This window comes from Klebsiella sp. GG_Kp146, assembly GCF_040061975.1.
In the GTDB taxonomy this organism is placed as follows: domain Bacteria; phylum Pseudomonadota; class Gammaproteobacteria; order Enterobacterales; family Enterobacteriaceae; genus Klebsiella; species Klebsiella quasipneumoniae.
Genome location: NZ_JBEAHA010000016.1, coordinates 1 through 57,671, shown reverse-complemented (window position 1 = coordinate 57,671; position 57,671 = coordinate 1). Strand labels below are relative to the sequence as shown.

The 57,671-nt window shown below is 55.7% G+C and carries 50 protein-coding genes, 1 tRNA gene and 1 pseudogene (1 of these 52 running past the window's edge); 22 read left to right on the top strand and 30 right to left on the bottom strand.

Annotation, left to right across the window (positions count from 1 at the left end; genetic code table 11):
- Positions 1-251, top strand: the final stretch of a protein-coding gene (gene eamB, locus ABLU95_RS18530; RefSeq protein ID WP_087849222.1) for a cysteine/O-acetylserine transporter. The gene continues 340 nt to the left of window position 1, outside the view; the window shows 251 of its 591 coding nt (coding positions 341-591); its start codon lies beyond the left edge, outside the window; the stop codon is at positions 249-251.
- Between the two features lie 28 nt (positions 252-279).
- On the opposite strand, the gene ABLU95_RS18525 is transcribed toward eamB, so the two are convergent.
- The 3 genes from ABLU95_RS18525 to fadE all read right to left on the bottom strand — a co-directional run bounded on the left by ABLU95_RS18525 (position 280) and on the right by fadE (position 5,022).
- Positions 280-1,380, bottom strand: a complete 1,101-nt coding sequence (locus tag ABLU95_RS18525) for an AI-2E family transporter (protein WP_348880160.1) — start codon at positions 1,378-1,380, stop codon at positions 280-282.
- A gap of 248 nt (positions 1,381-1,628) precedes the next feature.
- A complete protein-coding gene (locus tag ABLU95_RS18520; protein ID WP_023288501.1) occupies positions 1,629-2,399 on the bottom strand; it encodes an amidohydrolase in 771 nt (256 codons plus the stop codon).
- Between the two features lie 178 nt (positions 2,400-2,577).
- The gene (gene fadE / locus ABLU95_RS18515; protein WP_243805414.1) at positions 2,578-5,022 is read right to left on the bottom strand and encodes an acyl-CoA dehydrogenase FadE; all 2,445 of its coding nucleotides are present in this window, start codon (positions 5,020-5,022) and stop codon (positions 2,578-2,580) included.
- Positions 5,023-5,261: 239 nt separating this feature from the next.
- Here fadE and lpcA point away from each other — a divergent pair, with 239 nt between their 5' ends.
- Both lpcA and ABLU95_RS18505 read left to right on the top strand, forming a co-directional pair.
- Positions 5,262-5,843 (top strand): D-sedoheptulose 7-phosphate isomerase, encoded by a 582-nt coding sequence (gene lpcA / locus ABLU95_RS18510; protein ID WP_004145825.1) that lies wholly within the window; start codon positions 5,262-5,264, stop codon positions 5,841-5,843.
- Between the two features lie 74 nt (positions 5,844-5,917).
- A complete protein-coding gene (locus ABLU95_RS18505; RefSeq protein ID WP_348874438.1) occupies positions 5,918-6,685 on the top strand; it encodes a class II glutamine amidotransferase in 768 nt (255 codons plus the stop codon).
- Here ABLU95_RS18505 and dpaA read toward each other — a convergent pair.
- A complete protein-coding gene (dpaA, locus tag ABLU95_RS18500; RefSeq protein WP_023288503.1) occupies positions 6,656-7,396 on the bottom strand; it encodes a peptidoglycan meso-diaminopimelic acid protein amidase in 741 nt (246 codons plus the stop codon). The genes ABLU95_RS18505 and dpaA overlap by 30 nt on opposite strands.
- 411 nt (positions 7,397-7,807) lie before the next feature.
- Here dpaA and ABLU95_RS18495 point away from each other — a divergent pair, with 411 nt between their 5' ends.
- The 7 genes from ABLU95_RS18495 to nqrM are packed head-to-tail and all read left to right on the top strand — an operon-like array spanning position 7,808 to position 13,868.
- The gene (locus ABLU95_RS18495; RefSeq protein ID WP_032453036.1) at positions 7,808-9,151 is read left to right on the top strand and encodes a Na(+)-translocating NADH-quinone reductase subunit A; all 1,344 of its coding nucleotides are present in this window, start codon (positions 7,808-7,810) and stop codon (positions 9,149-9,151) included.
- Between the two features lie 3 nt (positions 9,152-9,154).
- On the top strand, positions 9,155-10,393 hold the full coding sequence (locus tag ABLU95_RS18490) for an NADH:ubiquinone reductase (Na(+)-transporting) subunit B (protein WP_023288505.1): 1,239 nt from the start codon (positions 9,155-9,157) through the stop codon (positions 10,391-10,393).
- Positions 10,386-11,180 carry a Na(+)-translocating NADH-quinone reductase subunit C gene (locus ABLU95_RS18485; RefSeq protein WP_032453038.1) on the top strand — a complete coding sequence of 265 codons (795 nt, stop codon included), beginning with the start codon at positions 10,386-10,388 and terminating at the stop codon, positions 11,178-11,180. The genes ABLU95_RS18490 and ABLU95_RS18485 overlap by 8 nt, the downstream gene beginning before the upstream one ends.
- A complete protein-coding gene (locus tag ABLU95_RS18480; RefSeq protein ID WP_023288507.1) occupies positions 11,173-11,811 on the top strand; it encodes an NADH:ubiquinone reductase (Na(+)-transporting) subunit D in 639 nt (212 codons plus the stop codon). Before ABLU95_RS18485 ends, ABLU95_RS18480 begins: the two co-directional genes overlap by 8 nt.
- A 6-nt stretch (positions 11,812-11,817) precedes the next feature.
- Positions 11,818-12,414 (top strand): NADH:ubiquinone reductase (Na(+)-transporting) subunit E, encoded by a 597-nt coding sequence (nqrE, locus tag ABLU95_RS18475; protein ID WP_004177335.1) that lies wholly within the window; start codon positions 11,818-11,820, stop codon positions 12,412-12,414.
- 12 nt (positions 12,415-12,426) lie between these two features.
- Positions 12,427-13,650 (top strand): NADH:ubiquinone reductase (Na(+)-transporting) subunit F, encoded by a 1,224-nt coding sequence (gene nqrF / locus ABLU95_RS18470; protein ID WP_004204637.1) that lies wholly within the window; start codon positions 12,427-12,429, stop codon positions 13,648-13,650.
- Between the two features lie 2 nt (positions 13,651-13,652).
- Entirely contained in the window at positions 13,653-13,868 is a 216-nt protein-coding gene (gene nqrM / locus ABLU95_RS18465) for a (Na+)-NQR maturation NqrM (protein WP_004204638.1), read from the top strand.
- A gap of 262 nt (positions 13,869-14,130) precedes the next feature.
- On the opposite strand, the gene ABLU95_RS18460 is transcribed toward nqrM, so the two are convergent.
- Positions 14,131-14,991, bottom strand: coding sequence for a glycerophosphodiester phosphodiesterase family protein (locus tag ABLU95_RS18460; RefSeq protein ID WP_032453039.1), 861 nt, complete (start codon positions 14,989-14,991; stop codon positions 14,131-14,133).
- 159 nt (positions 14,992-15,150) lie between these two features.
- Here ABLU95_RS18460 and dinB point away from each other — a divergent pair, with 159 nt between their 5' ends.
- Both dinB and ABLU95_RS18450 read left to right on the top strand, forming a co-directional pair.
- Positions 15,151-16,206: a DNA polymerase IV gene (dinB, locus tag ABLU95_RS18455; protein WP_048296767.1), complete on the top strand. Its 1,056-nt coding sequence runs from the start codon at positions 15,151-15,153 to the stop codon at positions 16,204-16,206.
- A 2-nt stretch (positions 16,207-16,208) separates the two neighbouring features.
- Positions 16,209-16,655: a GNAT family N-acetyltransferase gene (locus ABLU95_RS18450; RefSeq protein WP_044521129.1), complete on the top strand. Its 447-nt coding sequence runs from the start codon at positions 16,209-16,211 to the stop codon at positions 16,653-16,655.
- 45 nt (positions 16,656-16,700) lie between these two features.
- Here the strand turns inward: ABLU95_RS18450 and pepD are convergent, their stop codons facing one another.
- On the bottom strand, positions 16,701-18,158 hold the full coding sequence (gene pepD, locus ABLU95_RS18445; protein ID WP_348880156.1) for a cytosol nonspecific dipeptidase: 1,458 nt from the start codon (positions 18,156-18,158) through the stop codon (positions 16,701-16,703).
- A gap of 257 nt (positions 18,159-18,415) precedes the next feature.
- Between pepD and gpt the strand changes: the two genes are divergently transcribed.
- From gpt to crl, 3 genes are all read left to right on the top strand, one after another.
- A complete protein-coding gene (gene gpt / locus ABLU95_RS18440) occupies positions 18,416-18,874 on the top strand; it encodes a xanthine phosphoribosyltransferase (RefSeq protein ID WP_002889733.1) in 459 nt (152 codons plus the stop codon).
- A gap of 105 nt (positions 18,875-18,979) precedes the next feature.
- Positions 18,980-20,224 carry an esterase FrsA gene (gene frsA, locus ABLU95_RS18435; RefSeq protein ID WP_023288512.1) on the top strand — a complete coding sequence of 415 codons (1,245 nt, stop codon included), beginning with the start codon at positions 18,980-18,982 and terminating at the stop codon, positions 20,222-20,224.
- 57 nt (positions 20,225-20,281) lie between these two features.
- Positions 20,282-20,680 carry a sigma factor-binding protein Crl gene (crl, locus tag ABLU95_RS18430; RefSeq protein WP_002889793.1) on the top strand — a complete coding sequence of 133 codons (399 nt, stop codon included), beginning with the start codon at positions 20,282-20,284 and terminating at the stop codon, positions 20,678-20,680.
- Positions 20,681-20,777: 97 nt separating this feature from the next.
- Here crl and csiR read toward each other — a convergent pair whose 3' ends face one another.
- The 6 genes from csiR to glaH all read right to left on the bottom strand — a co-directional run bounded on the left by csiR (position 20,778) and on the right by glaH (position 28,094).
- A complete protein-coding gene (gene csiR / locus ABLU95_RS18425) occupies positions 20,778-21,470 on the bottom strand; it encodes a DNA-binding transcriptional regulator CsiR (RefSeq protein WP_023288513.1) in 693 nt (230 codons plus the stop codon).
- Positions 21,471-21,516: 46 nt separating this feature from the next.
- Positions 21,517-22,917, bottom strand: coding sequence for a GABA permease (gene gabP / locus ABLU95_RS18420; protein WP_050533149.1), 1,401 nt, complete (start codon positions 22,915-22,917; stop codon positions 21,517-21,519).
- 135 nt (positions 22,918-23,052) lie between these two features.
- On the bottom strand, positions 23,053-24,336 hold the full coding sequence (gene gabT / locus ABLU95_RS18415) for a 4-aminobutyrate--2-oxoglutarate transaminase (protein ID WP_101978120.1): 1,284 nt from the start codon (positions 24,334-24,336) through the stop codon (positions 23,053-23,055).
- A 12-nt stretch (positions 24,337-24,348) separates the two neighbouring features.
- A complete protein-coding gene (gene gabD / locus ABLU95_RS18410; protein WP_348880154.1) occupies positions 24,349-25,797 on the bottom strand; it encodes an NADP-dependent succinate-semialdehyde dehydrogenase in 1,449 nt (482 codons plus the stop codon).
- 23 nt (positions 25,798-25,820) lie between these two features.
- Positions 25,821-27,089 carry an L-2-hydroxyglutarate oxidase gene (gene lhgO / locus ABLU95_RS18405; RefSeq protein WP_032453044.1) on the bottom strand — a complete coding sequence of 423 codons (1,269 nt, stop codon included), beginning with the start codon at positions 27,087-27,089 and terminating at the stop codon, positions 25,821-25,823.
- A 27-nt stretch (positions 27,090-27,116) separates the two neighbouring features.
- Positions 27,117-28,094, bottom strand: a complete 978-nt coding sequence (glaH, locus tag ABLU95_RS18400) for a glutarate dioxygenase GlaH (protein ID WP_348880153.1) — start codon at positions 28,092-28,094, stop codon at positions 27,117-27,119.
- Between the two features lie 465 nt (positions 28,095-28,559).
- On the opposite strand from glaH, the gene ABLU95_RS18395 reads away from it, so the two are divergent.
- Positions 28,560-28,817 (top strand): YjhX family toxin, encoded by a 258-nt coding sequence (locus ABLU95_RS18395; protein WP_032453046.1) that lies wholly within the window; start codon positions 28,560-28,562, stop codon positions 28,815-28,817.
- 57 nt (positions 28,818-28,874) lie between these two features.
- Positions 28,875-29,624: a class I SAM-dependent methyltransferase gene (locus tag ABLU95_RS18390; protein WP_050533125.1), complete on the top strand. Its 750-nt coding sequence runs from the start codon at positions 28,875-28,877 to the stop codon at positions 29,622-29,624.
- A gap of 40 nt (positions 29,625-29,664) precedes the next feature.
- Here the strand turns inward: ABLU95_RS18390 and ABLU95_RS18385 are convergent, their stop codons facing one another.
- The 12 genes from ABLU95_RS18385 to ABLU95_RS18330 all read right to left on the bottom strand — a co-directional run bounded on the left by ABLU95_RS18385 (position 29,665) and on the right by ABLU95_RS18330 (position 42,434).
- The gene (locus ABLU95_RS18385; protein WP_289552773.1) at positions 29,665-30,303 is read right to left on the bottom strand and encodes a glutathione S-transferase family protein; all 639 of its coding nucleotides are present in this window, start codon (positions 30,301-30,303) and stop codon (positions 29,665-29,667) included.
- Positions 30,304-30,520: 217 nt separating this feature from the next.
- Positions 30,521-31,783, bottom strand: a complete 1,263-nt coding sequence (locus ABLU95_RS18380) for a PTS transporter subunit IIC (protein WP_023288522.1) — start codon at positions 31,781-31,783, stop codon at positions 30,521-30,523.
- Between the two features lie 88 nt (positions 31,784-31,871).
- On the bottom strand, positions 31,872-32,867 hold the full coding sequence (locus ABLU95_RS18375; RefSeq protein ID WP_348880152.1) for a 2-hydroxyacid dehydrogenase: 996 nt from the start codon (positions 32,865-32,867) through the stop codon (positions 31,872-31,874).
- A 16-nt stretch (positions 32,868-32,883) separates the two neighbouring features.
- Positions 32,884-33,645, bottom strand: a complete 762-nt coding sequence (locus tag ABLU95_RS18370; RefSeq protein ID WP_023288524.1) for an SDR family oxidoreductase — start codon at positions 33,643-33,645, stop codon at positions 32,884-32,886.
- 11 nt (positions 33,646-33,656) lie between these two features.
- On the bottom strand, positions 33,657-35,195 hold the full coding sequence (locus ABLU95_RS18365; protein ID WP_048296783.1) for an FGGY-family carbohydrate kinase: 1,539 nt from the start codon (positions 35,193-35,195) through the stop codon (positions 33,657-33,659).
- A gap of 20 nt (positions 35,196-35,215) precedes the next feature.
- Positions 35,216-35,767, bottom strand: a complete 552-nt coding sequence (locus tag ABLU95_RS18360) for a glycerol-3-phosphate responsive antiterminator (RefSeq protein WP_017901014.1) — start codon at positions 35,765-35,767, stop codon at positions 35,216-35,218.
- 14 nt (positions 35,768-35,781) lie between these two features.
- Positions 35,782-36,573: a phospho-2-dehydro-3-deoxyheptonate aldolase gene (locus ABLU95_RS18355; RefSeq protein ID WP_002889868.1), complete on the bottom strand. Its 792-nt coding sequence runs from the start codon at positions 36,571-36,573 to the stop codon at positions 35,782-35,784.
- Positions 36,574-37,088: 515 nt separating this feature from the next.
- A complete protein-coding gene (locus ABLU95_RS18350; RefSeq protein WP_023288528.1) occupies positions 37,089-37,340 on the bottom strand; it encodes a zinc ribbon domain-containing protein in 252 nt (83 codons plus the stop codon).
- 177 nt (positions 37,341-37,517) lie between these two features.
- A complete protein-coding gene (gene lpdA / locus ABLU95_RS18345; RefSeq protein ID WP_348880151.1) occupies positions 37,518-38,915 on the bottom strand; it encodes a dihydrolipoyl dehydrogenase in 1,398 nt (465 codons plus the stop codon).
- The gene (locus ABLU95_RS18340; protein ID WP_348880150.1) at positions 38,905-40,440 is read right to left on the bottom strand and encodes a 2-oxo acid dehydrogenase subunit E2; all 1,536 of its coding nucleotides are present in this window, start codon (positions 40,438-40,440) and stop codon (positions 38,905-38,907) included. The genes lpdA and ABLU95_RS18340 overlap by 11 nt, the downstream gene beginning before the upstream one ends.
- A 3-nt stretch (positions 40,441-40,443) precedes the next feature.
- A complete protein-coding gene (locus ABLU95_RS18335; protein WP_348880148.1) occupies positions 40,444-41,463 on the bottom strand; it encodes an alpha-ketoacid dehydrogenase subunit beta in 1,020 nt (339 codons plus the stop codon).
- Between the two features lie 11 nt (positions 41,464-41,474).
- The gene (locus tag ABLU95_RS18330) at positions 41,475-42,434 is read right to left on the bottom strand and encodes a thiamine pyrophosphate-dependent dehydrogenase E1 component subunit alpha (protein ID WP_032455609.1); all 960 of its coding nucleotides are present in this window, start codon (positions 42,432-42,434) and stop codon (positions 41,475-41,477) included.
- Between the two features lie 254 nt (positions 42,435-42,688).
- Between ABLU95_RS18330 and ABLU95_RS18325 the strand changes: the two genes are divergently transcribed.
- Positions 42,689-45,454, top strand: coding sequence for a LuxR C-terminal-related transcriptional regulator (locus tag ABLU95_RS18325; RefSeq protein WP_348880147.1), 2,766 nt, complete (start codon positions 42,689-42,691; stop codon positions 45,452-45,454).
- A 414-nt stretch (positions 45,455-45,868) separates the two neighbouring features.
- Positions 45,869-46,495 carry a uracil-DNA glycosylase gene (locus tag ABLU95_RS18320; protein ID WP_065813160.1) on the top strand — a complete coding sequence of 209 codons (627 nt, stop codon included), beginning with the start codon at positions 45,869-45,871 and terminating at the stop codon, positions 46,493-46,495.
- Between the two features lie 512 nt (positions 46,496-47,007).
- Here the strand turns inward: ABLU95_RS18320 and ABLU95_RS18315 are convergent.
- From ABLU95_RS18315 to proB, 5 genes and pseudogenes are all read right to left on the bottom strand, one after another.
- Complete coding sequence (locus ABLU95_RS18315) at positions 47,008-49,752, bottom strand: SIR2 family protein (protein WP_348880145.1); 2,745 nt, start codon at positions 49,750-49,752, stop codon at positions 47,008-47,010.
- Positions 49,749-50,923, bottom strand: a pseudogene (locus tag ABLU95_RS18310) (integrase arm-type DNA-binding domain-containing protein). Before ABLU95_RS18310 ends, ABLU95_RS18315 begins: the two are co-directional and overlap by 4 nt.
- 162 nt (positions 50,924-51,085) lie before the next feature.
- Positions 51,086-51,161, bottom strand: a tRNA-Thr gene (locus tag ABLU95_RS18305).
- 113 nt (positions 51,162-51,274) lie between these two features.
- Positions 51,275-52,528 (bottom strand): glutamate-5-semialdehyde dehydrogenase, encoded by a 1,254-nt coding sequence (gene proA / locus ABLU95_RS18300; protein WP_335893725.1) that lies wholly within the window; start codon positions 52,526-52,528, stop codon positions 51,275-51,277.
- A 10-nt stretch (positions 52,529-52,538) separates the two neighbouring features.
- The gene (gene proB / locus ABLU95_RS18295; protein ID WP_008805306.1) at positions 52,539-53,642 is read right to left on the bottom strand and encodes a glutamate 5-kinase; all 1,104 of its coding nucleotides are present in this window, start codon (positions 53,640-53,642) and stop codon (positions 52,539-52,541) included.
- Positions 53,643-53,931: 289 nt separating this feature from the next.
- Here proB and phoE point away from each other — a divergent pair, with 289 nt between their 5' ends.
- Positions 53,932-54,984, top strand: a complete 1,053-nt coding sequence (phoE, locus tag ABLU95_RS18290; protein ID WP_348880143.1) for a phosphoporin PhoE — start codon at positions 53,932-53,934, stop codon at positions 54,982-54,984.
- A 44-nt stretch (positions 54,985-55,028) separates the two neighbouring features.
- Here phoE and ABLU95_RS18285 read toward each other — a convergent pair whose 3' ends face one another.
- Complete coding sequence (locus tag ABLU95_RS18285; RefSeq protein WP_032428599.1) at positions 55,029-55,595, bottom strand: NlpC/P60 family protein; 567 nt, start codon at positions 55,593-55,595, stop codon at positions 55,029-55,031.
- Between the two features lie 411 nt (positions 55,596-56,006).
- Here ABLU95_RS18285 and ABLU95_RS18280 point away from each other — a divergent pair, with 411 nt between their 5' ends.
- On the top strand, positions 56,007-56,876 hold the full coding sequence (locus ABLU95_RS18280) for a DMT family transporter (RefSeq protein ID WP_348874427.1): 870 nt from the start codon (positions 56,007-56,009) through the stop codon (positions 56,874-56,876).
- A 95-nt stretch (positions 56,877-56,971) separates the two neighbouring features.
- Complete coding sequence (locus ABLU95_RS18275) at positions 56,972-57,637, top strand: HAD family hydrolase (protein ID WP_348880142.1); 666 nt, start codon at positions 56,972-56,974, stop codon at positions 57,635-57,637.
- Positions 57,638-57,671: the final 34 nt, after the last annotated feature.

Here is a 57,671-nt window from a genome sequence, read left to right as displayed (position 1 = left end):
AGTTTGTGAATGTAAAAATTATCCTGTACGGCATCACGGCCCTGTCGACCTTTGTTCTGCCGGTGACTCGCGAGCCATTCTGGCTGGTGATGATAAGCCTGTTGCTATCAGTAATAGGCGTTGCCGGCAATCTTTGCTGGGCGCTGGCCGGTCAGCTGTTTCAGCCGGTGTTCGAACGCCATGGAAGAGGGTTAAATCTGCTGCTGGCGCTGCTGTTGGTCTGGTGCGCGGTAGGAATGTTTATGGAATGAATTAAGGGAGCGTAACGCTCCCCTGCGGTTATTTATCCTGCGGCAGGGCGGGTTGCCCTTCATTTACCCATGTCATGAAGATCCGGTAACCGATGGCCAGCAGGGTGGCGCCGAGGAACATACCGAGAATGCCGTTAGAGGCCATTCCGCCAAGGGCGCCCAGCAGCACCACCGGCATTGGCGCATCGACTCCGCGCCCCAGCAGCAGTGGTTTGAGGACGTTATCGGCCATACCGGCGACGATCAGCAGGACAGTATAGAAGATATCCATTCCGGTACTGTGGGTGCCGAGACTCCACATCAGCGCGATGGCCGGGGCCGTCACCAGGATCACCGGCACCTGTGCAATGCCGAGGATCAGGGCAAGTATAAAGAAGATCCCGACGGCGGGGATGCTGGCCATCAGCATGATCACCCCGACCAGCAGCGCCTGGATCAGTGCCACCCCGATGACGCCCTGGGCGACCGCGCGGATGGTGCTGGTGCACAGGCGGGTGAGGGGCACGCCTTTATTCTCATCGGTAATACGGATAGCAATACGCTGCGCGCTGATGGCGCCCGCCGCGCCCCAGGCCATCATAATACCCGAGACGATAAACGAAATAATAAAGCCAATCAGCCCGCCGCCCATGCTGGCTAATATGCTGAGCAACTGTTTGGCAATATCGCCAATTTGCGAACGGTAATTGCTGAGCAATCCTGGCAGATCCACGGACGCCCGCATCCACAGAGCGCTAAGCCGTTCGCCAACGATCGGTAAAGAGGCAATTCGCGAAGAGGGTGGGGGAATGGTAAAGCTCTGGCTGCCCATCCGGTCGATCATCGCGCTGGCGCTTTCCGCCAGCGAGGTGATCATCAGCACCGTGGGGATAATAATCAGTAAAATACCTAACAGCACCAGCACCACCGACGCCAGCCCCTGTTTACCGGCGAAAAGCCCGGCAAAATATTGATGTAAAGGATAGAGCGCCACGGCCAGAATCAACGCCCAGAGCATCATATTGACGAAGGGAGAAAAGACGGTAAAACAGAATGAGGCCAGCGCCAGAATAAGACTGAACCGAATAAACATATCGAGAAAGCGGGTGACCAGCCGTTTTTCTATTAACTGAAGATTATTATTATCCATTTTCCATTACGCTCATAAAATATGCATACGCCAACGCTCAGCCGGGTTCAACAAAACAAGCTGGCAACAGAAAAGTCATGCGTTTACAACGCAGAAGTGAATTGAAAATGATCTCCGCCCGTTTGGTTGTGGGCCTGTTAATGAGTGTAGAACAGAAATGAAGGGCGCCTTGTAAATATTCTGCTGGGTGCGGCAAGAGGAAATTCCGCTTTCTTTTCCCGCAGAAGCGGGAAGAAAGCGGAGGGGGATTAATCCAGAGTAAAAGGATCGGCATCGCGCCAGGCGGGGAATTTTTCACGATATTCCTGGAGGGCGCTCAGCGACAGTTCGGCGTCAAGACGAGTGGCCTGATGCGGATCGGCGGTGGCGACAATCTCCCCCTGGGGACTGATAATCCGGCTATCACCGCGGTAATGATGACCGTTGCCGTCGGTGCCGACCCGGTTACAGCCGGCGACGTAGGCCTGGTTCTCAATCGCGCGGGCGACCAGCAGCGACTGCCAGTGCAGCGAGCGCGGCGCCGGCCAGTTCGCCACATACAGCGCCAAATCATAGTCGTTAAGGTTACGCGACCATACCGGAAAGCGCAGGTCGTAACAGACCAGCGGCAGGATCCGCCATCCGCGCCATTCAAAGACCACGCGCTTGTCTCCGGCCTCATAGTGATGGTGTTCATCCGCCATACGAAACAGGTGACGTTTATCATAATGATGGACCGTGCCGTCAGGTTCGACCAGCAGGAAGCGGTTAACGGCCCCGCGCTCAGTTTGCAGCGCCGCGCTGCCGGCGATCAGCGCCTGGGTTTGCGCCGCCCGGGCATGCATCCACGCTACCACCTCGGCCTCGGGTAAAGATTGTTTTGCCGCTTCCATCGCAAAGCCGGTGGTAAACATCTCAGGTAAAACAATGATATCGCGCCCGACAATCCCTTCCAGTTGGCGATCAAAATGGCGCAGGTTAGCAGGGCCGTCCATCCAGACCAGCGGTTGTTGCAACAGCGTAATTTTCAGGCCAGGCACAATGGTCAACTCCATTCTCATGAGGGGGTTAGGTTAACTGTAACACCTTATCAGCCTCGCGGCGGTCCGCGGAATATTTTGTTAAAAAAATGCTACTAACAGGAACGGCGGGGGAAGGAGAGACGAAAAAAAGGCGGGGAAAATTCCCCGCCCGGCGTGTGATGTGGTTGTTGTTTTATTATGCGGCTTCAACGTTGCGAACTTTTTCCGGCAGCTTTACCGGCTGGGTTGCCAGCTCCTCTGGCGCAAAGTCGTCAACGTTAATGCTGCGCAAGCGACTGTGCTCTGCTCGGGTCAAAATGGCGGCTTCATCCTGACTGATTAAGCCTTTCGCCAGGGTATGGGCGGCCAGTTCGTCGAGACGGGTGAACGGCAGATTTTTACCCAACTCTTTGCAGATACGCTGGTGGATAGGATCGGCCGCCATCACTTCCAGCAGCGCCTCTTCCAGCAGGCCGACCGGGTTATGCTCGCTCGGCGTCAGGTACTGACCGCGACCGATGCGGGAGCGGGTGGCGCTGGGCACCTGCAGAATTTTAGCGACTTTATGGTCCAGCTTATCCGACGGCGCATGGTGATGACGACCGGTCGGGAAGATGACCAGGCGCATTGCGCCAGCCACCAGACGATTGGGGAAGTTTTTCAGCAGATCGTCGATGGCCTGCTCGGCCTGATGCAGCGCATCCTGCACCCCCCAGTGAACCAGCGGCAGATCGGCTTCATTGCGTCCTTCATCGTCATAGCGTTTCAGCACCGCCGAGGCCAGGTACAGCTGGCTTAACACATCCCCCAGACGCGCGGAGATACGTTCGCGACGCTTGAGACTGCCCCCCAGCACCGCCATCGAGACGTCTGACAGCAGCGCCAGGTTAGCGCTCAGACGGTTCATTTGCTGATAGTAGCGGCGGGTGACGTCGCGGGTCGGCGCGCTGCTGGTGCGTCCGCCGGTCAGGCCCAACCAGAAACTCCGTACTTTGTTACTGCCGACATGGCCGATATGTTTGAACAGCAGCTTGTCATAGGCGTTCAGGTCGTTGTTCTGTGCGGCAGCCATCTCCTCCAGCACGTACGGATGGCAGCGAATCGCACCCTGACCGAAGATCATCATGCTACGGGTCAGAATATTCGCACCTTCCACGGTGATGGCGATAGGCGCGCCCTGATATGCCCGGGCGAGGAAGTTGCCTTCGCCCAGCATAATGCCTTTCCCGCCGGTAATATCCATTGCGTCGATAATGGCGCGCTGGCCGCGGTGGGTGCAGTGATATTTCACGATCGCGGAGAGCACCGCCGGTTTCTCGCCGAGCATAATGCCGTAGGTAATCAGCGAGGCCGCAGCATCCATCACATAAGCATTACCGGCAATGCGCGCCAGCGCCTCTTCAATGCCTTCCATTTTACCGATCGAGATTTTGAACTGGCGGCGAATATGGGCGTAAGCCCCGGTCGCCATAGCCACCGATTTCAGGCCGCCGGTGGAGTTGGACGGCAGCGTAATACCGCGGCCCACCGACAGACATTCAACCAGCATGCGCCAGCCCTGACCGGCCATCCCCGGCCCGCCGATGATGTAATCGATCGGCACGAAGATATCTTTGCCGCGGGTTGGACCGTTCTGGAACGGGACGTTAAGCGGGAAGTGGCGACGGCCAATTTCCACGCCCGGGGTGGAGGTCGGGATCAGCGCGCAGGTGATGCCCAGCTCTTCTTCCCCGCCCAGCAGACGATCCGGGTCAGAAAGTTTAAAGGCCAGTCCCAGCACGGTGGCGATAGGCGCCAGCGTAATGTAGCGTTTGTTCCATGTCAGGCGCATACCCAGCACCTGCTGGCCCTGCCAGTCGCCCATGCAGACCACGCCGGTATCCGGGATGGCGCCGGCGTCGGAGCCCGCTTCCGGGCTGGTGAGTGCGAAGCAGGGGATCTCCAGCCCGCGCGCCAGACGCGGCAGGTAATGGTTTTTCTGCTCTTCAGTACCGTAATGCTGCAGCAGCTCGCCCGGGCCCAGTGAGTTCGGGACGCCGACGGTGATCGCCAGAATGCCGGAGACGCCAGAGAGCTTCTGCAGCACCCGCGACTGGGCATAAGCGGAGAATTCAAGCCCGCCATACTCTTTCTTGATGATCATCGCGAAGAAGCGGTGTTCTTTCAGATACGCCCACAGCTCCGGCGGCAGATCGGCCATTTCGTGGGTGATGGCGAAGTCGTTAGCCATCCGGCAGGCTTCTTCCACCGGGCCGTCGAGGAAGGCTTGCTCTTCGGCGGTCAGACGCGGCTGCGGATAGTTATGCAGCTTATGCCAGTCAGGATTACCGCGAAACAGATCCCCCTCCCACCAGGTGGTCCCGGCGTCGATGGCTTCCTTTTCGGTACGCGACATCGGCGGCATGACTTTGCGGAAGGCGCGAAACGCCGGTGCGGAAATCATGGATTTACGCATAGGCGCAAAGTTAAACGGCAACAGAATGATCGCCAGCGGCAGCAGCAGCCAGATATTCCACAGACCGGCCGCGCCGAGCGCTGCGGTCCAGGCGAGCAAGATCACGCTGCTGAGCAGCAGGCTGACCCGGTGATAGAAGAGCGCACCGAGTAAAACAACGGTTGCAACAATACTCAAAATCATCATAGAGAAATGCTCCCTGTGCTTGTAGGAGGTCTGACCACTTGTGATGTATTGGTTGTAGTGCATGCCTTTTTATTTAGCAATGTGTTTACAAAATAATTACAACCTTGCTCACATTGTTGTATGCAAAAGCGGCACATAAAATCAAAAGGGCGGGGGATAACGCAGCCTGCTGCTTCTCGCTTCGGCGGCTATCCGGTACACTGCCAGGGTTATTCCACTCATACTGAAGGATTATCCTCATGTACCAGGATCTTATTCGTAACGAACTGAACGAAGCCGCGGAAACGCTGGCTAACTTTCTGCAGGACGAAGCCAATATCCATGCTATCCAGCGTGCCGCTGTCCTGCTGGCGGATAGCTTTAAGGCGGGTGGTAAAGTGCTGTCCTGCGGCAACGGCGGTTCCCATTGCGATGCGATGCATTTTGCGGAAGAACTGACCGGACGTTATCGCGAAAACCGCCCGGGATATCCGGCCATTGCGATCTCCGACGTCAGCCATCTCTCCTGCGTGAGCAATGATTTTGGCTATGAGTATGTCTTCTCCCGCTACGTTGAATCCGTTGGCCGCGCGGGCGATGTGCTGCTCGGCATCTCCACCTCCGGCAACTCCGGCAACGTAATCAAGGCCATTGAGGCCGCGCGGGCCCAGGGGATGAAAGTGATCACCCTGACCGGTAAGGACGGCGGTAAAATGGCCGGTAGCGCCGATGTAGAAATTCGCGTGCCGCACTTTGGCTACGCCGACCGCATTCAGGAGATCCACATCAAAGTGATCCATATCCTGATTATGCTGATCGAAAAAGAGATGGCGAAAGGCTAACAGGCAGGTGAGTGTGTACTGTTGACGGCGGCCTCGCTTCGGCGCCGTCGTGATTTGTGATGGTGAGGTGATCTATGTGCGAACTGCTCGGGATGAGCGCCAATGTGCCAACAGATATCTGTTTTAGCTTTACCGGGCTGGTACAGCGCGGAGGCGGGACGGGGCCGCATAAAGACGGCTGGGGCATCACCTTCTATGAAGGCAAAGGCTGTCGCACATTCAAAGATCCGCAGCCGAGCTTTCAGTCGCCGATCGCGAAACTGGTCCAGGATTACCCCATTAAGTCCTGTTCCGTCGTCGCGCATATCCGCCAGGCCAATCGCGGGATGGTGGCCCTGGAGAATACGCATCCGTTCACCCGCGAACTGTGGGGGCGTAACTGGACCTACGCGCACAACGGGCAGCTCAAAGGCTATAAGTCGCTGAAAACCGGCAATTTCCACCCGGTCGGTGAAACCGACAGTGAAAAGGCCTTCTGCTGGCTGCTGCACCGCTTAACCGAGCGCTACCCGCGTACGCCGGGCAATATGCCGGGAGTATTTAAGTATATCGCCACCCTGGCGGGGGAACTGCGTGAGAAAGGGGTGTTCAACATGCTGCTGTCGGACGGACGCTATGTGATGGCGTTCTGCTCGACCAACCTGCACTGGATCACCCGGCGGGCGCCGTTCGGCGTGGCAAAACTGCTGGACCAGGATGTGGAGATCGACTTTCAACGCGAGACCACACCCAACGATGTGGTCACGGTTATCGCCACGCAGCCGCTGACGGCCAATGAGACCTGGCATAAGATCATGCCAGGCGAGTGGGCGTTATTTTGTCTCGGGGAGCGTATAGTTTGAGGCCAGCTGCGGCTGGACAACCTCGTGGCTGAGCGGCTTGCTCACCACATAGCGGCCGTCGGTCACTGATACGACCGGCGGTTTGTGGGTTTGCTGGAAATAATCATAGCCAGGCTTCAGCTGTTTCCAGAAATCCGCATAGTAGGAGTATTTGTGGCGTTCCATATTGGCGTTGGTCATGCGGAACGGATAGATACTCACCTGCACGCTTGGCTGACCGAAGACTAAGGCGCCGGTCACGAACTGGAAGATCTCATCGATCCCGCTGTCGGTCATGGCGTAGCAGCCGACAGAGACGCAGTCGCCGTGGATCATCAGGTATTTCCCTTCATAACCATGGGCGCGATCGTAGGCGTTCGGGAAGCCGATATTGATCGCTTTATAGAAGCGGCTGTCGGGTTTGAGCTGGCTGCGGGTGACGTTATAGAACCCTTCCGGGCTCTTGAAATCGCCCTGGCGCTGTTTCGGGCCCAGGCCACCGGAGTAGTTGCAGATCCGATAGCTGTCGAGGAGCTGGTAGGTCTCACCCATTTTGACGTAAAGGTCGAGCATGCGCTCTTCTTTAAAGATCTCAATGTAAACCGGTGAACCCATTAATTGCTGCTTATATTCTTTGCTAACCGGCGTCGTCGGGCTGTTGCTGCTGAGCAGCCCGGCAAATGACATGCACGGCAGCAGAAGCATCGCAATAAATAATGCGATTTTGCGCATACTGCTTGTTCCTTGATAAAACAAAATAGCCACATTGCCAGGACGGCAAGAGAGACCCGAAATCAGAGTTTTCTGGATTTAGAGCGCTCACATTAGCATCACGGCATTTTTTCGCAAGGGCGACGTGGCGGCGTTTACAATTCCGCCTCACTTTATACCCTGCCAGCGACGAAAACACAGTGAGAACTTTGCGCAATAGCTCGCATTTTAGAAGCACTTATTGCCTCTCGCGCTACAGCCGACGCTCACGAAATGTTACACTTGCGCCGGTTCATCACCAGAGTAAGAAAGGATGCTTCTCTTCCGTCCTGAGCGCATCTGGCGCCGTTTCGCCCTTTCTTCTCTGCCATCCTGTCAATAAGCTGGCCCCGGCCTGCGTCGGGGTTGAGGTTACGGATACCTGCTAACGATATGATTAAAATCACAAAAGGGCTGGATTTGCCCATAGCTGGCATGCCATTACAGCAGATTTCTCCCGCGCCAGCGGTGAAGCGCGTCGCGCTACTCGGCGAAGAGTACGTCGGCATGCGTCCCGCCATGGCGGTCAAAGAAGGCGATCGGGTCAAAAAAGGTCAGATCCTGTTCGAAGATAAAAAGAACCCCGGCGTCTGCTTTACCGCCCCGGCGAGCGGGGTCGTCAGCGCGATCCACCGCGGTGAAAGGCGCGTGTTGCAGTCGGTGGTGATTGATATCGAGGGCAATGACGCGGTGGCGTTTACGCGTTACGCCGCGGACGCGCTGGCTGAACTGCCGCGCGACACCGTGCAGCAGCAGCTGCTGGCGTCGGGCCAGTGGACCGCGCTGCGCACACGGCCATTCAGTAAAACGCCGCTCCCGGGCAGCGTGCCGGCCGCCATCTTTGTCAACGCCATGGATACCAATCCGCTGGCGGCGGAGCCGCAGCCGATTATTCTGGCCGAACGGGCCGCTTTCGACGCTGGCCTTACCGTGCTTACGCGTCTGACCGACGGGAAAGTCCACGTCTGCCAGCCCAGCGGCGGCAAGCTCGGCGGTCATCCTGTCGGCCAGGTCAGTTTTAACCAGTTTAGCGGGCCGCACCCGGCGGGGCTGCCGGGAACGCATATTCATTTCCTCGAGCCGGTGAGCCTGAATAAGCAGGTCTGGCACCTCAATTATCAGGACGCGATCGCCATTGGTAAGCTTTTTCTCGACGGGGAGCTCTACTGCGAACGGGTGATCGCGCTCGGCGGCCCGCAGGTGATATCGCCGCGACTGGTCAAGACGACGCTGGGCGCCAGCCTGGACGATCTGCTGGCAGGCGAGTTGCAGGAGGGGGAGAACCGGGTCATTTCCGGCTCGGTGCTCAGCGGCACCCGCGCCCATGGCCCTCACGCCTTCCTCGGGCGCTTCCATCTGCAGGTGAGCGTGGTTAAAGAAGGGCGGGAAAAAGAGCTCTTCGGCTGGGTGATGCCGGGCAAAGAGAAGTTCTCGATAACCCGCACCACGCTGGGCCATTTCTTCAGGCGCAAGCGCTTTCATTTCTCTACCGATACCCACGGCGGCGAGCGGGCGATGGTGCCGATCGGCAACTACGAGCGGGTGATGCCGCTGGATATCCTGCCGACCATACTGCTGCGCGATCTGCTGGCCGGGGATACCGACAGCGCTCAGGCGCTGGGCTGTCTGGAGCTGGATGAAGAAGATCTGGCGCTGTGCACCTACGTCTGCCCCGGTAAGTATGAATATGGCCCTGCGCTGCGCAGCGTATTAACCCGGATTGAGCAGGAAGGATAAGAGATGGGCTTAAAGCATCTGATTGAAAAAATTGAGCCGCATTTCACGCACGGCGGCAAGCTGGAAAAATATTATCCGCTGTATGAAGCGGCGGCGACCATCTTCTACACACCAGGCCAGGTCACCCGCGGCGCGGCGCATGTGCGCGACGCCATCGACCTCAAGCGGTTGATGATCCTCGTGTGGTTTGCCGTCTTTCCGGCGATGTTCTGGGGGATGTATAACGTCGGGCTGCAGACCATACCGGCGCTGCATAAGCTTTACGGCGCCGAACAACTGCAGCAGGCGATCGCCAACAACTGGCACTATAGCGTCGCCCAGTGGTTAGGGGTGAGCTTCAGCGCCGACGCCGGCTGGCTGAGCATGATGACCCTGGGGGCGGTCTTTTTCCTGCCGATCTATATCACCGTCTTTATCGTCGGCGGCTTCTGGGAAGTGCTGTTCGCTATCGTGCGCAAGCATGAAATCAACGAAGGCTTCTTTGTCACCTCGATTCTGTTCGCGCTGATCGTCCCGCCCACGCTGCCGCTGTGGCAGGCGGCGCTGGGGATCTCCTTCGGGGTGGTGATCGCTAAAGAGATTTTCGGCGGTACCGGGCGCAACTTCCTCAACCCGGCGCTGGCAGGGCGCGCGTTCCTGTTCTTCGCCTATCCGGCGCAAATCTCCGGCGACCTAGTGTGGACGGCGGCGGACGGTTTTTCCGGCGCTACGCCGCTCTCCCAGTGGGCCAGCGGCGGCGGTGAAGCGCTGGTTAACGTCGCTACCGGCATCCCGGTGAGCTGGATGGACGCCTTCCTCGGCAATATTCCGGGCTCGATTGGCGAAGTCTCCACGCTAATGATCCTGATCGGCGGCGCGATCATCCTCTTTGGCCGCGTCGCGTCCTGGCGCATCGTCGCCGGGGTGATGATCGGCATGGTCGCCACCGCTACCCTGTTTAACGTTATCGGCTCCGACACCAACCCGATGTTCGCTATGCCATGGTACTGGCATCTGGTACTCGGCGGCTTCGCCTTCGGCATGATGTTTATGGCGACGGACCCGGTATCCGCCTCGTTTACCGATAAAGGAAAATGGAGTTACGGCGTGCTGATCGGCGTGATGTGCGTGCTGATCCGCGTGGTGAACCCGGCTTATCCGGAAGGGATGATGCTGGCGATCCTCTTCGCCAACCTCTTCGCACCGCTGTTCGATTACCTGGTGGTGCAGGCCAATATTAAGCGGAGGAAGTCGCGTGGCTGAGAAGAAAAGTAACGATAGCATCGGCAAAACGCTGCTGGTGGTGCTGGTGCTTTGTCTGGTCTGCTCCATCGTGGTAGCGGGCTCGGCCGTGGGGCTGAAATCCCGCCAGCAGGCGCAGCGGGCGTTGGATAAGCAGCGTAATATCCTGGCGGTGTCCGGCCTGATGCAGCCCGGCATGGATGCTGATGCGGTCGCCGACACCTTCGCGGCGCGCATTTCGCCGCGACTGGTGAATCTGGCGACCGGCGAGCTGCTGGAGAAAGACCCGGCAAAATTCAATCAGGCCCAGGCGCTGAAGGATCCGCAGCAGAGTATGGCGCTGGATGCCAGCCAGGATCCGGCGGGGATTAAACGCCGCAGCAATCTGGCGGAAATCTACCTGGTGCGCGACGCGCAGCAGAAGATTGAGCAGGTGGTGTTGCCCATTTATGGCAATGGCCTGTGGTCGATGATGTACGCCTTCGTGGCGCTGGACGTCGATGGCCGCACGGTGAAAGGCATTACCTACTATGACCAGGGGGAGACCCCGGGGCTGGGCGGCGAAGTGGAGAACCCGAACTGGCGCCAGCAGTTTGTCGGCAAGCAGGTGCTGGATGACAACGGCATGCCGGCGCTGAGAGTGGTCAAAGGCGGCGCGCGCGCTGGTGACCTGCATGCGGTTGATGGCTTATCGGGCGCCACGCTGACGTCAAATGGCGTACAGCACAGCTTTGATTTCTGGATGGGTGAACTGGGCTTTGGTCCGTTCCTGAAAAAGGTGCGTGAAGGAGGGCTGAACAATGGCTGAACAGAGCGAGATGAAAGAGGTGAAGCGCGTGCTGGTGGGGCCGCTCATCGCCAATAACCCCATCGCCCTGCAGGTGCTGGGCGTCTGCTCCGCGTTGGCGGTCACCACTAAGCTGGAAACCGCCTTCGTGATGACCATTGCGGTGACCCTGGTGACGGCGTTCTCCAGCATGTTTATCTCGATGATCCGCCACCACATTCCCAACAGCGTGCGCATCATCGTGCAGATGGCGATCATCGCCTCGCTGGTTATCGTGGTGGATCAGCTACTGCGGGCTTTCGCCTATGAGACTTCCAAGCAGCTGTCGGTATTCGTCGGGCTTATCATCACCAACTGCATCGTGATGGGCCGCGCTGAAGCTTACGCCATGAAGTCGCCGCCGCTGGCCAGCTTTATGGACGGTATCGGCAACGGTCTCGGCTACGGCGCGATCCTGATTATCGTCGGCTTCCTGCGCGAGCTTATCGGCAGCGGCAAGCTGTTCGGTATCACGGTGCTGGAGACGGTGCAGAACGGCGGCTGGTATCAGCCGAACGGCCTGTTCCTGCTGGCGCCGAGCGCGTTCTTCATTATCGGTTTACTGATTTGGGCCCTGCGTAGCTGGAAGCCTGAACAGCAGGAAAAGGAGTAATCGATGATGGCTCATTACATTAGCCTTTTTGTCCGCGCGGTGTTTGTTGAGAACATGGCGTTGGCCTTTTTCCTCGGGATGTGTACCTTCCTCGCGGTGTCGAAAAAGGTCTCCACCGCCTTCGGCCTCGGCGTTGCGGTGACGGTGGTGCTGGGTCTTGCCGTACCGATCAACAACCTGGTGTATAACCTGGTGCTGCGCGACGGCGCGCTGGTGGAGGGGGTAGACCTCAGCTTCCTGAACTTCATCACCTTTATCGGGGTGATCGCCGCGCTGGTGCAGATCCTCGAGATGATCCTCGATAAGTACTTCCCGGCGCTATACAACGCGCTGGGGATCTTCCTGCCGCTGATTGCGGTTAACTGCGCGATTTTCGGCGGTGTGTCGTTCATGGTGCAGCGTGATTACAACTTCCCGGAATCCATCGTTTACGGCTTCGGCTCCGGCATCGGCTGGATGCTGGCGATCGTGGCGATGGCGGGGATCCGCGAAAAGATGAAGTACGCCAACGTGCCTGCCGGTTTGCGCGGGTTAGGGATCACCTTTATCACTACCGGGTTGATGGCGCTGGGCTTTATGTCCTTCTCCGGCGTGCAGCTATAAGGGCGAATAAGTATGGAAATTATTCTTGGCGTCGTGATGTTCACGCTGATTGTGCTGGTGCTGTCGGGGCTTATCCTGGCAGCGCGCTCAAAGCTGGTGAACGCGGGCGACGTGGTTATTGAGATCAATAACGAAGCGGATAAGCAGATCCGTACCCCGGCGGGGGATAAGCTGCTGAACACGCTGTCCAGCAACGGGATTTTTGTCTCCTCCGCCTGCGGCGGCGGCGGCTCCTGCGGCCAGTGTCGGGTGACTATCAAAGAGGGTGGCGGCGATATCCTGCCGACCGAGCTTTCGCATATTACCAAACGCGAAGCCAAAGCCGGCTGCCGTCTGGCCTGCCAGGTCGCGGTGAAGCAAAACATGAAGATTGAGCTACCGGAAGAAATCTTCGGCGTCAAAAAATGGGAATGCGAAGTTATCTCCAATGATAACAAAGCCACTTTCATTAAAGAGCTCAAGCTGCGGATCCCCGAGGGGGAGGTGGTGCCGTTCCGCGCCGGGGGCTATATTCAGATCGAATGCCCACCGCATAAAGTGGCCTATGCTGACTTCGATGTCCCGGATGAATACCGCTCGGACTGGGACAAGTTCAACCTGTTCCGCTACGTCTCTGAGGTGAAAGAGCCGACCCTGCGCGCCTACTCGATGGCTAACTATCCGGAAGAGAAGGGCATCATTATGCTCAACGTGCGCATTGCGACGCCGCCGCCGAAGGTGCCGGATGCCCCGCCGGGGATCATGTCGTCCTATATCTGGTCGCTGAAGCCGGGCGATAAGGTGACGATTTCGGGGCCGTTCGGCGAGTTCTTTGCCAAAGAGACCGACGCCGAGATGGTGTTTATCGGCGGCGGCGCCGGGATGGCGCCGATGCGTTCGCATATTTTCGACCAGCTCAAGCGCCTGCACAGCACACGTAAAATCAGCTTCTGGTACGGAGCGCGCTCGCTGCGCGAGATGTTCTACGATGATGAGTTTGAACAGCTGGCGCGGGATAACCCGAACTTTACCTTCCACGTTGCGCTCTCCGATCCGCTGCCGGAAGATAACTGGACGGGGCATACCGGCTTTATCCATAACGTTCTGTACGAGAACTATCTGCGCGATCATCCGGCGCCGGAAGACTGCGAGTTCTACATGTGCGGGCCGCCGGTAATGAATGCCGCGGTGATTAAGATGCTGAAGGATCTGGGCGTCGAGGACGAGAATATTCTGCTCGACGACTTTGGAGGCTGACGATGCTGACGGTGTTTGTCGCAACCTTTGTGATTTTTGCGCTGGTGATCCTCGGGATGTCGCTGGGCTACCTGGTGAAGCGCAAGAGCATTCAGGGCAGCTGCGGCGGGATCTCCTCGCTGGGACTGGAAAAAGTCTGCGACTGTCCTGAGCCCTGCGACGCGCGTAAGAAACGTCTCGCCCGCGAGGCGCAGCGCCAGCAGCGGCGCATTTTGTAATCTGTGAGGTTTCCGGGCAGATTGCGCTCCCGATATTTCTTTTGCGTGATGCCACTCATGGCGCAGGGAGCGCACCGGGGGCGGCCAGTCGCCGCCACCCCCGGGCTCCGGCCAGCACCGGCAGTTTCAACTGCCCCAGGCCCGGCGGTGAGTTAACAGCCAGTCCTGGAAGGGTAGGCCGGGTAAGGCGTAGCCGCCACCCGGCAACAACATGCCAGCAACGTGAGGCCGCTTTCGCGGCCTTTTTTAGCCATTGACTCGCTTACTGCCAGCTTTTCGCCTGCGCCGGGGAATCGACCATCACGCCGTCAGCGCCCAGCTCTTTCGCCGTGCGGTAATCTTCCGCACTGTTGATGCCGAAGAAGATAATGTGCGCTTTACCCTGCGAGCGGAAGCAATCCATCGCCTCTTTATCCCAGGTGAGCGTCGCCGGGGAGACCCCTTCCCCAAGGGTGAATTTCTCCACCACCTCTACCTTGCGCTTCAGCTCCAGCCCATACCACTGCTCGCCTTCGCGCTGGCTGGCAGGCTGGCACTGATGGCTGAGCGAAATGCTGGCAAGTCTGGTGCGGGTTTCGCTGCGCGTGACGAAGCGGGGAATAGCCGGCGGCAGCGCGGCGATATAGCGGTCTTCGGTGGAATAGACCCGCACGCGATCGAGGCTGTGCGTAGCTTTTAACACCGCAAGCAGGCGCTCGCCCATCACGGTCGGGTCGGCATCCGGAGATTTAATGTCGATGTAGAAGAACGTGTGCGGCCATTGCTGCAAAACGGCTTGCAGCGTGGGAATGGTGGCCTGCCTGCCGCGCCAGGGGTGGCTGTCATCACCCCATTTCCAGCCGGCATCGACTTTCGCCAGCTCGGCGGCGGTCAAACTGGAAACGTTGCCCTCGCTATTGGTCAATGCGGAAAGATCGCTTGACCGGTAGAGCACCGGCACGCCGTCGTGGCTTAACTGTACCGTGACCCAGATGGCCTCGGCGTTATTCTCCAGCGCCAGCTTAATGGCCGGCAGGGTATTCTCTGGCGCATCGCCGGTGCCGCCGCGATGGGCAATCAGCTGCGGGGCGGCCCAGGCGCCGGCGGAGGCCAGCAGGCAAAGTGCGGTAAGTATTTTCTTCATGATTATATCTTCCAGATTTATCGGTTAACTTTATGAAAATAAACATAATTTATTGCAGTTTTATGTTTTAACCGCTTTTCCGGGCGATGAAATAAAAAAAGCATAAAATTCGCAGCGAGTTTTGCTATGCTGTATGGGTATACAGTGTTGAGTCTGACGATGCGTAAAATTATCCATGTCGATATGGACTGTTTCTTTGCGGCGGTGGAGATGCGCGACAACCCGGCGTTGCGCGATATACCTCTCGCGATAGGCGGCAGTCGGGTACAGCGTGGCGTGATTAGTACCGCGAACTATCCTGCGCGTAAGTTTGGCGTGCGTAGCGCCATGCCGACGGCGACGGCGCTCAAGCTGTGCCCGCATCTCACGCTGCTTCCCGGCCGCTTTGATGCCTACAAAGAAGCCTCGAACCATATCCGCGAAATTTTCTCCCGCTATACCTCGCGCATTGAGCCGCTGTCGCTGGATGAAGCCTATCTTGATGTCAGCGACAGCGTGCATTGTCACGGGTCGGCCACCCTGATCGCCCAGGAGATCCGCGAAACCATCGAACGGGAGCTGCGCCTCACCGCCTCGGCGGGGGTAGCGCCGGTAAAGTTTCTTGCCAAAATCGCCTCCGACATGAATAAACCCAACGGCCAGTTCGTTATTGCTCCCCATCAGGTGGCTGAGTTTGTACGGGCGCTGCCGCTGGCGAAAATACCCGGCGTCGGGAAGGTATCGGCGGCGAAGCTGGAAAATATGGGCCTGCGTACCTGTGGCGATGTACAGAACAGCGATCTGGCCATGCTGCTTAAGCGCTTCGGTAAATTCGGCCGTATTTTGTGGGAGCGCAGCCACGGGATTGATGAGCGGGAAATCCATAACGACCGGCAGCGCAAGTCAGTGGGGGTAGAGCGGACATTAGCGGAAGATATCCATGAATGGTCAGAGTGCGAAGCGATTATCGAAAATCTCTATCCCGAACTGGAGCGCCGGCTGGCGAAGGTCAAACCGGACCTGCTGATCGCCCGTCAGGGTATTAAACTGAAATTCAATGACTTCCAGCTGACCACCCAGGAGCACGTCTGGCCGCAGCTGAACAAAGCGGATCTGATTGCCACCGCGCACAAGGCCTGGGATGAGCGCCGCGGCGGACGTGGCGTGCGCCTGGTTGGGCTCCACGTGACGCTGCTCGATCCGCAGCTGGAAAGGCAGCTTTTATTAGGGATTTAACCATGCACATTCGTCCTTACCGCGACAACGATTTACCACTGCTCTGTCGGATATTCCTGCGCGCGGTGCGGGAAACGGCCTGCCGGGACTATACTCCGGCGCAGATTGCGGCCTGGGCGCAGGTGGATGAGACGCGCTGGCGGCAAAAGCTGGCTGATGCAAACGGGCTGGTGGCGGAGATAGAGAGTCAACCGGTTGGCTTTATCACCGCCATCGGGACGCATATCGATTTGCTCTTTGTCTCGCCGGATCACGGCCGGCAGGGTATCGGCGGCGCGCTTATCGAGGCGCTCTGCGCTCAGTATCCTGCGCAAATCCTGACGGTGGACGCCAGCATTACCGCGAGACCCTGTTTTACGGCCCATGGCTTTAAGGTGGTGGCTGAGCAGCGGGTGGCGGCGCGCGGGGAGTGGTTTATTAACTACCGGATGGAAAGCGCGGGACGCTAAGGTGAGGGGGAGAAACCGGCGGCGGGCTGCCGCCGGTGGTGATGCTTATTTAGCCGGAATGGCTTTCAGCAGCTCGGTCAGCAGCGTCCAGTACTGGCCGACGCTCTCGATATGGACCTGCTCATCCGGGGAGTGCGGACCGGTAATGGTTGGCCCGATGGAGACCATGTCCATCTCCGGATACGGTTTCTTGAACAGGCCGCATTCCAGACCGGCGTGGATGATCTGGATGTTCGGCGTCTTGTTGAACAGACGCTGGTAAGTCTCGCGCACCAGGTGCATCACCGGCGAGTTGGCGTCCGGCTGCCAGCCAGGGTAAGCGCCTTTGGCTTCGGTTTTCGCCCCCGCCAGTTTACCCAGAGATTCCAGCATGCTGACCACATAGTCTTTGCCGCTGTCGATCAGCGAGCGGATCAGGCAGTGGATCTGCACATTGTCATCGGTCATGGTGACGACGCCGACGTTCAGCGAGGTTTCTACTACGCCTTTCGCCACGTCAGAGTTGCGGATAACCCCGTTCGGCGTGGCGTTCAGGAGGCGGATGAAACCGTCGCGGGAGGCCTGAGTCAGCGCCGCTTTGTCGTTCTCTACCGCTTCCAGGAGCACCACCAGGTTCTTCTCTTTGGCCGCCAGCTCGTTTTGCAGCAGCGCCTGGTAAGTATTCACCAGCGCTTTCAGCGCATCGGCTTTATCCGCGGCGACGGCGACAGTAGCGTATGCTTCGCGCGGGATGGCGTTGCGCAACGTACCGCCGTTGAAATCGACCAGACGCAGATCCAGCTCATCGGCATGACCGGCAAGGAAGCGCGACAGCAGCTTGTTGGCGTTACCCAGACCGAGATGGATGTCACCGCCGGAGTGGCCGCCCTTCAGCCCTTTTAAGGTCACTTTAAAGCTCTGGAAACCGGCCGGAATCGCTTCGCGGGTCAGCGCCAGGTTAGAGGTGAAATCGATCCCGCCGGCGCAACCCATATAGATTTCGCCTTCTTCTTCGGAGTCGGTGTTGATCAGGATATCGGCCTGCAGCCAGTTGGCCTGCAGACCGAAGGCACCGTCCATACCGGCTTCTTCGGTCATGGTCAGCAGCACTTCCAGCGGGCCGTGAGCGACGCTGTCGTCGGCCAGTACCGCCAGTGCGGACGCCATCCCGATACCGTTGTCCGCGCCCAGCGTGGTGCCGCGCGCTTTCACCCATTCGCCGTCAATGTACGGCTGGATCGGATCTTTGGCGAAGTCGTGGACGGTGTCGTTATTTTTCTGCGGCACCATATCGAGGTGCGCCTGCAGCGCTACCGGCTTACGGTTTTCCATACCGGCAGTCGCGCCTTTACGAATCAGAATGTTGCCAACCTGGTCGCGTTCCGCGTGTAAGCCTTGTTCTTTTGCCCAACCCATAATGTGCTCGGCGAGCTGTTCTTCGTGATAGGACGGGTGCGGGATGGAGCAAATCTTGGCGAAAATATCCCAAAGCGGCTGCGGGGATAGTTGAGACAGTTCAGACACGGTAAGTCTCCTTACAGACTCCTGCATACAGCGGTTGCAGGACGAGGGTTAGCGTTAAAATACACAACAAGCCCGGGCTTGCGCGATGGGGGTGAGAATACCACTTTCCACCGCCGCAGGTAGTGTAAACAACGCAAAAAGCGTTGCGCAAACCGCTTAACACTGGTTTTTAGTGCGTCAGATCTCTATAATCTCGCGCAACCATTTTCCCCCTCGAACATTATTTAAGCCGTATTACACAGGCTGGGACACTTCACATGAGCGAAAAATACGTCGTCACCTGGGACATGTTGCAGATTCACGCCCGCAAACTGGCCAGCCGTCTGCTGCCGGTTGAGCAATGGAAAGGCATTATTGCCGTTAGCCGCGGTGGACTGGTACCGGGAGCCTTACTGGCGCGTGAACTGGGCATTCGTCATGTTGATACCGTATGCATCTCCAGCTACGACCATGATAACCAGCGCGAGCTGAAAGTGCTGAAACGTGCGGAAGGCGATGGCGAAGGCTTTATCGTTATCGACGATCTGGTGGATACCGGCGGGACCGCCGTGGCGATCCGCGAAATGTATCCCAAAGCGCACTTCGTCACCATTTTCGCCAAACCGGCAGGCCGTCCGCTGGTCGATGATTACGTGGTTGATATTCCGCAGGATACCTGGATTGAACAGCCGTGGGATATGGGCGTGGTGTTTGTACCGCCTATCGCAGGTCGTTAATTCTTCAGGACAGTGCTATTTACCGCGCCCGGCTTGCCGGGCGTGGTTTTTTTTATCCTATAGCAGGTTACAATATCCGGAGTGGCACTACGACGGAGACTGCACATGTCACAGGCTAACCTCAGCGAAACGCTGTTTAAACCTCGCTTCAAACATCCCGAAACCTCTACGCTGGTGCGCCGGTTTTCTGCCGGAAAACCCCAGGCGATGCAGTCAGCGCTGAGCGGCAATCACGTCGAACACTGGTACCGTCTGATCAATCGCTTAATGTGGATCTGGCGCGGCGTAACCCCGCAGGAGATCCTTGATGTGCAAGCGCGCATTGTGATGAGCGAGGCCGAACGAACGGATCCCGAGCTGTTCGATACCGTCATCGGCTATCGCGGCGGCAACTGGATCTTTGAGTGGGCGAAAGAGGCGATGCAGTGGCAGCAAAAGGCCGGGCAGGAAGCCGATCCTTTGCTGAGCGGCCGCCACTGGCTGCATGCTTCGAACCTGTACAGCATTGCCGCTTATCCGCATATTAAAGGCGATGAGCTGGCGGAACAGGCGCAGGCTCTAGCCAACCGGGCGTATGAAGAGGCCGCCCAGCGGCTGCCTGGCGCCCTGCGCGAGCTGGAGTTCACCATCCCTGGCGGTTCGCCGATCACCGGCTTTTTGCATATGCCGAAAGGCGAGGGGCCGTTTCCGACGGTGCTGATGTGTGGGGGGCTGGACTCGCTGCAGACGGATTATTACAACCTGTATGAGAACTACTTCTCACCGCTCGGCATTGCCATGCTGACCATTGATATGCCCTCCATCGGCTTCTCGTCAAAATGGACGCTGAATCAGGACACCAGCCTGCTGCATCAGCACGCGCTGCGCCATCTGGAAAATGTGCCATGGATCGACCATACCCGGGTCGCCGCCTTCGGCTTCCGTTTTGGCGCCAATATCGCGGTGCGTCTCGGTTACCTGGAGCCGCAGCGGCTGAAGGCCGTAGCCTGTCTGGGGCCGGTGGTCCACGGTCTGCTGGTGGATCCTCTGCATCAGGGGCGCGTGCCGGAGATGTACCTCGACGTGCTGGCCTCGCGGCTGGGCATGCATGACGCGTCCGATGAAGCGCTGCGCGTGGAGCTCAACCGCTACTCGTTAAAAACCCAGGGACTGCTGGGACGCCGTTGCCCGACGCCGATGCTTTCCGGCTTCTGGAAGGACGATCCGTTCAGCCCCGAAGAGGAGTCGCGGTTAATCACCTCGTCATCTGCCGATGGCAAACTGCTGGAGATCCCGTTTAACCCGGTGTATCGCAATTTTGATCACGCATTGCGACAGATCGCCCGCTGGATCAACCATAGATTTGGTTAATTTATTGCTAAATTCTATTGGTTTGGTAAAACAGTTGCATCACTAAAGGAGATCGCAATGACGTTACCGAGTGGACACCTGAAAAGTAAGTTGATCAAGAAATTCACGGCGCTAGGGCCTTACATTCGCGAAGAGCAGTGCCATGACAACCGTTTCTTTTTCGATTGCCTGGCAGTTTGCGTCAACGTTAAGCCCGCACCGGAGAAGCGTGAATTCTGGGGCTGGTGGATGGAAATGGAAGCACAAGAGTCACGTTTCACCTATAGCTACCAGTTTGGCCTGTTCAATAAAGAAGGGTCATGGCAGGCGGTCGACATTGACGACCCGGAAGTGAGCGACAGACTGGAAAAAACGCTGCGCGAGTTTCACGAGCGCGCCGCAGCGCTGCTGACCACCTTTAATCTGAAGCTGGAACCGGCCGACGATTTCAGCGAGCCGGTTCGCCTGCGCGCCTGATTGATCTACAGATACGATTTCTCCACGCCCGTGCGGCGTGGAGGAGCGTGACGAAGACTTTGCCGCCCCACCCGCACTCTCCACCCCGCCACCTGGCTCACACTGCCTGCGGCTGCAGCTTGCCGGCCATCGCCTGCTGAATAATCGGGATCGGCGTCAGTAAGTGCTCGCGCATCAGCGCGCTGGCCTGCTCGGCGTCGCGCGCCAGAATAGCGTCCACCAGGGTCTGATGCTGGACATGCTTATCTTCCAGCATCTCCACCGACAGGACGGTGGTGCGCAGCCAGATAAAACGGTAGCGGGCCGCCAGATCGAAGAGCCGCTCGCGCATTTGCAGCAGATACTGCGAACCGCAGCCGGCGACGATGGCGGTGTGAAACGCCTGGTGGCGCTGGTCCCACTCATCGAGTAAGCGCTCACTTGCCTCGCACGACTCCAGCTTGTTGAGCAGATGGGCGCGGGCCAGCAGCTCCGCCTCCCACTCATCGCCGCCGCGCTCGATGGCGAGGCGCACCAGCATGGCTTCCATGTTGGCGCGCGCGTCGAAGATATCGAGAAGCTCCTGTTCCGACATGGGCGCCACCCGATAGCCTTTCTGATTGACCACCGTCACCAGCCGTTCGGCCACCAGCTGCGAAAGCGCCTCGCGCAGCGGACCGACCCCCAGGGCATAGCGCGAGGTCAACAGGCTCATCCGCAGCTTCTCATCGGGTTGGTAGACCCCGCGGATGATGTCGTTTTTTAACCAACGGTACCCGTCAATGGCCGTCGCCTGAGAAATGGCGGTCATGATCTTACTCCTGAATACTCTTCCCGGCGGGGGGCCGGGAACAGGGTTAACGCGTATTTTGCAGCGGCAGTTTTTGCCACAATACCAGCTTTTTCCAGCGCGACATAATCGGTACCGTACAAATAATTCCCAATGCTAACAGGCCGGTAGAGATCACCTCCAGCTGCTGCGCCGGACGGAACAGCATCACCACCAGCACGAAGGTGATAAAGGCGATCACCAGCCAGGTCAGGTACGGATAGAGCCACATTCTGAGACGGATCTCCCCGCCTTGCGCCTGAAGGATTTTACGCATCCGCAGTTGCGAAACGGCGATCACCAGATAGACCAGCAGGGCGATGGCGCCGGAGCTGTCGATGAGGAATTTAAACACCTTGGCAGGCGCGTAGTAGTTCACCACCACGGTGAGGAACGCCGCGCCGGTGGAGAGGAGCACCGCCACGTACGGCGTTTTGCTGCGGTTGGTCCGCCCCATGAAGGCCGGCGCATCGCCGCGGCGGCTCAGGGAGTAGAGCATCCGCGAGGCGGTATACAGCGCCGAGTTCAGACAGCTGGTGACCGACAGGAGGATCACGCCGTCCATAATCAGCTTGGCATAGGGAATATGCAGCAGCTCGAGCACCGAGCGGTAGGAGCCAATGCTCTTCAGCCCCGGCATATTCCATGGGATGAGGGCGACGACGATAAAGATCGAGCACAGATAAAAAATAGAGATACGCCAGATCACCGAGTTGGTGGCGCGCACGATATGTTTATCCGGGGTATCCGATTCGGCGGCGGCAATAGTGACAATCTCCGCGCCCATAAACGAGAACATGGTGATCAGCATCGCGCTCAGCACCGCGCCGAAGCCGTTGGGCATAAAGCCGCCGTGATCCCACAGACGCGAAATGCCGCTCACCTCGGCATACGGATAAAAGCCGGTAATGGCGACCGCGCCCAGTACGATAAACGCCAGAATAGCGACCACTTTGCACAGCGCCAGCCAGAACTCGAATTCGCCGTAGTTTTTGACGCTCAGCAGGTTACTGCCGGTGAGGGCGAGGGTGATGACCAGAGAGAACAACCACACCGGGACGCCCGGCACCCATGAATGCAAAATAATCGCCGCGATATTGGCTTCCAGCGGAATAACCAATACCCAAAACCACCAGTACAGCCAGCCGATGGTATACCCCGCCCAGCGGCCGATGGCTTTATCGGCGTAGGTGGAAAAGGAGCCGGTATCCGGCGTGGCGACCGCCATTTCGGCCAGCATACGCATAATCATCACCACCAGTAGCCCGGCAAACAGATAGGCCAGCAGCACCGCCGGGCCCGCCTCGGCAATGGCGACGCTGGATCCGACAAATAAACTCGCGCCGATCACCCCGGCGATAGATAACATCGTGACGTGGCGCGACTTCAGCCCCGCCCCTAAATCCTGTGATTGCGACAGTTGCCCCATCATTTACCCTCTCGAAGTGTGTCACCTGGGAGAGCGCCCCGACATTCCCGCGCCGGGGCACGCGTATTATTGTTGTTTTGCAGGTCTCGTCTTTATTCCCTTACTAACGTACTTCGTGTCCGCATGTCTGGTGTGCTATGCCTGTTTCGCCTCGGTAAAGCAGTCGGCGATGATCTTCAGCCCCTGCTCGATCTGCGCCTCTTCGATGGTCAGCGGCACCAGGATGCGCAGCACGTTGTAGTACGGTCCGCAGGAGAGCAGGATCAGACCTTTGTCGCGCGCCCGGGCGACAATATCCGCCGTCAGCCTGGCGTTCGGCCTGCTGTGGTCGCCCTCTTCAAACAGCTCAATGGCGATCATCGCTCCCAGACCGCGCACGTCGCCGATCTCCGGATGATCTTCTGCGATCGCCAGCAGGCCCTGGCGCAGGGTATCGCCGAGCTGGTTGGCTTTTTCCAGCAGATTCTCCTGCTCGAAAATCTGCAATACCGCCAGGGCGGCGGCGCAGGCGATGGGGTTGCCGGCGTAGGTGCCGCCCAGTCCGCCCGGGGCGATGGCGTCCATCACCTCCGCGCGGCCGGTGACGCCCGCCAGCGGGAAACCGCCGGCGATAGATTTGGCGAAGGTGGTGATATCCGCCGCGACGCCCATCTGCTCCATGGCGAACAGGGTACCGGTGCGGCCCGCGCCGCTCTGTACTTCATCGGCGATGAGCATAATGCCGTGCTCGTCGCACAGGGCGCGCAGGCGCTGCATAAAGGCCGGGGAGGCGGCATAGAATCCGCCTTCACCCTGCACCGGCTCGATAATGATGGCGGCGATATCTTCCGGCGCGGCATCGTTTTTGAAGATGCGATGGATGCTGGCGATCGCCTCTTCATCGCTGACGCCGTGCAGCGCGCACGGATAGAGGGCGCGATAGACGTGACCCGGCATTAAGCCCATACCGGCGGAGTATGGATTCACTTTACCGGTCAGCGACAGGGTGTAGTGAGTGCGGCCGTGATAGGCGCCGGTGAAGGCGATCGCGCCGCTGCGCCCGGTTGCCGCGCGGGCGATCTTCACTGCGTTCTCCACCGCTTCCGACCCGGTGGTCACCAGCAGGGTTTTCTTGGCGAAATCACCAGGCACCTTCTGGTTCATCTTTTCGCACAGCGCCAGGTAGGGCTCGTAGGCCAGCACCTGGAAGCAGGTATGGGACAGCTTTTTCAGCTGGTCCTCCACGGCGGCGACAATCTGCGGATGCAGGTGGCCGGTATTGAGCACCGCGATACCGCCGGCAAAATCGAGATATTCCCGCCCTTCGACGTCCCACACCCGGCAGTTCTCCGCGCGCTCGGCGAAGACAGGATGGATCTGGCCGACGCCGCGCGGGACCGCGTCGCTGCGACGCGCCATCATTGCTTTATTGCTGTTCATCCGTCACTCCTGTTAAAGGCCAATACACATGTATTTGATTTCTAAGTAGTCTTCGATGCCGTACTTCGACCCTTCGCGGCCGAGGCCGGAGGCCTTAACGCCGCCGAACGGAGCGACTTCGGTGGAGATAATTCCGGTATTGATGCCGATGATGCCGTACTCCAGCGCTTCGCCGACGCGGAACACACGGCTCAGATCGCGGGCGTAGAAATAGGCGGCGAGACCGAACTCGGTATCGTTGGCCTGGGCAATGACGTCGGCTTCATCTTTAAAGCGGAACAGCGGGGCCAGCGGGCCGAAGGTCTCCTCTTTCGCCACTTTGGCGCTGTCAGGCACGTTGACCAGGATGGTGGGCTGGAAGAAGTTGCCGCCCAGGGCGTGCGGTTTGCCGCCGGTGACCACCTTTGCGCCTTTGGCGATGGCGTCGGCAATGTGTTCTTCAACTTTGGCGACGGCTTTCTCGTCGATCAGCGGGCCGGTCGTGACGCCCTCCTGCAGGCCGTCGCCGATGCGCAGTTTTTCCACCGCCTGCTGCAGCTTCTCGGCGAAACGGTCATACACCCCGTCCTGGACGTACAGGCGGTTGGCGCAGACGCAGGTTTGCCCGGCGTTGCGGAACTTCGACGCCAGCGCCCCCTCGACGGCTTTATCGAGATCGGCATCGTCGAAGACGATAAACGGCGCGTTGCCGCCCAGCTCCAGGGAGACTTTTTTGATGTCTTTCGCGCACTGCTCCATCAGCTGGCGGCCAATCTCGGTCGAGCCGGTAAAGGAGAGCTTGCGTACCAGCGGGTTGCTGGTCAGTTCGCCGCCGACCGCGCCGGCTGAGCCGGTGACGACGTTGAACACCCCGGCGGGGATCCCGGCGCGATTCGCCAGTTCGGCCAGCGCCAGCGCGGAAAACGGCGTCTGGCTGGCCGGTTTCAGGACCATGGTGCAGCCCGCGGCCAGCGCCGGGCCCGCTTTGCGGGTGATCATCGCCGCCGGGAAGTTCCACGGGGTGATGGCGGCGGTGACGCCGATGGGCTGCTTTATCACCAGCAGGCGCTTGTCGGCCTGGTGGCCCGGAATGGTGTCGCCGTAAATGCGTTTACCTTCTTCGGCGAACCATTCAATAAAGGAGGCGGCGTAGCTGATTTCGCCTTTGGCTTCCGCCAGCGGTTTCCCCTGCTCGAGGGTCATCAGACGGGCGAGATCGTCCTGGTTCTCCAGCATGAGATCGAACCAGCGGCGCAGAATATTCGCCCGCTCTTTGGCGGTGAGGGCGCGCCAGGCGGGAAGGGCGCGGTTAGCGGCTTCGATCGCTTGTCGGGTTTCGTCAGCGCCCATTTTCGGCACGCTGCCGAGCTGCTCGCCGTTGGCGGGGTTGGTCACCGCAATCACGTCGTCGTTGGGCGCATCGCGCCACTGACCATCAATCAGCGCCTGCTGGCGAAACAGAGTCATATCGTTGAGTTGCATAATCGCTTCCTGTCTTCAGGGGGTTAACGGGTAAAAGCGGCGTGTAGTGTCTCCACGCTACGTGCCGCACGCAGCGTGCGTCCGGGATTGCTCTGGCTGGCCAGCAGGGTCTGCACCTTGCTGACGATATGCGCGCCGATCGGGATAGCCGACGTCGCCGCGGGTGACGGCGCGTTACAGGTGTGAATGGAACGCGCGGTGGTGACGAAGAGAAAATCGTCGATCAGTTTGCCCTGCGGCGATACCGCCTGCGCCCGCACGCCGGCCGGCCACGGGCGCAAATCGCGCAATGTCAGGCTCGGGCAGTATTTCTGCACCAGCCGCAGATAGCCGCTTCGGCACAGCGAATTTTTCATTTCGCCCAGCCCGGAGCGCAGGTTGTTTTGCAGTACCCGGCGAATGCCGGGCGAGGTGAGGATCTCCAGGGTATCGGCCAGCGAAATATCGCGTTTGCGATAGCCTTCGCGCTTCAGGGCCAGCACGGCGTTGGGGCCGACGGTGACGCTGCCGTCGATCATGCGGGTCAGGTGGACGCCGAGGAACGGCATCGCCGGATCGGGGATCGGATAGATCAGATGGTTGACGATCTGATTGTGCTGCGGGGCAAGCTGGAAATACTCCCCGCGGAACGGGCAGATGATAAACCCGGGATCGACGCCGAGCATTTTCACCAGTCGATCGGCCATCAGCCCGGAACAGGTAATCAGCGTCGAGGCCTCATACTCGCCGCCCTGGCGGGTGTGGACGACCACGCCGCTGGCGTGTTCTTTCAGGGCGCTGACTTCGGCGTTGTAGACGATGGCGCCGCCTTTCGATTCGAAGTTCTTCGCCATCGCCGCCGCCACGTCGCGGTAGCTGACGATGCCGCTGGAAGGGACGAAGATCCCGCCGAGTCCGCTGATGTTCGGTTCGCGCTCGCGCAGCTCCCCGGCGCTCAGCCATTCCCGCTGCAGGCCGTTGGCGGCGGTGCGATCCCACAGGGCGCGCATCCGCTCCATCTCCAGCGGCGAGGTGGCGACCAGCATCTTGCCGCAGACGTCGTAGCGGATGCCGTTCTGCTCGCAAAAGGCTTTGGTGGCGCGGTTGCCGGCGAGGCAAAACTGCGCCTTGAGGCTGCCGGGCGTGTAGTACACCCCGGCGTGGATCACGCCGCTGTTATGGCCGGTCTGATGGCAGGCCGGGCCGGCCTCTTTTTCCAGCAGCGCAATGCGGGCATCCGGGTAAATCTCAATTAACTGCATGGCGGTCGACATGCCGATGATGCCGCCGCCGATAATCACGAAATCATACATCCGCTCAATTCCTTCGCCTGAAAACCCTTATTGATGAGTCTGGTAATTATTCGTGGAATACGCAAAGTAGCCGCGCTGGCGCATCAGCTCGCGGCGCAGGTCCGGGTGCGGCGTAAAGCGGTCGCGGCCATGCAGCCAGAACAGGTTGTTTATCAACAGAAATTTGCCTACCGGAACCGGTACAGAAAGAATGTTTTTGCTGGTCTCCAGCGCGTCGGAGAGGCGGCTCAGCCAGGTGCCTTCTTCGAAATCTTTCGGCTGGACGAACTGGTCGATATAGCGCATCACCGGGCGACCCAGCTGGTCGACGTCGAATACCGGGTGGAAGACATCTTTGCTGACGTTTTTGCTCGGCGGCGCGGCCCAGCGCATCGGGCGGCGGGCGAGCGGGTCGCGGAAGAATTCGTCGAGGTGCTCCCAGTCGTCGAGATGCAGCAGCAGGGAATTGCCGCCCTGCATGTTCTGCTCGTCGATCTTCATCATCAGCACATAGTCGGTTTGCTCTTCGACGTAGGTGCCGTCGTTGTGCAGCTCCATCACCCGGTGCGGCTGGCGCAGATAGCTGTCGGAGTTATCGACGTTTTTCACCACGAAACGGGCGTAATACTGGCCGCTCATGGCGTCGAAATTGGAACGGCCAATCAGGTGCGCCACGGCGGTGGCCAGCTTGACCATCTCCTCGGCCTGGCTGACGTTATCGATCCCTTCGCCGTTGATCAGCAGCGCGCCTTCCGCGCGGTCGAGCAGCGTTTTGATCAGCAGCGGCTGCAGCTGGTTGCCGCACAGATCGTCGAGGATCTTGCCCACCTGGAAGCGTAAGAAAGATTTGTACTCCAGCGCCTGCACCGGCCACTGCGCGACCTGCTGCAGAAACTGGGCGGTGGTGTCGGCGGAAAAGGTGAGCTCCAGCAGGCGCGGCGACTGGGCGGAAGGAGCGACGGTAAAGCCAGGGAATTGTTGAGCTAACGGCGCGGATGTCGGTTTTACTGCGGTCAGGGCGTTCATCAGGATCGTTCCTCGCAATGGAATGGAAGGTCAGGGTGATGTTCATTTCGTAGCCATAAATTAAAAATATCTACATTTTTATAAAATGCGTACGAAATGGCCTTTTTGTTTCTATTTTGTGATCTGACAACAATTATTTAACAATGCGAGAGAGATAAGGCGGTGGTTAACGTTGAGGAACAAAGCGGGTGGCGGAAAAGGCAAAATGCCGAAAGGCTGAGGGTAAATCATAACGCCGATCACAGTTTTTAATCTGTGCAATACCCTTACCAGATGAAGGTGTTAACATTCAGCTGGTAAATACCTTTCAATGCTCACCGAGGCTTCGATGCTGGAGAATGTCATTATCAGATAATCAGCTTCCCGACCTGCCCAGGCCGGACTGATTATCGCTGCGCTTAAACCTTACGCACACACCTGCGGGTGTAGGCATGTTTTCGCACATGATAATGAACAGGTTTCAGTATGAATTTATCCCGTCAGGAACAACGGACCTTACACGTACTCGCCAAAGGTGGCCGTATTGCGCACGTCCGCGATACCTCCGGCCGCATTACCGCCGTCGAATGCTACACCCGGGAAGGGCTGTTGCTGAGCGACTGCACCCTCGCGGTCTTCAAAAAGCTCAAAACCAAAAAGCTGATTAAGTCGGTGAATGGCCAGCCGTACCGGATCAACACCACCGGTTTGACCAACGTTCGCGCACAGGCGGACAACCGCTGATACAGCGACCCGGGCAGGGTCGCTGCCCGGGCGTATGGCTCTCAAGGAGAAAAACCCATGATCGATATCCCTCGCATTTTTACTATCAGTGAAAGCGAACACCGTATTCATAACCCCTTTACCCCGGAAAAGTACGCCACGCTGGGGCGGGCGCTGCGAATGGCGCCGGGCGCCTCCATTCTTGACCTCGGCAGCGGCTCCGGAGAGATGCTCTGTAGCTGGGCGCGCGATCATCAGATCGTCGGCACCGGGGTGGACATGAGCCTGCTGTTCAGCCAGCAAGCGGCCGCCCGGGCAGAGGCGCTCGGGGTGAGCGACCGGGTGACCTTTGTGCACCAGGATGCCAGCGGGTATGTCGCCAGTCAACCGTGCGATATTGCCGCCTGCGTGGGGGCAACGTGGATCGGCGGCGGCGTGGCAGGCACGATTGCGCTGCTGAAGCAGAGCCTTAACCCAGGCGGTATGCTGCTGATCGGCGAGCCATGGTGGCGCAAACGCCCCGCCACGGCGGAAGAGGCGGTTGCCTGCGGCGCGCACTCTCCCGACGACTTCCTGACGCTGCCGGCGCTGGTCGCCCACTTCGGCGAACTGGGCTATGACGTAGTGGAGATGGTGCTGGCGGACCAGGAGGGCTGGGATCGTTATGAAGCGGCGAAATGGCTGACGATGCGCCGCTGGCTGGAGGCCAATCCGCACGATGACTTCGCGCCGGAGGTTCGCCAGCAGTTGACCACCGCGCCGCTGCACCATGTCACCTGGACCCGGGAATATCTCGGCTGGGGCGTGTTTGTCCTGATGGCGCGTTAACCAGCGTGTCGGTAGCGTCGGGAGGCGCTACCGACCATCTTCAGACCTTCAGCTCGTCGTAGCTGACCATGACGTGTTGGCGAAAGGCGGGCCGTGCGGTTAGCCGTGCGTAATAGGCCGCAAGATGGGGGAGGGGACGACGGGGGATATCGATTGCAAAGTAGCGGTACAGCACATGACCAAACTGGATGTCGGCCAGGGTGAGCGTATCGCCCACCAGATAGCGACTGCCGGCGAGACGTTCCTCGGCAATCGCCAGCTTTTGCTCAAGGGCCGTCACCGCCGCGGCGATGGCCTGCGGATCCCGCTCGGCGGCGGGCGTGCGCACCACGCGCCAGAACACCGGCGCCGTAAAGCCGAGGGCAATATTCTGCTTTGACCACTCGGCCCAGCGATCAATCTCAGTACGAGCCAGCAGGTCGCCCGGCCAGAAGGCGTCGTCGGCGTAGCGACTGGCTAAATAGCGAAGGATCGCGCCGGTTTCCCACAGCGGCGGATTATCGCCATCCTGCAGCACTGGCACCGTACGATTGGGATTGAGCTGATAAAACGCCTCGCTGTCGGTACCGCCATAGCGATGGCCCACGTCGAAGCGGAGATAGTCCAGACCAAGCTCGCCAACACACCACATCAGCGCCTGCACGTTAGAGGAAGTTTTTCGGCCCCAGATAGTCAGCATCGGGATCTCCTGTGAACAGGGAAAGAAGGAGCATAGCAGGTAGGGTTGAAAACGGGAGGGGTCACAAAAGAAATGAGTCACCTCTCCGCGCAGGGGGCGGCTGCGCTGGTCAGATGTTCAAACCAGAGGCGTAGCTCAGCCAGCTATTCAGCGCACAGAATGAGTGGAAGAAACAGAGGGCAACAGTTTGCCCTCTGTTTACTTAAGTGGTCTTGTACTAAGGTGTGGCGCTAAAAAACTCGCCAAATTTGACGGCCAGCCAGCCGACAGGCGTCGTGGCGCCGCCGACGATATTGGTGATCTCGGCCATCCCTTCCGGTACCGGAATATGTGAGTTCACCGCCGCCTGAGTATATTCTTGCGAAATGTCCGTCCCGACATACAGGATGCAGGTCACGATCAGGGTTCCGGTTATGAACATGCGGAACATATTTCGTTTACAGAACGGCGTGACCATTGCCAGCAGGAACATTAACGAAGCCAGATCGACAAAGGGCAGTACGCGGTTGCCGGGCAGAATGATAGACAGCACCACAGCCATAGGGATTAACAGCAGACCGGTCGCCAGTACCGAAGGTTCACCGATCAATAACGCCGTATCCATCCCGATGTAAAAATCGCGCCCCGGAAATTTAGCCTTCAGTTTTGCTTCAGCGGCATCACGGACAATCAACAATCCCTGCACCAGAATTTCAATCATTTTAGGCAGCAGCAGCATGGCGGCTGAAACCTTAATGGCCAGTGAAACGGCAGCGGAAATGTCATATCCAGCCAGGAAAGCCAACAGCAGTCCCAGCACAAACCCCAGGGTAAGAGGCTCGCCAAAAACGCCGAATTTTTTATTAATACTTTCCGGATCGAAATTGATTTTATTGATGAGCGGGATCTTATCAATGATGTAATTACAGGCAATGCCAAACGGCACGTAAGCTATACAGGTAAGATGTGGGAATGATATCCCTTTAAGATTATAGTTTTTTTGTAAATACGGCGCCGTTAAATCTGCGGCCAATAGCGTCAACACAAAAATAGCGAAAGTAATACCGACAGAAAGCCAGTAATTTCCCGTTCCGGCATAGACCACAGACCCCATGATCAGGAAAATCCAGTAGTTAAAAATATCGATATTCACCGTTTTGGTTAATTTCAACAGAAGCATGGCCAGGTTGATGACGATAAAGCCCACCACGACGGGCAGCATCAGCGGCGAACCCCAGCCAATAGTCGATGCGGTAGGCCAACCGGTATCAACGACCGTTAACTGCAGGCCGATACGCTCAACCATCGCCTGCGATGCCGGGCCCAGGTTTGTCAGCAGCAGGCCAATCACCAGCCCCACCCCTTCAAAACCAATGCCGACCAGCATCCCTGCTTTAAATGCCGTACCGATTTTAACGCCAAAGCAAAGCGCGATAATAAAGAATATTACTGGCATCATTACTGATGCCCCCAGACTAATAATGCTGTTGATAATATCCATAATGATTCCTTAAAAGGCGGGCGAATTGGGCACGAGTTAACCCGTGCCCATTGGGCCCTGTTAATACCTTTAATGGTTCTTTTAGTATTTAACTGAGTTTCTTTAAAAGGATCTCAGCGAAGCGTTTGGGCGAATTACTGAATGCGTCAATGGTACTCCCGGCAATATGCGGCGTAATGGTCACGTTATTCAGTGTATAGAATGCACTGTCGTCAGGAAGCGGTTCTTCATCAAAGGTATCAAGCGCGGCGCCCATAATTTGCCCGGATCTGAGCGCATCAATCATCTCTTTTTCATTGATTAACCCGGAGCGTGCCGTGTTAACAATGATGGCACTGCGCTTCATCAGCGCGAAATGGTGTGCGTTAATCAGATTTTCGGTTTCCGGCGTCAGGCGAGCATGTAACGAGATAACGTCGGCGCGTTGTACCAGTTCGTCCAGTGAATCGACTTTCTCATAACGTTCATGGCCTGCAACGTACTTATCGTAAAAGATAATCTCCGTGCCAAAGCCGCTGAGAAATCCCGCGACCAGTTGGGCAATATGGCCGAGGCCAACCAGCCCCACGACTTTTCCGCCAAGCTCCGGGATCGCCTGATGGTTCGGGCTGTCTTTACGCCAGTATTTGTCACGCAGGGCATCGTGTGACCGGGCGATATTGCGCATTTCCGCCAGGATCATGCCGACCGTGAATTCAGCGACGCTGCGAGCGTTACGCCCCGGGGTGTTCATCACCTCAACGCCCCGGGCGTTCGCCACCTCAAGATTCACGTTTTCCACGCCACCGCGGAGTACGCCTACATATTTCAGCGTGGGTAGTTTATCGAACACCGCAGTATTGACGGGGGCAAACTGAGTGATCAGGATGTCAATATCACCCGCTCCCTGAAGCAGATCTTCCGGTAAGGCCACGGCTTCCGCGCCTTCCTGTTCAACCCGCAGATTATCTTCCTGAAGTTTCTCAATGGAGTCATGTGACCACTCGCGTACTTCGACTTCAATCCCGTTATCCCTGAGCGCTTTCAGTCCTGATTCCATCATTGCTGCATTGATAAACAGATCGGCAATTGCCAGACATTTCATAATGATTCTCCCTCGATTAACGCATCAACATACCGCCGGTAACGTCCAGAGTTGCTCCCGTCATATAGCTGGTCTTAGGAGAAACCATGAAGACACCGATGTCGGCAATTTCCTGAGGCTGAGCCACGCGGCCCACCGGAATACGACTGACGTAATAGTCAGGGTTTTGCTCAATGTTCTTACGGATCATCGCAGTATCCATGATCCCGACGGCGATATTGTTCACATTGATTTTTTGTTTGGCGACTTCCCGCGCCAGAGAGATAGCAAAGGCGACCAGACCGGCCTTACTTGCCGCGTAGTGCGCATGTCCCGTCGTGGAGCCGTGGAACGCGGCCTGCGAGGTAATATTCAGAATGCTGCCCATCCGGTCATGCTGCAGGCAGTGATTTACAAATAGCTGGCTGAGATGGAAGATGGCTTTCAGATTGACATTCATCACCAGATCCCAGTCCTGCGGGCTGATCTCGGTGACGTAGCCGCTCAGCCAGATCCCGGCGTTATTCACCAGAATGTCGGCTTTGCCCAGTCTGTCGATACAGGTGGCAAACAGATTTTCCCGGCTCTGTTCGTCAGAAAGATCGGTTTTAACCGCGATGATCTCTACGTTCGCGCTGGCCTTCACCGTTTCGATCAGCCGTTCGGGATGCTCTTCTTCCCGCATATAGGTAAAGCAGATATTGACGCCTTCTTTGGCGAGAGAAAGAACAAACTCTTTCCCCAGGCCGGTTGCGCCGCCTGTCACGATGGCCGTACGATTCGTTAAATTCAGATCCATTTTTTCCTCACTTAGTGCGCGATGTAGTTGCTGCAGCTTTTCCACGGCGACTGCATTTCTGATAACAGGTTTTTATAAAGCTGGTATTTGGTCTGGTAGACCCGGTGATTTTCCGGATTAGGGGAGACGGTGCGTGAGACATGGACCATTTCGTTTGAGGCAGCAAATACCTCTGCAAACCAGCCCACCATGACGGCTGCGGTCATCGCGGTACCCAGGGTCCCGTGCTCTTTGACGTCAACGATTTCCAGCGTGGCCTGGAAGATATCGGCGAATATCTGTAGCCAGACCGGGGAGTTCGTGACACCGCCGGCAATACGAATTGTGCGGCTTAACTTCGGGTTAATATTGCGCAAGCGCTCGGTGTGGTAGAGATGGCTAAAGGCCACGCCCTCATAAATCGCCCGCAGAAAATGGGCTTTTTTATGAAAGCTGTTGACACCGATAAAGCCGGCCGAGGCGTCGGGAATGGTGTTAGAGCCAAACACGAACGGAAAGAACAGCAGGTGGCTTTCATCCGGCGTCGTTGACGAAACCAGCTTATTGCACAGGTCATAGACCGACGATCCTTGTTCGGCGGAGGTTTTCCGATCGCTCTCCATAAAGTTGTTAATAAACCACTCCAGGTTGCTCGCGGAGGTGGGGCTGGCCTCGGTGATGAGCCATTTACCCTCAATGGGATAAATGGAGGTCATAAACAGATCTTTATCAATAACCGGGTGGTCGGTAACGTATTCGTTTATGCTCCAGGTGCCGGTGACGATCGCCATCTTATCGAGACTGTTGATCCCCGAGGCAATGGAAGAGGCCGAGATATCAAACACCCCGCCAGAAACCGGCGTACCTGCGCATAAACCGGTCAGACGGGCCACGTCGTCAGTGATTTTTCCGCAGCATTCCGTTGAGCGTTTGATGGGGGGCAATTTGTCCCGCAGTTCATCAAGTCCCCACCATGCCAGTAGTTCATCGTCATACTTGCAGTCACGTACGTTGATCAGGTTGGTGCCTGAGATATCGGTCAGCTCAAGAAAAGCCTCTCCGGTCAGGTAAAAACGGATCAGGTCCTTGACCATAAAAATATAACGCGCTTTTTGCAGCGTCTCGGGCTCGAAGTCCTTCAGCCATGCCAGCAAGGCGACAGGTTGTCCGGCCCAGATGGACTGCATTGTTTTTGGCAAAATGTCGGTAAGGAATTCTGGCGAGCGTTGCCATCTCTCAACGTACTCTTTTGCCCGGCTGTCGGTGGATATAATGCCGTTACGCACCGGGTGGCCTTCTTCGTCAACCAGATACAGACCGTTACCATGACCGGTGACGGCCACTCCTTTTATCTGGCTGGCATCAATACCTGATTGCTCAATCGCTTTTTTAATCACTTCGACATTCGCGGCCCACAGCTCATCGATACTGCGCTCTGTGTGGAATTCCCGGGGTGTCAGCATCTGCGTGGATTTTGAGGCGATCGCGAGCACCTGTCCTTTACGGTCATAGATGGCTGCCTTGGTGACGGTTCCACCATTGTCGATGCCCATGACGTATTCATCTTTCATTCGCGTGGACTCCTTATTGGTTACCATAAGCCGGGCTCGCTGGTGGTTATCCCTTTAAATCCGGCATGGAATATTTTATCTACAAGGTATTTGCGCTTAACAAAGCCTCCGGCGATGAATACCACATCAAAGCCTTTCAAATTTCGGCTAATCAACTCCAGACACTGGCAGGCATATTCAGCAGGTAAGATTTCAATTGCGTCCGGTGGACTGTGTTTAACAATATCGAGCGACTGATCAAGCGATCGCGAATCGATAAGTAAAACCCGATATACGGTCAGCAATCCCTCTTTTTTGGCGTAGCGTAGCGCGGAGAGATTGGAAGAAATAACACCATCAACCTTGTAATAATTTTTCAATAGATTGATCCCCGCCTGATCCGGTTTGAAACCACCCAGTAATTCAAGGTGAACGAGGACCTTCTTACCGCTTTGATGGCATTTGCCAATCAGCGACTGCAGATTGCCGATATTCGCTTCGGATAGCAGCACATATTCTGACTGGCAGGATAATGCTTTCTCAAAGTATTTATACTTCCTGATGGAAGGGATGATGGTGTTATTTAAAATCATATTAATTTCCGATGTTATTTAGCCATGTAGAGGCTGTATGCATCTTCCGCTGTTGCGTTTTCATGGATGATGGCATTCAGACCTGCTACCACTTTCGCCGGCTGCGGATCCTGGGTAATGTTTCGTCCCACAGCCACGCCTTTCGCACCCATCTGCATACAGTGCTGAACAAATTTGAAGTAACCATCGATGCCGGTTTTTGGCCCCCCTAAGGCAAGCACCGGCACGCCAGCAGCTTCAACGATCAGTCGGTCCTCTGGTGAACCGGTAAAACGCGTTTTGATGACGTCCGCGCCCAGCTCCACCGCTGCGCGGGCCGATGCAGCGATGATGGCCGGATTGTTAGAGTCATCGCTGGTGACGGGATAACCATACGGGAGCGATTCGACAATCAGCGGTACGTTCCAGCGATCCGCTGCCTGCGCGAGTTGCATCGCCATAATGTGGGTTTTTTCTTCATTGAAGGCGCCGGGGAAGGTCATGCAGACCACTCCCTCGGCAGCGACTTTAAGCGCATCTTCGACGGAAAAAACGGGGGTAGTATCGGGAACGGTATTGTCAAAGATACTGACCGTGCTGTCGACGCGTAACACAACGGGAACGCTGTTCAGCGCTTCACGATAATTCTTCAACATGCCGTACGTGACGAGCGCGCAATCCAGGCCGTGTTCCACCAGAGCAGGGAGCTGATTTATCGTATTATCAATACCATTTGTTTTCGTGGAAAAATAGTAGCCATCCAGCGCTAAGGTCACGGATTTACCATCTTTTGCGAATATTCTTGAGAGACGACGTTCTTTAGACATTTATTTACTCCTGAGATAAAAAACAAAAAAAAGCCCTCAGAGACTCGCGTCTCTGAGGGCTTTCTGTTCACATACCCTTTTGATAATGGTTCGGGAATCCAAAGCATTATCAATGCAATTTTTTAGCAAAGTGAGAAAGGTTTAACTTTTGTTTAAATTAAATCTGTTCTCTTGCGTGATTAAATAACTAACACACGCGATAACTTACTGTCCAGTTGGTGTCGTTGAAATGAGAGATTCATCACATCAATATGTTGTATTCTGTGAAAAGTGCCGGGTTAAATACAGAAACCGAACCCTTAAAAAACCAGGCAATAACGCATCCTGACAAGGGGGAGAACGCCAGGCGTTTATTTCATCGCATGAAGAACCCATCCATGCATGCTCCTGCCTGCAGGTCGTCATCCACAAACGCGCATTTATTCCCGTCCGGATGGCGTACAAAAACGTTATAGCATCGTTGTCGGCATGGCGGTCTGTCCCCCGGAATGATTTTTTCCCGCCGCCAGGGCAAATTACTCGTCCGCTTTGTGCGCCCAGGCAGGCATCGCCGTCAGGTAACGTTTTGCCCGTTTCCGTGATTCCGCTACGCCCACCTTTTGCCAGGAGTCGAGAAAAGCCGCCAGACCGGATACGGCCTCTTCCCAGGATTTCAGATTACCGTCGCTGTCGCTGCAATACGCGCAATATTTATCGCTGGCCCCTTGCGCATCGGGTGCGGACATCGGCATTCCGCAGGCCTGGCAAAACCGTTCGTGCTGTGTCATAGAGCGCTCCTCCTGTCGTTGAGTTGTCTACTAAACATACAGAATTTACGCCTGGCGTTTAGCGTTTCAGATCAATAGATCCTGCCGTAACCGTTCTGGTGGAGCTTCTGCCGGGGCGTGCGGGAGGGATAACGGGCAACGTACTCCGTATCGCGCAGCTATCGCCTCCCTTATTTCTTATTGATGCAATGGTTGATCGCAGGCCGCGAGGATGGATTCATGCATCGCTTCGGAAAGTGTTGGATGCGCGAAGATCATCGACAGGAGACTTTCATCTGTGGCCTCCAGGTGACGGGCGATGCCAAACCCCTGGATCAGTTCCGTGACCTGTGCGCCAACCATATGCGCGCCCAGCAACTCGCCGGTTTCAGCATCGAAAATCGTCTTCACAAAACCCTCTGTCTCGCCGCTGGCCAGCGCCTTACCATTATTCTGCCAGGAGAACTTACCGATCCTGACGGGCCGTCCCCTGGCCAGGGCCGTCGATTCCGTCAGGCCCAGACTGGCAACCTGGGGCCGGGCATACGTGCAACCGGGCACATAGTCGCGATCAAGCGGGCGGGCGCCTTCGACACCAGCCAGTGTCTCAACGCAGATCACGCCTTCGTGGCTGGCCTTGTGCGCCAGGCACGGCGGGCCGGCTACATCGCCGATGGCATACAGCCCGAATACGTTAGTGCGACAAGCGGTGTCTGTCTTGATAAAACCGCGGTCTAACTCGACGCCCAGCGTTTCCAGCCCCAGATCTTCAATATTCGGCTGTACGCCAACCGCCAGCAGCACGCGTTCGACGTCCTGAGAATATTCGGCGCCGGTGTTTTTCATGGTGCAGCGCACCCCGCTCCCGGTGAGCTGTACTTGCGTCACCAGGGTCTGGGTATGGACCTGAATACCGCGTTTTTCGATCGACTTACGCACTGCTGCAGACACCTCGGCATCTTCCACTGGCAAAATCTGCGACGCCAGCTCGACCAGCGTCACTTTACAGCCCAGATCGTTATAAAGGCTGGCGAACTCGACGCCAATCGCCCCTGAACCGATGATTAATAGCGACCTGGGCAATAGCTTCGGCCGCAGCGCTTCGAAATAGGTCCAGATATATTCGCCATCTGGCGCGATGCCTGGTAATGCGCGTGGTCGGGCGCCCGTGGCCAGGATCACGTGATCGGCCCGGTAATCGCGCGTCTCCCCCCGGGCATCCTCGACCGTTATTTGCCCCTTGCCGCGCAGCCGCGCGGTGCCATCAATGACCTGCACGCCATTTTTCTTCAACAGGTACGCCACCCCGCCGGTGAGCTGTTGCGACACGGTACGGCTAAACTGCACCAGTTTCTGCAGATCGACGTTCACCTCACCCACGCTGATGCCCAGCTGACTGGCATGGGTGATGCTGTGCGCGACCTCAGCGCCATGCAACAGCGCCTTGGTTGGAATGCATCCCCAGTTCAGGCAGATGCCGCCCAGATGTTGTTTTTCCACTAATGCGGTACGAAGCCCTAGCTGGCCGGCACGGATGGCGGCCACATATCCCCCAGGACCACCGCCGATGATCAGCACATCGTATTTATCGTGCATAGCTCGTCTCCTGGATAAACATCAAGGTTGGGGTTTCCGTCAGTCGCCTGAGTTCCCGGAGAAAAGCCGCACCTGCCGCGCCATCGATAACCCGGTGATCGCAGGATAGCGATACCGTCATTTGCTGGCGCGCGACGATTTGCCCGTCGCGTACTACCGCCCGCATTTCGCCGGCGCCAATGGCGAGGATTGCGCTTTGCGGTGGATTGATGATGGCGTCAAACTGCCGGACGCCAAGCATCCCCAGATTTGACACGCTAAAGGTCCCCCCCTGGAACTCTTCCGGCTTCAGCGTGCCCGCTTTGGCCCTGGTCACCAGCGAGTGAATTTCGTTCGATATGTCGCTAATCGATTTCCGGTTCGCCGAGCGGACAATAGGGGTAATTAGCCCGGCAGGCAGCGCAACGGCCACCGAAATGTCGGCATCCGCAAAGCGGCGGATACTTTGTGTCGCTTCATCAAACTGAATGTTGACGTCAGGCACGGCCACCAGCGCCAGGGCGCAGGCCTTCACCAGCAGGTCATTAACCGAAATCTTGACGCCGGGTACTTCGCGGTTAATTTCCTGACGTAGCGCTAACAGTCTTTCCAGATCGAGATCGACGCTCAAACGGAAATGGGGAGACTGTTGCTTGGACGTTTGCAGGCGAGAGGCGATAGCCCGCCGCATACCGGACATGGGGATGCTTTCATAGGGTACCGGGGTACTCTCCTGTACCGGGCTGGTCTGCGGGTGCTCGTCGAGTAACAACGCCGCGGCCAACACATCATCGCGACTCACCCGGCCGCGTGAACCGCTGCTTCGGCAGTCATGCAAGTTGATACCCAGCTTGCCGGCCAGACGGCGCGCCAGCGGGGTGGCCGATACCTGGCTGTCATCGGCATGCGAGCGGGGCGCTTTGCTGCGACGAACAGGGGGCGTCGGAGAGGCCAGGCGACCGCCGGCGGCAAGGATCGCGCTTTCCAGATCAGAAACAGAGATACGATCCCCGCGCCCGCTGCCGCGGACTTTTTTCAGGTCGACACCCCAGCGGGCAGAGAGTCGTAACGCATGGGGCGTGGCATTAACCTGAGTCACATCGGTCACGCCTTGCAGACTGACGGGGATGTCGGTCTGCCCAACGGGGGGCTCGGGGCTGTTGGATGGCGGCGAAACAACGGAAGGTGGCTTAGCGCCTGCCTGTGCCGCTACGTCCGGCGCGGCAGCCTCCGTGCCAGGGGCTGCGGATTTCGCCGTAGCCAGAGTGGCAGCGAATTCGTCCAGGTCAGCATCGCTGACCGAAGCGTCAGCCGCCAGGGCCAGCACGGCGCCTACCTGAAGCGTCTCACCCTCTCGGGCGAGTATCCGACGTAACGTACCGGCAAAGGGGGCCTCCAGCACATTGACGATTTTACTGGTTTCAATCTCACAGATTTCCTGCCCTGGGGTGAAGCTCTCACCCTCCTGGATTGCCCACCGAGCGAGCAAGCCTTCTTCCATGGAAAGCCCCCACTTTGGCATTTCAAGCGTCTTGATTTCGCTCATAGGTTAATCCTCCAGCACTTGACGGACGGCGGCTTCGATACGTTCTACGCCAGGGATCCAGAGTTTTTCGAGAGCAGGGGAGAACGGGACCGGCGTGTGTGGCGGCGTCACCAGCAGAACGGGCGCTTTGAGGAAATGGAATGCCTGGGACACGATCAGCGCCGCGACATCATGCGCAAAACCGAAGCGTGCCGCGGATTCGTCGACAATCACTACCCGCCCCGTGGACGCCACCGATTCCAGAATCCCTTCCTCATCCAGCGGCGAAATGGTCCGCGGGTCGACCACCTCGACCGAGATCCCCTCTCTGGCCAGTTTGTCCGCCACCTGATTGGCTTTATGCACCATTGCCGACAACGCAATGATGGTGACGTCTTCTCCTTCGCGGGTATAGTTGGCTACACCTAGCGGGAGGGTATAGCTCTCGTCCGGTACCTCGCCCTTGAGGTCGTACAGCATTTTATGCTCGCAGAAAACCACCGGGTCGTCGTCGCGAATTGACTGGATTAACAGACCTTTGACGTCATAAGGCGTCGAGGGCACCACCACCTTCAGCCCTGGCGTGGTGGCAAAGATATTATAGGGTGACTGTGAATGCTGGGCCGCGGCGGAAAACCCCGCGCCGATCATCCCTCGCATCACCAGCGGGGCTCTGGCTTTGCCACCAAACATGTAGCGGAACTTAGCCGCCTGGTTGTACAGCGCATCGTGACTCACGCCAAAAAAATCCATGAACATCAATTCCGCGACCGGCCGCAGACCCGTCGCTGCGGCGCCGGCCGCCATTCCGATGATGGCCGACTCGGTAATGGGCGTGTCGATCACCCGATCGGAGCCGAACTGCGTCCACAGCCCTTTAGTGACGCCGAGCACACCGCCAAAAGCTTCTATCTTCGCCTCTTCGGGCGCATTTCCGCCATGACCGCCACGCAAATCTTCACCGATGAGTACCACCCGTTCATCGCGTTCCATTTCCTGAGCCAGGGCTTCCTTGACCGCTTCACGATAGGTTTTAATCGCCATAGTTATCACCCTCAGTATGAGACATAAACGTCTGTCAGCAGGTCTTCCGGAGCCGGATAGGCAGCGGCGCGGGCCTTCAATACCGCATCGTTGACAAGGGCTTCTACTTCCTCGTCAATCGCCGTCAGTTCTTCCTGGGTGATATGCTGTTTGACCTTAGCGGTGAAAATCTTCAGCGGATCATGTTGTTCACGCAGGCGTTGCACTTCACCTTCCGCGCGGTATAGCGCGGGATCCCCCTCAAAATGACCGTGCCAGCGGAAGGCTTTGGCCTCAATGACGCTTGGGCCACCGCCTTCTCGCGCACGTTTGACCGCCTCTGAAGTGGCCTCATAAACGGCAAAGAAATCGGTGCCATCAACGGTCACTGCCGGCAGGCCGAAGCCAGCGGCGCGTCGGGCGATATCACGCCCACCCACGGCGTAGTCATGACCGGTCCCTTCGCCGTAACCGTTGTTCTCGAAAATAAAGACGGCCGGAAGCTGGAGCACGACTGCCATATTGATGGCTTCAAAGACCAGGCCCTGATTAGAACCCCCATCGCCCGTAAAAGAGACACCGACGTTGCCGGTTTTTAGCGTCTTTGCCGTTAGCGCGGCGCCGATGGCCAGGGGAGGGGCTCCCCCAACGATAGCGTTCGCTCCCAGCATTCCTTTCGACAGATCGGCAATGTGCATCGACCCACCCTTACCGCGACATAACCCGCTGTCCTTACCGAATATTTCGGCCATCATGCCGTGAATGTCGCACCCTTTAGCAATACAGTGGCCATGTCCACGGTGTGTTGAACCAATAAAATCTGCGCTCGTTAAATTTTCGCAGACCCCCACCGCGATGGCCTCCTCACCGGTGTAAAGGTGAATGAAGCCGGGAATATCACCGCTGGTATTTTCCTGATGCAACCGCTCTTCAAAGGTCCTGATCTCCCGCATCTTGCGGTAAGCCTGCAATAACGCCTGTTTGCTGAGCATGATTTAATTCTCCTCAATAAAGGTCACCCAGGCGGGGCCAACAGACAGGGCGGATAACCCTGGCCACACCCATGCAATGAATCTACGAGCGGTTAAAGGGAGTGCGAAGCCACCTTCATGGGGGGGTAGGTGGGGGTTTTCATGCTTGAGGTCAAACTTTCTAAATTTTGTGTAGCTATAAAGTTTGGCGGCCCCATGTCATCCCGGGGGCTGGCGTACAATTGAAAAAAAACAAAGCGAGTAGATAACCACGGATGAAGCCATCGGATTTTGAAAGTCGCCAATCACCATCACTGGTCTCCGGGCCATTGCGGCTGACGCGAGGCTTGCCGCTAATCCTGACCAAATTCGTCCCGCCTCGCTCCTCGATACAATTGCTGGAGCGCCCCCGGCTTCTTCAGCTTCTCAATCCCGTTCAGCAGTGCCGGCTGGGCGTCGTTTGCGCTGGCGCTGGATTTGGCAAAACCACGCTGTTGGCGCAATGGCATCAGCAGATGGTCGCCCAGGGGGAACGTATCGCCTGGCTGAGCCTCGATGAGGATGATGATGACGTATGGCAGTTTATTCCTTACCTGCTGCAAGCATTGCGTCCACTTTATGCTGACTGGGACGCCGATTTCTGGCGTGATATGGAAGAACAGAAGCTCTCCAGCTCCGAGCAGCTGCTGGCCGGGCTCATTAACCAGCTACACTACTGCCCGCATGACATATACCTGATTATCGACGACTTCCACGTGATTAACGATCGTGGGGTCTATGAAGCGCTGGGGTATTTACTCAAGCATGCGCCTGCCGCCTTGCATCTGATCATTGGCAGCCGTTTCCACCCCAATCTTGCGCTGAGCCAGCTGCAGGCCCAGGACCAACTGGTGGAAATCTATGATCGAGACCTGCAATTCACGCTCGAAGAAACGAAACACTATTTTAGCCGCACGGTTGCGCTACCCCTCAGCAACCACCATGCACAGCGGCTGCAGTCCGTGACTGAGGGCTGGATCGCAGGGATGAAGATCGCTTCATTGTCCGCAGAATTACAGCATGATCCCGAGCATCTGTTGCGCAATATGCATGGAGGAACACGGTCCATTGCCCGCTATCTTAAAGAGGTGGTCCTGGACCCGCTGCCGGAAGAGGTGCTTGATTTCCTGGTGAAAACGTCCTTCCTCAGTCGGTTAAATGCCGAACTATGCAATGCAGTGACTGGACGTGATGACAGTCAAGCGATGCTGGCATGGATTGAGCGACACAACCTTTTTTTGTCAGCCCTTGACGAACAAGGCTACTGGTTCCGCTACCATCCTCTGTTGCAGGAAAATCTTCGGACCATGCTGCAGCAGAACAACGCTATTAATCGCAAACAGCTACATGAATTAGCCAGTCATTGGTTCGTCGAACAGAAGCTGTGGTCTGAGGCGGTACGCCATGCGCTCAGCGCAGGCAAGCCGGTGCATAGCCCCGGGCAGGACGGCGCAAGCGCTCAGTCACTGGCGGAAGAAGGGGATATCGATACCCTGATCTCATGGATGCATCATTTACCGCCCAGCACCGATCCTGCGCGCATTGACCTGCAAATTAACCTGGCCTGGGCACTGGCGCATTATTTCCACTTTGATGAGTCGAGGCTGCTGCTTGATAACCTCGATCAGATGGTGCTTCATCACCGTGATGATTTAACCCGCAGCACCTGGTGTAAATTGCGCGTTGTGCGGGCAATTTGCGAAGCCTTTGCTGAAAACATCCCGGAGAGTCTGGCTATTGTTCAGCCATTGCTGGCCGAAGTGCCCTGCGGCGACACCTGGGTTGATGGTCTGATATGCAATATTCTCAGCTATTGCCATGTTGTTAACCAGCGCTATCACGACGCGCTGGAGGTTCAACAGCATATGCCCTCTCCGGAAAGCCCTTTAGATAATCTGTTTGTCTCGGTTTATCGCGCGTTTATCATTGCCCAGTGCCATCTTTGTCAGGGGGATCTGGGAAAAGCCGGGTGGTACGCAGAGAAAACGTTGCGCCAGGCTGAATGTTATACCGGCACCCAGTCGACCAGTGGCGCGACGCTGGCGCCGCTGCTGGCGGAGATAGCATATGAATGTCAGAGGGGTGACTCGCCCGAGCATCTGTTAGCCGACCGACTCGAATTCATCGACCGGTTCAGTCCACCCGACGCGCTGAGTCGTTGCTATACCTATCTCGCGCGTCAGGCCTTAGATAGCGATATGCCCTATGAGGCCGAGCGATTGCTGGAGCATGCGCAGCGCCTTGCGGTGTCTCGCGGCTGGCAACGGCTCCAGGCCATGTTGTTAGCCGAGCAGGTGAGGGTGCGCCTGCAGCGCGGCAATTTCACCGGCGCAGAGCAACTGCAACGGCAGCTTGAACAAATGGCCGCCAGCTTCAGAATGGATGCCGAACATCCCTGCCAACGCGCCATCGTTATGTCTGCATCCCTTAGCCGCAGCCGGCTTCTTCTCGCCAGAGGCCAGGCGCCGCAAGCCTGCATTTTACTGGCTGAGATGGTCTCCGATCAGGAAAGCCGGGGGGACAGGTTAACCGCAGCGCGTCTGCGTACGCTCTGGTCATTAGCCTTGTGGAACAGCGGCAAAATTGCCGCTGCGCGCACGACATTTCAGCCAGTGCTGCAGCTGGCTGAACAACAGCATCTCAAGGGCCTCTTTCTTGACGCTGGCGATACCTTGCAACCTTTGCTTATCGGTATGAATGATTTCTCTTCGGCTTGTACAGAGGAAGGGGGAGTGCAAGGTCCCTGGGCAGACAAGCGCGCGCCTGCAGACAGAACATCGCTAAATAGTGGGAGCCCCGATATTCATGGGGAACTCAGCGAGCGAGAATTTCAGATATTACAGCTGATCGCTGAAGGTCAGATGAACAAAGAAATCGCCCGCTCCCTCGCTATTTCTGCCGAGACGGTCAAATGGCACATCAAAAACATCTACGCGAAGCTTAAAGTGAATAGTCGCACTCAAGCGATGAGTCGAGCGCTGGAGATGAAATTACTGGATTAATGGTTTGAACAGGGGGGCCTGGATACAAAATATTATTAAGACGAGCCACGTTCTTAACGGGGCTATGAGCCATGGATAATCGAGTACTAGTAAGTCCATGGGGAGCTATCTCTGAACGGTGATGGCAGTTTTGATGCCCTGGCTCAGCGATAAGGACATTGAGTTAGGGGGCGTTGGCCGCAGGGGAAAAAGTAACCCTGGCGTAAGCTCAGAGAGGCTTTATCTTAATGTAGAGTGGTACTGTTTTCCGGGAGGGGATCAGTCTGACGTAGGGGGATCGTGAGGACAGATCCCAGCAAGAAAGTTAGCGGCCAAAGCAGTTGCCGAACAGATCGTCAATAGAACTGAGGATATTTTAAGCAGGAGGAGGTAAACTGACTCAAGAAAGAGCCTAAGCATTCATGAGGGTAGAAAATGGTTGTGGAGTCAGTTCTTTCAACAGAACCAAAATCACTTAAGTATGAATCAAACATACGCCGCAGACAGAGCCTACTCACAGCTCCTCATATGCAGCCGTTAACAGCGTATGTCGAAAGCATACGTGAAAGGCTTGGTGACAATGTATTCATCCCTGACTTTGATCCTTTAGATGGTGGGATCAATGCCGAATTTATTTTCCTCTTCGAGAAACCAGGCCCCCAAACTGACCTTAGAAACGGTGGTTCTGGTTTTATCTCACGTGATAATAACGATGACACGGCCAAAGCAATCTTTTGCTTTATGCAAAGTATAGGCTTGGATAGAAAACGAACGCTGCTTTGGAATACCATTCCTGCTTGGGATAACTCAAGAGCATATCAGGCCCTACATGTCCGTAAAGGCATTGAAATTCTAGATGAGCTACTCCCTTTACTATCTAACCTAAAAACCATAATTTTGGTAGGAAAACAGGCCCAAAAAGCGAGAAAAGGGCTAAAGGCTCGTGGTTATGATATTGCAGAATCCTACCATCCCTCACCATGTGTCAAAGCTCGGTATCGTCAGAAATGGGATCAAATTCCGGCAGCGTGGGAAGATGCGATTTCCGCTAACAAGAGATAATAATGAAGATAACCGTATTTTATGTACTGGCACTGCTGCCGCTGTCAGTACATGCTAGAAGTATTGCCCTGCAACTAACCGAACAGACCGAGGCTCTCCAAGGTACACTGTGCCAGCATAAAAACAATCGATACAAAAGGCTCTATCTAGCCGCTCTTATTTTGTTCGAAGTGACAATGATAGCAGCACCAGTAACTGCGTGCTCGAATCCCCCAATCAGGTTCTGCTTCAGTAGTCCGCTTAAAAAAACCGAAAATCCCGCCATTTTTACGTATAAAAGCCATGCATGCATAAGGTGCATGGTTTTGCATGCGTTTAGCGACACTGGATCCCCCTCCAGCGCCAGCATTGGCTGCCCTGAGGCTGGTCATGTACCTGCATTAAAAGCGCCCCTTAAGCGGGCAGGCGTGGCGGGGAGAGCATTGCGCGCTGAGGTCTGATAAAGAAAATTTATCAAATCCTGGCAGATTACATCTCTAAGACTCACTCTCATTAACTATCTCATTTAATCTTCAATTAAAGAATTTCTTTTCTAATTTAGCTATCGTTTCTTTCAGCTCTTCAAGAGCTACAGTAAATGAATCTTCGCCATTTCTAACTAAAAAATCCAACATACTACGAATGGAATACAATTCCGTGCTAAATTTATTAGCAGGTAACTTCCTTATCATCTCCAGTATTTCATGTTCTAAATCTTCTTCTTTTTCAATTATATTTGATGCAACTAAAAAAAGCTTGAGTCTATTTTTCTTTTCATAATCAAGCTTTTCAATCCCCATATTCTTAACGTATTCCTTAATATCACTCTTTATTTTATCATCACCAACAATAAATAAATCATATAATAATGACTCAATGTAACTAGCCTGTCGAGTAACTGGTAATTCACTAATCGAGGATATTAATTCTTTAAGGTGATTAATGTCATTGAATTCCACGCTTAACTCTGATGCAATCAAGAAAATATTATGAGCCTTTCTAAGAATAAGATAGCCATGGTCATTTTCATTTTCAATTGTAGAAGTAGATAACTTTATCATGGAGTTCATCAGTTCAGCCACAAAACTCTTATCAAAGCCATCTCTTTTATTATTGAAGCAAATTGTCACGTAGTCAGAAATACATTCAATTAAATCGGAGTAGAAAAAGCCGTTTTCTACAAGCGAGGTTATTTTCTTGTGAAGAGGGCTTTTATCTTTATGGGGCTCATCTGAAAATGCAAGCAAAAGAATAACATTCTTGAAAGCATTTAAATTGAAGTCACCATTACTTGCCTTTTTCATATACCCACAATACATTTCCTCAAAAGCATGATTCAAAAGCCAATCACTGCTTTCCGTATCCAATTGAAGCGTTAAATACTTGCCGCGCTTTTTATACCTGAATTTTTCAGCCAACTCTTTGTTATCTAGATATTTTATAGAGGAATACAATTCTTCTATAGTGTAATATATGGTCTCATTATTCTCCTGAGACTTACGCTTTACCGACTTAATCTCAAACAGTTTATTTATCGCATATTTAAACTCAGAATAGCTATCTATAAGACAGCCATTTAACTTAATGAAATGCAATATATTTTTATGTAAAAAATCAGACTTGAACTCATCTGCATCCCAGTAAAGTAGAGGCTTCCTTCCTTCCCTGTCTTTATTTTTAGTTAGTATTTTATCTACTGAATAAATAAACTTAAACATATAATCAACGGTTACTATATCTAATAATGAACTTAATGTCCGCTTTACATTTTTAGGAAAGCTGTCAAACCTTTCTTTAAGATTATAACTTTCTGTATCTAAAAACCTGTTGCTATTACGACCAAGACGATATTTAAGCACATGCAATATCATATTGTAATTAAGAAGGGAAATAAGTAATGAAGCATAATTTTTATGCTTCAAATCGTGCTTGATAACATTTTCAATAGCATGATAGGCCATTTCATAATTTCCTATCTGGAAGAATGCATATACATCACAATTATCAAAATCGACACTTTTCCCTGTGTGATTTTTTTTACTAAAATCAAAGTCGAAATTATACTCAAAGGTAAATATTTCTTTATCTGATAACTTTTTTGATTCAGGCACAAAGTCAGTAGTTAGAATAGCCTCGCTATCTTTGTCATCAATTATTACCCCGGAAATATCTGCTTTCCAAAGAATATCAAAAATTGGAGTTAGAAGAATGTTATATTTTTTTGACTCTTCATTATCTTTAAGTACATCCTTGAATCTTTTATACACATACCGCATGCCCTTATCTGATTTCTGAATTACCTCTGAGTTATAAAACTTTAAAAAAGCCATTATTTCGCCATTAACTTCTCGAAACAAAAGTGTTGAATCCCCTAAGCATTCAGTAATTTGTTCAGCTAGAATAGCATTCAGGGAGCTGAGTTCTTGCAATTTAGTATATACATGCTTAATTATATTTTTATCTTCATTGTTACTGACTCTCTTTTCTTTTATCGACTTTAAAAAACCGTAAAGGCTTGAGCTTCTCTTATCTGAAAAGAACTCCGTCTGGTAGCTGCTAACTTTGATAGTCGTAATACCATGGCTAGCTAAATATTTTCTTTGAGCATAATCATCTTCGTATACAACAAGATACATTGGAGGACGTACAGCGGAGTGATTTTGGGCCCATTTTATAACTTGCTTAATATCTATATCGTTATAAGAATAGCCTATAAAAATTACTGTGTGGGTCGACAAAACACTCTTTATGTAATTAGATACTAGAGGAAAATTGGCGTCATAATTAATATAGTCATCTTCTTTAAATACAATATTGTGATTTTTAAAATCACCATGCATCTTTATAAGTTTTTTATCAAGACTAGACTTCATCAAGTCTTTATCACTGCAGACAATGTCATATATATACGCATTTTCAATGACTGCAGTATCTAAAAGGCAGTCCCAGTTAGTAGTAATCACACAATGGGGATTTATATTAAATATTAAATCATGCAATTTCGAAGGAGTTACATTGTCAGGGAAGTACTTCTTAATTTTCTTAAAATATAAATGAGAACCAAACTCGAGATAATAAAGCTGTGCAACTTTCAAATAATCAATTTCGTAATCTATGCCTAAATCAAGTTTTAGCTCATCAATCAGGTCCGACCATGACGGTAGCTTTATATTTTCACTCTCTGATGATTTGGAAACTCCTGCACCAACAAAAATAGCCAACGAGTCCTCATCCGAGGCTTGAATAATATTTTCCAAATGCTTATCGTTTATTATCACTTTTTATCCCTTAGAATATATGTAGAGTACCATTGAGGCATTGATACTCTTTTTTGAATATGCAGTGCATGATTGTGTGTTCCTTGTATTGACTTTTTATCAACATGCGCAAGTTGAACTTCAACCCATATCGAATCGAACCCATTTTCATGTAAAATAGCAGACATCATATGTCGGAATCCGTGACCAGTTAGCTGTCCACTAAACCCAATACGTTTGATAACCTGATTGATACTCGCTTCACTCATAGGCTTTTACGGATCGTTCCGCCCCGGAAAAACATAACGATAGTTCCTTGATATGATCTTGAGTTTATTGAGTAAATCTAACGCCTGAGTCGACAATGGCACAAGATGTGACCTGCGCATTTTCATCCTTTCAGTAGGAATTTCCCAAATTGCGTAATCCAGATCAAATTATTGCCATAATGCTGCACGCAATTAGAAGGTTCTTACACTTGTGATCATCAGTAATTTTGTAGCAATCTGGACAAGTCGACTCCCTGTGTATGTATCTAAGGCACGCAGAAAATCGGGTAGCTCATCTGCTTTTGGGAACGGAAAATGATTGGATTGGTGTACTTCGAGAGCGCTGGAAAGATCTGCCGCAGGATTGTACTCCGCTCTACCCGTTACAATTGCGTAGAGAAACACTTCGGAGCAACGCTGATGCACTTTCCGCATTTTCTCCAACGCCCCGCGTTTTCAATTTTACGCAGTACGTTAAGCAGCTCCAGCGGTTTTATCTTTCCCACTTTCCATGTTCCGATATAAGGTAAGTTGTTGTTTTTAAACGCTTCTATGACATATGACACATATCCTGCCGACCATTTGGCGGTCTTCATGTGATGCCACTCTCTAGCTATCTTTTCGAACGCACTTTCGGATTCCGTTTGCAAAGCGACCTTCTGCTCTTTTCGAACCTCATTCGGGTTCTTTCCTTCCGCGACCAGCTTTCGGGTATCGTCGCGATGAGGGCGAGCATCGGCAAGGTTGATCGTCGGATACACACCAGGCGAGATCATTTTGGGCTTACCGACATAGCGATAGAGGAACAGCCAGCTTTTGCTTCCATTAGGTTCTATAAACAATGACAAGCCTTGCCGATCCCCAAGCGTATAGGGTTTATCTTCGGGCTTAGTGCAGCGAATCTGCATATCATTGAAAGGCATGTGTATAGGAATCCAGGACCGAACAAGGACATATACACAATCCTAAATACATTAAGTATATGATTTACTTGAAAATTATGGGCAGCGATGGACTGAAGAACAGTAAAATCGTTACAAATCAGGGTAGTTATGGATAAATACGGACGTTGGGGGAAGTTTAAATGGTGCCGATAATAGGAGTCGAACCTACGACCTTCGCATTACGAATGCGCTGCTCTACCAACTGAGCTATATCGGCCCTGCAAGAGGTGTCCACGAGCGTGAATCACGAGGCAAAAGGTTAGAACTTAGCGGGCGATGCGTCAATAGTCAGTGGAATCAACTGCCTATTTTTGCATCGCCCGTTCTCATTTACGCACGAATGGTATCGTCGCCGAAACCGATCCACTTATAGGTGGTTAACGCTTCCAGCCCCATCGGGCCGCGGGCGTGCAGCTTCTGGGTGCTGACCGCCACTTCCGCGCCGAGGCCGAACTGGCCGCCGTCGGTGAAGCGGGTGGAGGCGTTCACGTAGACCGCGGAAGAGTCCACTTCATTGATAAAGCGGTTGGCGTTACGCAGGGTGCGGGTCAGGATGGCGTCGGAGTGCTGGGTGCCATGCTCGCGGATATGGGCGATAGCCTCATCCATATCGGCCACCACTTTGACGTTCAGATCCAGCGACAGATACTCGTCGTCATACTGCTCCGCTTTAACCGGCTCGACCTTCGCCGGGCCGTTTTGCAGCACGGGCAGGGCGGAGGGGGCGGCGTGCAGGGTGACGCCGCTCTCGGCCATCTGCTTGCTTAACGCCGGCAGGAAGGTGTCGGCGATGTTGCGGTGTACCAGCAGCGTTTCCACGGTATTGCAGGTGCTCGGCCGCTGGGTCTTGGCGTTGACGATGACCTTCAGCGCAGGGGCGATCTCGGCGGTTTCATCAACGAAGATATGGCATACGCCAATCCCGCCGGTGATCACCGGGATCGTTGACTGCTCGCGGCACAGCTTGTGCAGGCCCGCGCCGCCGCGGGGGATCAGCATATCGATGTATTTATCCATCTTCAGCATTTCCCCCACCAGCGCGCGATCCGGGCTCTCGATAGCCTGTACCGCGGCGGCCGGCAGACCGCACTCCTGCAGCGCCTGCTGGATCACCTTCACCGTGGCGGCGTTGGTGCGCCAGGTCTCTTTCCCGCCGCGCAGGATCGCCGCGTTACCGGTTTTCAGACACAGGGAGGCGACGTCGACCGTCACGTTGGGACGCGCTTCATATATCACGCCAATCACCCCCAGCGGGACGCGGCGACGTTCAATACGCAGACCGCTGTCCAGTAGCCCGCCGTCGATCACCTGGCCGACCGGATCGGCCAGATTGCACACCTGGCGCACATCGCTGGCGATGCCGCTCAGGCGCGCCGGGGTCAGCGCGAGGCGATCGAGCATCGCTTCACTCAGGCCATTGGCGCGAGCTTCCGCTAAATCTTCCGCGTTGGCGCGCAGAATATCGTCGGTCTGCGCTTCCAGATAATCGGCGATCTTTTCCAGTACCTGGTTCTTTTCCCGGCTGGAGAGTAACGCCAGCTGCCAGGAGGCCGCTTTGGCGGCAATGCCCATTTGTTCCAGCATTTTCAGCTCCTTAACGGATGATCATATCATCGCGGTGGACGGCCACCGGGCCGTATTCGTAGCCCAGAATGGCATCGATTTGCTGCGAGTGCTGGCCGGCGATAAGGCGCAGCGCGTCGCTGTTGTAGCGGCTGACGCCGTGCGCGATATCGCGTCCTTCGCTATTGCGGATGCGGATCACTTCGCCGCGGGAGAAGTTGCCGCTGACGATTTTGATGCCTTTTGGCAGCAGCGAGCTGCCTCGTTCGAGGATCGCCTGGGTCGCGCCCGCATCGACGGTCAGTTCACCGGCCGGCGGGGCGCCGAAGATCCAGCGCTTACGGTTCTCCAGCGGAGACTCCTGCGCGTGGAAGCAGGTGCCTACCGGCAGGCCTTCCATCGCGTGGCCGATGACGTCCGGGCGGTTGCCGGCGGCGATAATAGTATCAATCCCCGCGCGGCAGGCGACGTCCGCGGCCTGCAGCTTGGTGCCCATGCCGCCGGTGCCGAGACCGGAGACACTGTCGCCGGCGATGGCGCGCAGCGCGTCGTCGATGCCGTAGACGTCTTTAATCAGCTCCGCCTGCGGGTTGCTGCGCGGGTCGGCGGTGAACAGTCCAGGCTGGTCGGTTAACAGCAGCAGCTTATCCGCCCCGGCGAGGATCGCGGCCAGCGCGGAGAGATTGTCGTTATCGCCCACTTTGATTTCCGCGGTGGCGACGGCGTCATTTTCGTTAATGACCGGGACGATGCTGTTATCCAGCAGCGCGCGCAGGGTGTCGCGGGCGTTGAGGAACCGTTCTCTGTCTTCCATGTCGGCGCGAGTCAGCAGCATCTGGCCAACGTGAATGCCATAGATAGAAAACAGCTGTTCCCACAGCTGGATCAGACGGCTTTGTCCCACCGCCGCCAGCAGCTGCTTGGAGGCGATGGTGGCGGGCAGTTCCGGGTAACCAAGGTGCTCGCGCCCGGCGGCAATGGCCCCGGAGGTCACGATGACAATACGGTGTCCCATGGCGTGCAGCTGTGCGCACTGGCGCACGAGCTCGACGATATGGGCGCGGTTCAGGCGACGGGACCCGCCTGTTAAAACACTGGTGCCCAGTTTTACCACCAGCGTCTGGCTTTCACTCATGATTCTCTGCCGTTCAAAAGGAATATCGATATCGAGCTGATGTTGTAGCAGGAGTCGGCCCGCTTGCCAACACCCGGGGCGGCGGGCGCGCCATTTTATTGCGCGGGATCGGGCATTCTGGAGAGGGAGTATGACAAAAATATGTCAGATACATTTAAATACGCTTTTTTATAAAAAGTTCCACCTTGTCATAAATATTTAATCTCCCGGCGTTAAAAAACCTCCTGTTTTTGATGGGCGAGCGCCCGCAATTGAATAGCGCGTATAAATAAATCACCAGGACTGAATAATGAAAAAGAGTACTCTGGCATTAATGATGATGGGCTTTGTGGCTTCAACGGGGACGCAGGCAGCGGAAGTTTATAATAAGAACGCGAACAAGCTGGATGTGTACGGCAAGATCAAAGCCATGCATTACTTCAGCGACTATGACAGTAAGGATGGCGATCAGACCTACGTGCGTTTCGGTATTAAAGGCGAAACGCAGATTAACGAAGACCTGACCGGCTATGGCCGTTGGGAATCTGAATTCTCCGGTAACAAAACCGAGAGCGACTCCAGCCAGAAGACTCGTCTGGCGTTCGCCGGGCTGAAGCTGAAGAACTACGGCTCCTTCGACTACGGTCGTAACCTTGGCGCCCTGTACGACGTGGAAGCCTGGACCGATATGTTCCCGGAATTCGGCGGCGATTCCTCTGCTCAGACCGATAACTTTATGACCAAGCGCGCCAGCGGTCTGGCGACCTACCGCAACACCGACTTCTTCGGTCTGATGGATGGCCTGGATATGACCCTGCAGTACCAGGGTAAAAACGAAGGTCGTGAAGCGAAGAAACAGAACGGCGACGGCGTTGGGACCTCGTTAAGCTATGACTTCGGCGGCAGCGACTTCGCCGTCAGCGCGGCCTACACCAGCTCCGACCGTACCAACGATCAGAACCTGCTGGCTCGCGGTCAGGGTTCGAAAGCGGAAGCCTGGGCGACCGGCCTGAAATATGACGCCAACAACATCTATCTGGCGACCATGTACTCTGAAACCCGCAAGATGACCCCGATCAGCGGCGGCTTTGCCAACAAAGCGCAGAACTTTGAAGCGGTGGCGCAGTATCAGTTCGACTTCGGTCTGCGTCCGTCCCTCGGCTATGTGCTGTCGAAAGGGAAGGATATCGAAGGGGTGGGGAGCGAAGATCTGGTTAACTACATTGACGTGGGCCTGACCTACTACTTCAACAAAAACATGAACGCCTTCGTGGATTACAAAATCAACCAGCTGAAAAGCGATAACAAACTCGGCATCAACGATGACGACATCGTCGCGCTGGGCATGACCTACCAGTTCTGATCAACTTCAGAACCACCCGCCGCAGCCCAGGCTGCGGCTTTTTTTTAGCGGCGGTTCTTCGCCAGATGCAGGGTGTCGCTGTTCATGGTGATCTGCGCGTTATACTCCTTCGGCAGACGGCGCGCCTGATAGAACGCCGACTCCCAGTAAGGGTTGTCCAGCGAAGAGCGCATCACGCCCTGGCTGCTCGAGGCGTGAAGGAAATTATGATCGGTATCGTAAAAGCCAACGTGCATCCCGGCCCGGGTGCGGAAGAAGACCAGATCGCCGGGACGTAAATCGCGCTTATTGACCCGCACGCCCATGTGCAACAGCTCGCGGGTGGTGATCCGCTCCATCGGCAGGTTAAAGCGATCCTTCAGTGTGCGCCAGACGAAACCCGAGCAGTCGACGCCGCTTTGTTCAGTCCCGCCCCATTCATAGGGGGTTCCCTGCCAGGTGTGCATCTGATCATGCAGGGCCGCCACCACCGGGATCAGATCGTCCGATCCGCTATCAATGGTCATATCCGCATGAGATTTTGTGTGTTTTGCCTGTTTCGGTGAGGAGGAGCATCCTGCCAACAACAAAAAAGGAATTAACAAGAGAGCATGCTTCAGTTTTGGCTTCATATCGTTATTTTCGAAGTAGCAAGCAGACTGCTTTGTTTTATAGCCGATTAAAAAGAACGGCTAAATAAGTTGATGCCGCCTTTACGTTTATTTACGATTAAAAATAAACAACGATGGGATGGATCAGCCATAAAGGGCAGTTGTCACTTCACAACAGCCTGTGCCAGGATTCTGTCATCAACATCTCACGAGGCATTCCATGACGCATAACGCCATCGCCACCGAGACTTTACCCGGCGCCGCTTTCGACGCGGGGTGGATGACGTCTGCGCCTCATTATTGCTTCGCCACGCTCTGCCCACCGCCTCCCCCTCCAGACCGGGTTGTTTTCGGCGCTTAACGCCGTCTTTCAAGGCGCTTACCTGCCGCTATGACGCTTGATACCTTGTGTTTGACGTTCGGGAGCATGCTATGCACGTTCGCTATTCTCTGCTCGCCTCGCAGGCGACAACGGCCACCTTTGTGCTGCTGTGGGGCAGCGCGGCCATTTTCACCCGCTGGGGACTGGACAACGCCTCGCCGATGGCGCTGCTGGTCTTTCGTTTTCTGGTTGCCCTGGTCGCGCTGGCGCCGCTGGTCATCGCCCGTCGACGCTGGCTGCCCGCGCCGGGCACTCGCCTGCAGACAGCGGCCACCGGCCTGATGCTGATTGGCGGCTATTCGGTCTGTTACTTCGAGGCGATGGCCAACGGCGTGACGCCGGGGCTTATCGCCACCATCATGGGGATCCAGCCCATCCTTACGCTTTGCGTGGTGGAGCGCCGCCTGCAGGGGCGGCGGCTGCTGGGGCTGCTGATTGCCCTGGCGGGGCTGGTGCTGCTGGTGTGGCGCAGCCTGGCGATGTCGCCGATGGCGATGACAGGGATCCTGTTTGCGCTGGCGGCTCTGCTGCTGATGACCTTTGGCGCGCTGTGGCAAAAGCGCAGCCGCCAGTCGCCGGCGGATGTCCTGCCGCTGCAGTATGCCGTTAGTCTGGGGCTGTGCCTGTTGATCGCCCCGGTCAGCGGCTTCCGGTTTACCGTTAACGCCGGGTTGATTATTCCGGTGCTGTTTCTCGGGCTGCTGATTTCGGTGGTCGCCCAGCTGCTGCTGTACCGTCTGCTGAGCGCGGGGAATATCGTCAATGTCACCAGCCTCTTTTATCTGGTGCCAGCGATCACGGCGCTGCTGGATTATCTGCTGCTGGGCAATCGGCTGCCGGCGGCGGCGATGGTCGGTATGGTGGCGATCGTCGGCGGGATCGTGCTGGTGTTCCGCACCGGCAAGGTCCGCGCCGGCTGACGGCGAGCCGGGCGCGGTGGCGTCCGGTTCATTTTCCTGTCATCTTTTTTACGCATGCTCCCGGCAGCTTATTTTGACCAGTAAGGGAAGGTACCATGGGCAACACGCTGACGATTTTCGATCTCGATAACACCCTGATACAGGGCGATAGCAGTACGATCTGGAGCCAGTTTATGGTTCGCGAAGGGCTGGCGACGCAGAAGGGGTATCTTGCCCGCGAGGCGCGGCTGATGGCGGATTATGACCGGGGAGAGATGAATATCGCCGATTATGTGGCCCTGATCCAGGCCCCGCTGGCCGGAATACCGAAATCGGACGTAGACGCGCTGGTGGCCCGCTGCGTGCGTGAGGCGATCCTGCCCCGGGTCTATCCGCAGGCGTGGGAACTCATTCGTCGTCTGCGGGCCGAGGGGGAGCAGATGCTGATTATCTCCGCCTCGGTTAGCCTGCTGGTGCAGGCGGTGGCCGCCGCGCTGGAGATTGAGCAGGCGCTGGGCATTGACGTGGCGATGGTCGACGGCGGCTACAGCGGGGCGATTGCCGGGATCCCCAGCTATCAGCAGGGAAAGGTGGCGCGTCTGGCGCAGTGGCGCAAGGCGCATCCGCAGTATGACGGCGAGGTGACTTTTTACACCGATTCCATTAACGATCTGCCGCTGTGCCTGCATGCGGATCGCGTGCGGCTGGTCAATCCCTGTCCGCAGCTGCAGGCGGCCGGTGCCGGATATGGCTGGCCGGTGCTGAGCTGGCGGCTGGAATAGCGGAGCGGATAAATGCTTCTGCGGGTTCAGTCGT

What these genes read in the sequence shown, in the direction of transcription:
- ABLU95_RS18525 (WP_348880160.1), bottom strand. Translation starts at nt 1,380, where the DNA reads ATGGATAATAATAATCTTCAGTTAATAGAAAAACGGCTGGTCACCCGC.
- fadE (WP_243805414.1), bottom strand. Translation starts at nt 5,022, where the DNA reads ATGATGATTTTGAGTATTGTTGCAACCGTTGTTTTACTCGGTGCGCTC.
- lpcA (WP_004145825.1), top strand. Translation starts at nt 5,262, where the DNA reads ATGTACCAGGATCTTATTCGTAACGAACTGAACGAAGCCGCGGAAACG.
- ABLU95_RS18505 (WP_348874438.1), top strand. Translation starts at nt 5,918, where the DNA reads ATGTGCGAACTGCTCGGGATGAGCGCCAATGTGCCAACAGATATCTGT.
- dpaA (WP_023288503.1), bottom strand. Translation starts at nt 7,396, where the DNA reads ATGCGCAAAATCGCATTATTTATTGCGATGCTTCTGCTGCCGTGCATG.
- ABLU95_RS18495 (WP_032453036.1), top strand. Translation starts at nt 7,808, where the DNA reads ATGATTAAAATCACAAAAGGGCTGGATTTGCCCATAGCTGGCATGCCA.
- ABLU95_RS18490 (WP_023288505.1), top strand. Translation starts at nt 9,155, where the DNA reads ATGGGCTTAAAGCATCTGATTGAAAAAATTGAGCCGCATTTCACGCAC.
- ABLU95_RS18480 (WP_023288507.1), top strand. Translation starts at nt 11,173, where the DNA reads ATGGCTGAACAGAGCGAGATGAAAGAGGTGAAGCGCGTGCTGGTGGGG.
- nqrE (WP_004177335.1), top strand. Translation starts at nt 11,818, where the DNA reads ATGGCTCATTACATTAGCCTTTTTGTCCGCGCGGTGTTTGTTGAGAAC.
- nqrF (WP_004204637.1), top strand. Translation starts at nt 12,427, where the DNA reads ATGGAAATTATTCTTGGCGTCGTGATGTTCACGCTGATTGTGCTGGTG.
- nqrM (WP_004204638.1), top strand. Translation starts at nt 13,653, where the DNA reads ATGCTGACGGTGTTTGTCGCAACCTTTGTGATTTTTGCGCTGGTGATC.
- ABLU95_RS18460 (WP_032453039.1), bottom strand. Translation starts at nt 14,991, where the DNA reads ATGAAGAAAATACTTACCGCACTTTGCCTGCTGGCCTCCGCCGGCGCC.
- dinB (WP_048296767.1), top strand. Translation starts at nt 15,151, where the DNA reads ATGCGTAAAATTATCCATGTCGATATGGACTGTTTCTTTGCGGCGGTG.
- ABLU95_RS18450 (WP_044521129.1), top strand. Translation starts at nt 16,209, where the DNA reads ATGCACATTCGTCCTTACCGCGACAACGATTTACCACTGCTCTGTCGG.
- gpt (WP_002889733.1), top strand. Translation starts at nt 18,416, where the DNA reads ATGAGCGAAAAATACGTCGTCACCTGGGACATGTTGCAGATTCACGCC.
- frsA (WP_023288512.1), top strand. Translation starts at nt 18,980, where the DNA reads ATGTCACAGGCTAACCTCAGCGAAACGCTGTTTAAACCTCGCTTCAAA.
- crl (WP_002889793.1), top strand. Translation starts at nt 20,282, where the DNA reads ATGACGTTACCGAGTGGACACCTGAAAAGTAAGTTGATCAAGAAATTC.
- csiR (WP_023288513.1), bottom strand. Translation starts at nt 21,470, where the DNA reads ATGACCGCCATTTCTCAGGCGACGGCCATTGACGGGTACCGTTGGTTA.
- gabP (WP_050533149.1), bottom strand. Translation starts at nt 22,917, where the DNA reads ATGGGGCAACTGTCGCAATCACAGGATTTAGGGGCGGGGCTGAAGTCG.
- gabT (WP_101978120.1), bottom strand. Translation starts at nt 24,336, where the DNA reads ATGAACAGCAATAAAGCAATGATGGCGCGTCGCAGCGACGCGGTCCCG.
- gabD (WP_348880154.1), bottom strand. Translation starts at nt 25,797, where the DNA reads ATGCAACTCAACGATATGACTCTGTTTCGCCAGCAGGCGCTGATTGAT.
- lhgO (WP_032453044.1), bottom strand. Translation starts at nt 27,089, where the DNA reads ATGTATGATTTCGTGATTATCGGCGGCGGCATCATCGGCATGTCGACC.
- glaH (WP_348880153.1), bottom strand. Translation starts at nt 28,094, where the DNA reads ATGAACGCCCTGACCGCAGTAAAACCGACATCCGCGCCGTTAGCTCAA.
- ABLU95_RS18395 (WP_032453046.1), top strand. Translation starts at nt 28,560, where the DNA reads ATGAATTTATCCCGTCAGGAACAACGGACCTTACACGTACTCGCCAAA.
- ABLU95_RS18390 (WP_050533125.1), top strand. Translation starts at nt 28,875, where the DNA reads ATGATCGATATCCCTCGCATTTTTACTATCAGTGAAAGCGAACACCGT.
- ABLU95_RS18385 (WP_289552773.1), bottom strand. Translation starts at nt 30,303, where the DNA reads ATGCTGACTATCTGGGGCCGAAAAACTTCCTCTAACGTGCAGGCGCTG.
- ABLU95_RS18380 (WP_023288522.1), bottom strand. Translation starts at nt 31,783, where the DNA reads ATGGATATTATCAACAGCATTATTAGTCTGGGGGCATCAGTAATGATG.
- ABLU95_RS18375 (WP_348880152.1), bottom strand. Translation starts at nt 32,867, where the DNA reads ATGAAATGTCTGGCAATTGCCGATCTGTTTATCAATGCAGCAATGATG.
- ABLU95_RS18370 (WP_023288524.1), bottom strand. Translation starts at nt 33,645, where the DNA reads ATGGATCTGAATTTAACGAATCGTACGGCCATCGTGACAGGCGGCGCA.
- ABLU95_RS18365 (WP_048296783.1), bottom strand. Translation starts at nt 35,195, where the DNA reads ATGAAAGATGAATACGTCATGGGCATCGACAATGGTGGAACCGTCACC.
- ABLU95_RS18360 (WP_017901014.1), bottom strand. Translation starts at nt 35,767, where the DNA reads ATGATTTTAAATAACACCATCATCCCTTCCATCAGGAAGTATAAATAC.
- ABLU95_RS18355 (WP_002889868.1), bottom strand. Translation starts at nt 36,573, where the DNA reads ATGTCTAAAGAACGTCGTCTCTCAAGAATATTCGCAAAAGATGGTAAA.
- ABLU95_RS18350 (WP_023288528.1), bottom strand. Translation starts at nt 37,340, where the DNA reads ATGACACAGCACGAACGGTTTTGCCAGGCCTGCGGAATGCCGATGTCC.
- lpdA (WP_348880151.1), bottom strand. Translation starts at nt 38,915, where the DNA reads ATGCACGATAAATACGATGTGCTGATCATCGGCGGTGGTCCTGGGGGA.
- ABLU95_RS18340 (WP_348880150.1), bottom strand. Translation starts at nt 40,440, where the DNA reads ATGAGCGAAATCAAGACGCTTGAAATGCCAAAGTGGGGGCTTTCCATG.
- ABLU95_RS18335 (WP_348880148.1), bottom strand. Translation starts at nt 41,463, where the DNA reads ATGGCGATTAAAACCTATCGTGAAGCGGTCAAGGAAGCCCTGGCTCAG.
- ABLU95_RS18330 (WP_032455609.1), bottom strand. Translation starts at nt 42,434, where the DNA reads ATGCTCAGCAAACAGGCGTTATTGCAGGCTTACCGCAAGATGCGGGAG.
- ABLU95_RS18325 (WP_348880147.1), top strand. Translation starts at nt 42,689, where the DNA reads ATGAAGCCATCGGATTTTGAAAGTCGCCAATCACCATCACTGGTCTCC.
- ABLU95_RS18320 (WP_065813160.1), top strand. Translation starts at nt 45,869, where the DNA reads ATGGTTGTGGAGTCAGTTCTTTCAACAGAACCAAAATCACTTAAGTAT.
- proA (WP_335893725.1), bottom strand. Translation starts at nt 52,528, where the DNA reads ATGCTGGAACAAATGGGCATTGCCGCCAAAGCGGCCTCCTGGCAGCTG.
- proB (WP_008805306.1), bottom strand. Translation starts at nt 53,642, where the DNA reads ATGAGTGAAAGCCAGACGCTGGTGGTAAAACTGGGCACCAGTGTTTTA.
- phoE (WP_348880143.1), top strand. Translation starts at nt 53,932, where the DNA reads ATGAAAAAGAGTACTCTGGCATTAATGATGATGGGCTTTGTGGCTTCA.
- ABLU95_RS18285 (WP_032428599.1), bottom strand. Translation starts at nt 55,595, where the DNA reads ATGAAGCCAAAACTGAAGCATGCTCTCTTGTTAATTCCTTTTTTGTTG.
- ABLU95_RS18280 (WP_348874427.1), top strand. Translation starts at nt 56,007, where the DNA reads ATGCACGTTCGCTATTCTCTGCTCGCCTCGCAGGCGACAACGGCCACC.
- ABLU95_RS18275 (WP_348880142.1), top strand. Translation starts at nt 56,972, where the DNA reads ATGGGCAACACGCTGACGATTTTCGATCTCGATAACACCCTGATACAG.